This window comes from Stenotrophomonas maltophilia, from assembly GCF_006970445.1.
GTDB lineage: Bacteria > Pseudomonadota > Gammaproteobacteria > Xanthomonadales > Xanthomonadaceae > Stenotrophomonas > Stenotrophomonas maltophilia_AU.
Window position 1 is genome coordinate 2,120,610 of sequence record NZ_CP033877.1, and the last position, 55,562, is coordinate 2,176,171.

57 protein-coding genes (2 of these 57 cut by a window edge) are annotated in these 55,562 nt (G+C 67.2%); 7 read left to right on the forward strand and 50 right to left on the reverse strand.

Annotation, left to right across the window (positions count from 1 at the left end; translation table 11 throughout):
* From EGM71_RS09790 to EGM71_RS09980, 39 genes are all read right to left on the reverse strand, one after another.
* On the reverse strand, positions 1-603 hold the 5' end (the start) of the coding sequence (locus EGM71_RS09790; protein ID WP_188489508.1) for a putative bifunctional diguanylate cyclase/phosphodiesterase. The gene continues 1,533 nt to the left of window position 1, outside the view; only the first 603 of its 2,136 coding nucleotides appear in the window; the start codon lies at positions 601-603; the stop codon falls past the left edge of the window.
* A gap of 168 nt (positions 604-771) precedes the next feature.
* The gene (gene fliR / locus EGM71_RS09795) at positions 772-1,563 is read right to left on the reverse strand and encodes a flagellar biosynthetic protein FliR (protein WP_188489510.1); all 792 of its coding nucleotides are present in this window, start codon (positions 1,561-1,563) and stop codon (positions 772-774) included.
* Between the two features lie 13 nt (positions 1,564-1,576).
* The gene (locus EGM71_RS09800; RefSeq protein ID WP_012510965.1) at positions 1,577-1,846 is read right to left on the reverse strand and encodes a flagellar biosynthetic protein FliQ; all 270 of its coding nucleotides are present in this window, start codon (positions 1,844-1,846) and stop codon (positions 1,577-1,579) included.
* Positions 1,847-1,905: 59 nt separating this feature from the next.
* Positions 1,906-2,685, reverse strand: coding sequence for a flagellar type III secretion system pore protein FliP (fliP, locus tag EGM71_RS09805; protein ID WP_188489512.1), 780 nt, complete (start codon positions 2,683-2,685; stop codon positions 1,906-1,908).
* A 1-nt stretch (position 2,686) separates the two neighbouring features.
* A complete protein-coding gene (gene fliO / locus EGM71_RS09810; RefSeq protein ID WP_014037105.1) occupies positions 2,687-3,106 on the reverse strand; it encodes a flagellar biosynthetic protein FliO in 420 nt (139 codons plus the stop codon).
* Entirely contained in the window at positions 3,103-3,438 is a 336-nt protein-coding gene (gene fliN / locus EGM71_RS09815; RefSeq protein ID WP_005409543.1) for a flagellar motor switch protein FliN, read from the reverse strand. Before fliN ends, fliO begins: the two co-directional genes overlap by 4 nt.
* Positions 3,435-4,439, reverse strand: coding sequence for a flagellar motor switch protein FliM (fliM, locus tag EGM71_RS09820; RefSeq protein ID WP_188489514.1), 1,005 nt, complete (start codon positions 4,437-4,439; stop codon positions 3,435-3,437). The genes fliN and fliM overlap by 4 nt, the downstream gene beginning before the upstream one ends.
* 10 nt (positions 4,440-4,449) lie before the next feature.
* Positions 4,450-4,965, reverse strand: a complete 516-nt coding sequence (locus tag EGM71_RS09825; RefSeq protein WP_005416435.1) for a flagellar basal body-associated FliL family protein — start codon at positions 4,963-4,965, stop codon at positions 4,450-4,452.
* A 137-nt stretch (positions 4,966-5,102) separates the two neighbouring features.
* The gene (locus EGM71_RS09830) at positions 5,103-6,263 is read right to left on the reverse strand and encodes a flagellar hook-length control protein FliK (protein ID WP_188489516.1); all 1,161 of its coding nucleotides are present in this window, start codon (positions 6,261-6,263) and stop codon (positions 5,103-5,105) included.
* Entirely contained in the window at positions 6,263-6,730 is a 468-nt protein-coding gene (gene fliJ, locus EGM71_RS09835; RefSeq protein ID WP_005416437.1) for a flagellar export protein FliJ, read from the reverse strand. The genes EGM71_RS09830 and fliJ overlap by 1 nt, the downstream gene beginning before the upstream one ends.
* Positions 6,731-6,733: 3 nt before the next feature.
* Positions 6,734-8,119 (reverse strand): FliI/YscN family ATPase, encoded by a 1,386-nt coding sequence (locus EGM71_RS09840; RefSeq protein ID WP_188489518.1) that lies wholly within the window; start codon positions 8,117-8,119, stop codon positions 6,734-6,736.
* Complete coding sequence (locus EGM71_RS09845; RefSeq protein ID WP_188489520.1) at positions 8,116-8,757, reverse strand: FliH/SctL family protein; 642 nt, start codon at positions 8,755-8,757, stop codon at positions 8,116-8,118. Before EGM71_RS09845 ends, EGM71_RS09840 begins: the two co-directional genes overlap by 4 nt.
* On the reverse strand, positions 8,754-9,740 hold the full coding sequence (fliG, locus tag EGM71_RS09850; RefSeq protein ID WP_024958226.1) for a flagellar motor switch protein FliG: 987 nt from the start codon (positions 9,738-9,740) through the stop codon (positions 8,754-8,756). The genes EGM71_RS09845 and fliG overlap by 4 nt, the downstream gene beginning before the upstream one ends.
* Positions 9,741-9,747: 7 nt before the next feature.
* Positions 9,748-11,391: a flagellar basal-body MS-ring/collar protein FliF gene (gene fliF / locus EGM71_RS09855; protein ID WP_188489522.1), complete on the reverse strand. Its 1,644-nt coding sequence runs from the start codon at positions 11,389-11,391 to the stop codon at positions 9,748-9,750.
* Positions 11,392-11,404: 13 nt separating this feature from the next.
* Positions 11,405-11,770: a flagellar hook-basal body complex protein FliE gene (gene fliE, locus EGM71_RS09860; protein WP_014037113.1), complete on the reverse strand. Its 366-nt coding sequence runs from the start codon at positions 11,768-11,770 to the stop codon at positions 11,405-11,407.
* A 463-nt stretch (positions 11,771-12,233) separates the two neighbouring features.
* On the reverse strand, positions 12,234-12,650 hold the full coding sequence (locus tag EGM71_RS09865; RefSeq protein ID WP_188489524.1) for a hypothetical protein: 417 nt from the start codon (positions 12,648-12,650) through the stop codon (positions 12,234-12,236).
* Between the two features lie 185 nt (positions 12,651-12,835).
* Positions 12,836-14,338, reverse strand: coding sequence for a sigma-54 dependent transcriptional regulator (locus EGM71_RS09870; RefSeq protein WP_188489526.1), 1,503 nt, complete (start codon positions 14,336-14,338; stop codon positions 12,836-12,838).
* Positions 14,335-14,712: a response regulator gene (locus EGM71_RS09875; RefSeq protein ID WP_010485922.1), complete on the reverse strand. Its 378-nt coding sequence runs from the start codon at positions 14,710-14,712 to the stop codon at positions 14,335-14,337. The genes EGM71_RS09870 and EGM71_RS09875 overlap by 4 nt, the downstream gene beginning before the upstream one ends.
* A 14-nt stretch (positions 14,713-14,726) precedes the next feature.
* On the reverse strand, positions 14,727-16,136 hold the full coding sequence (gene rpoN, locus EGM71_RS09880; protein WP_188489528.1) for an RNA polymerase factor sigma-54: 1,410 nt from the start codon (positions 16,134-16,136) through the stop codon (positions 14,727-14,729).
* Positions 16,137-16,458: 322 nt separating this feature from the next.
* Positions 16,459-17,091, reverse strand: coding sequence for a response regulator (locus EGM71_RS09885; protein WP_005413261.1), 633 nt, complete (start codon positions 17,089-17,091; stop codon positions 16,459-16,461).
* 92 nt (positions 17,092-17,183) lie between these two features.
* Entirely contained in the window at positions 17,184-17,762 is a 579-nt protein-coding gene (locus tag EGM71_RS09890) for a PilZ domain-containing protein (protein WP_188489530.1), read from the reverse strand.
* A complete protein-coding gene (locus tag EGM71_RS09895) occupies positions 17,759-18,052 on the reverse strand; it encodes a hypothetical protein (RefSeq protein ID WP_188489532.1) in 294 nt (97 codons plus the stop codon). Before EGM71_RS09895 ends, EGM71_RS09890 begins: the two co-directional genes overlap by 4 nt.
* Entirely contained in the window at positions 18,049-18,465 is a 417-nt protein-coding gene (gene fliS, locus EGM71_RS09900) for a flagellar export chaperone FliS (protein WP_019336597.1), read from the reverse strand. The genes EGM71_RS09895 and fliS overlap by 4 nt, the downstream gene beginning before the upstream one ends.
* Positions 18,466-18,593: 128 nt before the next feature.
* Positions 18,594-20,012 carry a flagellar filament capping protein FliD gene (gene fliD, locus EGM71_RS09905; protein ID WP_188489534.1) on the reverse strand — a complete coding sequence of 473 codons (1,419 nt, stop codon included), beginning with the start codon at positions 20,010-20,012 and terminating at the stop codon, positions 18,594-18,596.
* A gap of 441 nt (positions 20,013-20,453) precedes the next feature.
* Entirely contained in the window at positions 20,454-21,632 is a 1,179-nt protein-coding gene (locus EGM71_RS09910; RefSeq protein ID WP_049442739.1) for a flagellin, read from the reverse strand.
* An 86-nt stretch (positions 21,633-21,718) separates the two neighbouring features.
* Positions 21,719-22,909, reverse strand: a complete 1,191-nt coding sequence (locus tag EGM71_RS09915; RefSeq protein WP_188489536.1) for a flagellin — start codon at positions 22,907-22,909, stop codon at positions 21,719-21,721.
* A 72-nt stretch (positions 22,910-22,981) separates the two neighbouring features.
* The gene (locus EGM71_RS09920) at positions 22,982-24,202 is read right to left on the reverse strand and encodes a flagellin (protein ID WP_014037121.1); all 1,221 of its coding nucleotides are present in this window, start codon (positions 24,200-24,202) and stop codon (positions 22,982-22,984) included.
* Between the two features lie 423 nt (positions 24,203-24,625).
* Positions 24,626-25,828 (reverse strand): flagellar hook-associated protein FlgL, encoded by a 1,203-nt coding sequence (gene flgL / locus EGM71_RS09925; RefSeq protein ID WP_188489538.1) that lies wholly within the window; start codon positions 25,826-25,828, stop codon positions 24,626-24,628.
* Positions 25,825-27,705: a flagellar hook-associated protein FlgK gene (gene flgK, locus EGM71_RS09930; RefSeq protein WP_188489540.1), complete on the reverse strand. Its 1,881-nt coding sequence runs from the start codon at positions 27,703-27,705 to the stop codon at positions 25,825-25,827. The genes flgL and flgK overlap by 4 nt, the downstream gene beginning before the upstream one ends.
* A gap of 8 nt (positions 27,706-27,713) precedes the next feature.
* The gene (flgJ, locus tag EGM71_RS09935) at positions 27,714-28,913 is read right to left on the reverse strand and encodes a flagellar assembly peptidoglycan hydrolase FlgJ (RefSeq protein WP_188489542.1); all 1,200 of its coding nucleotides are present in this window, start codon (positions 28,911-28,913) and stop codon (positions 27,714-27,716) included.
* A gap of 1 nt (position 28,914) precedes the next feature.
* Entirely contained in the window at positions 28,915-30,057 is a 1,143-nt protein-coding gene (locus EGM71_RS09940) for a flagellar basal body P-ring protein FlgI (protein WP_317608638.1), read from the reverse strand.
* Between the two features lie 2 nt (positions 30,058-30,059).
* Positions 30,060-30,752, reverse strand: coding sequence for a flagellar basal body L-ring protein FlgH (gene flgH, locus EGM71_RS09945; protein WP_014647061.1), 693 nt, complete (start codon positions 30,750-30,752; stop codon positions 30,060-30,062).
* A 22-nt stretch (positions 30,753-30,774) separates the two neighbouring features.
* Entirely contained in the window at positions 30,775-31,560 is a 786-nt protein-coding gene (flgG, locus tag EGM71_RS09950; RefSeq protein ID WP_005409571.1) for a flagellar basal-body rod protein FlgG, read from the reverse strand.
* A gap of 103 nt (positions 31,561-31,663) precedes the next feature.
* Positions 31,664-32,413, reverse strand: coding sequence for a flagellar basal body rod protein FlgF (locus EGM71_RS09955; protein ID WP_188489544.1), 750 nt, complete (start codon positions 32,411-32,413; stop codon positions 31,664-31,666).
* Between the two features lie 32 nt (positions 32,414-32,445).
* Positions 32,446-33,669, reverse strand: a complete 1,224-nt coding sequence (gene flgE, locus EGM71_RS09960) for a flagellar hook protein FlgE (protein WP_188489547.1) — start codon at positions 33,667-33,669, stop codon at positions 32,446-32,448.
* A 32-nt stretch (positions 33,670-33,701) separates the two neighbouring features.
* A complete protein-coding gene (locus EGM71_RS09965; protein WP_188489548.1) occupies positions 33,702-34,385 on the reverse strand; it encodes a flagellar hook capping FlgD N-terminal domain-containing protein in 684 nt (227 codons plus the stop codon).
* 23 nt (positions 34,386-34,408) lie between these two features.
* Positions 34,409-34,816 carry a flagellar basal body rod protein FlgC gene (flgC, locus tag EGM71_RS09970; RefSeq protein ID WP_005416461.1) on the reverse strand — a complete coding sequence of 136 codons (408 nt, stop codon included), beginning with the start codon at positions 34,814-34,816 and terminating at the stop codon, positions 34,409-34,411.
* A gap of 3 nt (positions 34,817-34,819) precedes the next feature.
* On the reverse strand, positions 34,820-35,215 hold the full coding sequence (gene flgB / locus EGM71_RS09975; protein WP_005409576.1) for a flagellar basal body rod protein FlgB: 396 nt from the start codon (positions 35,213-35,215) through the stop codon (positions 34,820-34,822).
* A 137-nt stretch (positions 35,216-35,352) separates the two neighbouring features.
* On the reverse strand, positions 35,353-36,297 hold the full coding sequence (locus EGM71_RS09980) for a chemotaxis protein (RefSeq protein ID WP_188489550.1): 945 nt from the start codon (positions 36,295-36,297) through the stop codon (positions 35,353-35,355).
* Between the two features lie 263 nt (positions 36,298-36,560).
* Between EGM71_RS09980 and flgA the strand changes: the two genes are divergently transcribed.
* The 4 genes from flgA (at position 36,561) to EGM71_RS10000 (ending at position 39,245) form a co-directional block, all read left to right on the forward strand.
* Positions 36,561-37,217, forward strand: a complete 657-nt coding sequence (flgA, locus tag EGM71_RS09985) for a flagellar basal body P-ring formation chaperone FlgA (RefSeq protein ID WP_188489552.1) — start codon at positions 36,561-36,563, stop codon at positions 37,215-37,217.
* A gap of 75 nt (positions 37,218-37,292) precedes the next feature.
* Positions 37,293-37,598: a flagellar biosynthesis anti-sigma factor FlgM gene (gene flgM / locus EGM71_RS09990; protein WP_005409579.1), complete on the forward strand. Its 306-nt coding sequence runs from the start codon at positions 37,293-37,295 to the stop codon at positions 37,596-37,598.
* Complete coding sequence (locus tag EGM71_RS09995; protein WP_014037132.1) at positions 37,595-37,933, forward strand: FlgN family protein; 339 nt, start codon at positions 37,595-37,597, stop codon at positions 37,931-37,933. The genes flgM and EGM71_RS09995 overlap by 4 nt, the downstream gene beginning before the upstream one ends.
* Positions 37,934-38,024: 91 nt before the next feature.
* Complete coding sequence (locus EGM71_RS10000; RefSeq protein ID WP_188489554.1) at positions 38,025-39,245, forward strand: ATP-binding protein; 1,221 nt, start codon at positions 38,025-38,027, stop codon at positions 39,243-39,245.
* A gap of 94 nt (positions 39,246-39,339) precedes the next feature.
* On the opposite strand, the gene EGM71_RS10005 is transcribed toward EGM71_RS10000, so the two are convergent.
* Together EGM71_RS10005 and EGM71_RS10010 are read right to left on the reverse strand one after the other, a co-directional pair.
* Positions 39,340-41,112 (reverse strand): EAL domain-containing protein, encoded by a 1,773-nt coding sequence (locus tag EGM71_RS10005; protein WP_188489556.1) that lies wholly within the window; start codon positions 41,110-41,112, stop codon positions 39,340-39,342.
* A 4-nt stretch (positions 41,113-41,116) separates the two neighbouring features.
* Positions 41,117-43,219: a PAS domain-containing sensor histidine kinase gene (locus tag EGM71_RS10010; RefSeq protein ID WP_188489558.1), complete on the reverse strand. Its 2,103-nt coding sequence runs from the start codon at positions 43,217-43,219 to the stop codon at positions 41,117-41,119.
* A 131-nt stretch (positions 43,220-43,350) separates the two neighbouring features.
* Here EGM71_RS10010 and EGM71_RS10015 point away from each other — a divergent pair, with 131 nt between their 5' ends.
* Positions 43,351-46,110: a bifunctional diguanylate cyclase/phosphodiesterase gene (locus EGM71_RS10015; protein WP_188489560.1), complete on the forward strand. Its 2,760-nt coding sequence runs from the start codon at positions 43,351-43,353 to the stop codon at positions 46,108-46,110.
* A 199-nt stretch (positions 46,111-46,309) separates the two neighbouring features.
* Here EGM71_RS10015 and EGM71_RS10020 read toward each other — a convergent pair whose 3' ends face one another.
* From EGM71_RS10020 to EGM71_RS10055, 8 genes are all read right to left on the reverse strand, one after another.
* Positions 46,310-46,816, reverse strand: coding sequence for a hypothetical protein (locus EGM71_RS10020; RefSeq protein WP_188489562.1), 507 nt, complete (start codon positions 46,814-46,816; stop codon positions 46,310-46,312).
* Positions 46,817-46,953: 137 nt separating this feature from the next.
* Positions 46,954-47,301: a hypothetical protein gene (locus EGM71_RS10025; RefSeq protein WP_188489564.1), complete on the reverse strand. Its 348-nt coding sequence runs from the start codon at positions 47,299-47,301 to the stop codon at positions 46,954-46,956.
* Between the two features lie 97 nt (positions 47,302-47,398).
* Positions 47,399-47,614: a hypothetical protein gene (locus tag EGM71_RS10030; protein WP_188489566.1), complete on the reverse strand. Its 216-nt coding sequence runs from the start codon at positions 47,612-47,614 to the stop codon at positions 47,399-47,401.
* Positions 47,615-47,712: 98 nt separating this feature from the next.
* Positions 47,713-48,903: a methyl-accepting chemotaxis protein gene (locus EGM71_RS10035; RefSeq protein WP_188489567.1), complete on the reverse strand. Its 1,191-nt coding sequence runs from the start codon at positions 48,901-48,903 to the stop codon at positions 47,713-47,715.
* Between the two features lie 163 nt (positions 48,904-49,066).
* Positions 49,067-49,681, reverse strand: a complete 615-nt coding sequence (hflD, locus tag EGM71_RS10040; protein WP_032127363.1) for a high frequency lysogenization protein HflD — start codon at positions 49,679-49,681, stop codon at positions 49,067-49,069.
* A complete protein-coding gene (gene mnmA / locus EGM71_RS10045; RefSeq protein ID WP_188489569.1) occupies positions 49,678-50,820 on the reverse strand; it encodes a tRNA 2-thiouridine(34) synthase MnmA in 1,143 nt (380 codons plus the stop codon). Before mnmA ends, hflD begins: the two co-directional genes overlap by 4 nt.
* The gene (locus EGM71_RS10050; RefSeq protein ID WP_188489571.1) at positions 50,817-51,278 is read right to left on the reverse strand and encodes an NUDIX hydrolase; all 462 of its coding nucleotides are present in this window, start codon (positions 51,276-51,278) and stop codon (positions 50,817-50,819) included. The genes mnmA and EGM71_RS10050 overlap by 4 nt, the downstream gene beginning before the upstream one ends.
* 1 nt (position 51,279) lies before the next feature.
* On the reverse strand, positions 51,280-51,753 hold the full coding sequence (locus EGM71_RS10055) for a hypothetical protein (RefSeq protein WP_188489573.1): 474 nt from the start codon (positions 51,751-51,753) through the stop codon (positions 51,280-51,282).
* Positions 51,754-51,865: 112 nt separating this feature from the next.
* Between EGM71_RS10055 and clpS the strand changes: the two genes are divergently transcribed.
* Positions 51,866-52,192, forward strand: a complete 327-nt coding sequence (clpS, locus tag EGM71_RS10060) for an ATP-dependent Clp protease adapter ClpS (protein WP_005416477.1) — start codon at positions 51,866-51,868, stop codon at positions 52,190-52,192.
* A 137-nt stretch (positions 52,193-52,329) separates the two neighbouring features.
* Here clpS and EGM71_RS10065 read toward each other — a convergent pair whose 3' ends face one another.
* A complete protein-coding gene (locus tag EGM71_RS10065; RefSeq protein WP_188489575.1) occupies positions 52,330-53,142 on the reverse strand; it encodes an APH(6) family putative aminoglycoside O-phosphotransferase in 813 nt (270 codons plus the stop codon).
* A 138-nt stretch (positions 53,143-53,280) separates the two neighbouring features.
* Here EGM71_RS10065 and clpA point away from each other — a divergent pair, with 138 nt between their 5' ends.
* A protein-coding gene (gene clpA, locus EGM71_RS10070) for an ATP-dependent Clp protease ATP-binding subunit ClpA (RefSeq protein WP_101765425.1) crosses the window boundary here: on the forward strand, positions 53,281-55,562 show its 5' portion. Its footprint extends 4 nt past the window's final position; only the first 2,282 of its 2,286 coding nucleotides appear in the window; its start codon is at positions 53,281-53,283; its stop codon lies beyond the right edge, outside the window.

Sequence of the window (55,562 nt, forward strand, 5' to 3'; positions counted from 1 at the left end):
GCCTTCCGGGAAACGCGCGGCGGCCATGCCGGTGTAGTGCATGCCGACGATGGCCAGGCCGAGCAGGCCCGCCGCCGCCAGGCGATCGCCGATGCGGGTGCGCTGGGCACGCAGCCGGAATGCCACGTACAGCGCGGTCCAGGAGGCGGCCACCGCCACCATCAGTGAGAACAGCAGCCAACCCGGGTCATAGTCGATACCCGGCTGCATGCGCATGGCCGCCATGCCGACGTAGTGCATGCCGGCGATGCCGGTGCCCATCAGCAGCGCGCCGCCGGCCAGCCGCGGATGGGGCAGGGTGCGCAGCGAGACCAGCCACAGCGCGAACACCGACGAGGCGATGGCCAGCGCAAGCGAGAGCAGGGTGATCGGAAGGTCGTAGCCCAATGGAATGGGCAGGTCGAAGGCCAGCATGCCGATGAAATGCATCGACCAGATGCCCAGGCCCATGGCGAAGCCGCCCCCAAGGCGCCACCACCAGGCCGCGCCTCTGCCCGGGGCGGTCACCGTGCGCCCGGCCATCGCCAGCGCGGTGTACGAAGCCATCACGGCGACCAGCAGCGAGATCGCCACCAGCCACGGGTTGTACGTGCCTACCAGCATTCGTCAGTCTCCCGGACCTGCCTGTCGACGGAAACCACGGTGGGGCATGCATGAGGCAGGCCGACGCGCAACGGCGCCGGCCAGGTGCGGCGTCCCCCCTGGGCGCCACGCATTCACTCTACCGCGCAGACCGGGGGGGACTTCAAGCGGCAATCCGTGATGATCGGGTCAGTGTGTGACCGCGTCCGCAGCCTGGAAGGCGGCGTCGAACAGGCGCTGTACCGGCGGCCCCATTTCCCCGGCCAGCAGGGCCAGCAGGAACAGGCCCAGCAGCAGCGAGACCGGCAGGCCCAGCTGGATCGGATTCAGCGCAGGGGCTGCACGTGCCAGTACGCCGAAGGCCAGGTTCACCGCCAGCATCGCCACGGTGAGCGGGATGGCCAGCGTCAGTGCGCCGCGCAGTACGGTCAGCAGGAAGGTCGGGGCGATGCTGAAGAAGGCGTGCGGGTCTGGCAGCGGCGCGCCGATCGGCAGTGCGCGGTAGCTGTCCACCAGCAACGAAATCAACGCCAGGTGGCCGTTGGCGGTGAAGAACAGCAGGCCGAACAGCAGGTAGAACCACTGTCCGATCACACCGGAGGTGCCACCGCGCAGCGGATCGCTCATCTGCGCGAAGGCCAGGCCGGTGCCCTGCGCGATCAGTTCGCCGGCCATCGCACCGGCTTCGAACACCAGCCTCAGCATGAAGCCGATGGACACGCCGATGGCCAGTTCGCGGGCGATGGTCAGCACGGTGGCGGCATCGAAGCCGGTCCAGTCCGGTACCGGCGGCAGCAGCGGGGCCAGTGCGATGGCCAGGGTGCCGGCCAGCACCACGCGCACCCGCGAAGGTACCGCACGGGAACCCACCATGGGCATGGCCATGGCCACCGCGCCGATGCGCAGCATGGTCCACAGCACGGTGCCGATCATGCCGAAGGCCTGCAGGCCGTCGGCAGCCATCTGGGTGGCGGCGTCCATCGAAGCGCGCGTCCTAGCCGATCAGGTGCGGAATGCGCTGGAACAGCAGCGTGGTGAATTCAACCAGGTGGCCGATCAGCAGGCTGCCCAGCGCGAACAGCACTGCGGTCAGCGCCGCCGCCTTGGCAACGAAGGCGATGGTCGGTTCATTGAGCTGGGTCGCGGCCTGCACGACACCGACCACCACGCCCACCACCAGCACGGTGAGCAGCAGCGGGCCGGCTACCCACAATACGGTGATCAGGCCGCCACGCAGTTCGGTCAAGGCAAGTTCGGGAGTCATTCGGGTTCCATCTGCTCAAGTAGAGTCGGGCCATGCTCGACTGCGCTTTACGGGGGCTATCAGGCCGGATTGAAGCTGGCCGCCAGCGTGCCGACGGTCAGCACCCAGCCATCGACCAGCACGAACAGCAGGATCTTGAACGGTGCCGACACCAGCATCGGCGACAGCATCATCATGCCCATCGACATCAGCACGCTGGCGACGACCAGGTCGATGATCACGAACGGGATGAAGATCAGGAAGCCGATCTCGAAGGCGGTTTTCAGTTCGCTGGTGACGAACGAAGCGACCAGCACCGGGAACGGGATCGCATCGGGGCTGGCGTAGGTGCCATGCCCGGCGATGCCGGCGAAGGTCATCAGGTCGGTCTCGCGGATCTGCGCCAGCATGAACCCGCGCAGCGGCTGCGTGGTCAGCGTCCAGGCGGTCTGGAAGTCGATGTCGCCGTTGAGGTAGGGCGCCATGCCCGCACTCCACGCCTTGTCCCAGGTCGGCATCATCACCATCGCGGTGAGGAACAGGGCCAGGCCCAGCAGTACCTGGTTGGACGGTGTCTGGCCGGTACCCAATGCCTGGCGCAGCAGGCCCAGCACGATGATGATGCGGGTGAACGAGGTCAGCACCAGCAGCATCGACGGGATCAGGGTGATCGCGGTCATCAGCAGCAGGGTCTGCAGCGGCAGGCTGACCGGCGCCCCCCCGATCTTGCCGACGTTGATGTCCGGCAGCGGGGTGGTTGGCGCGCCGGGCGCGGCGAACGCCAGCGCCGGCAACAGGCACAGGGCAAGCAACAGCAGCCACGGCATCAGGGTGGCAAGACGGGTACGGGTGACACGCATGTCAGGGATCCTTGCGCAGCCGCTGCTGCAGCAGCTGGGCGAAATTCGGCAGGTTCTTGAAGTCCGGCACGCGCACCGGTGCCGGCGGCGGCAGCGGTTCGGGCAGGGTATGCAGGGTGTTGATGCCACCGGCGGTGACGCCCAGCAGCAGTTGCTGGCCGTTGACCTCCACCACCACCACGCGCTCCTTGGCGCCGACGCTGAGGCTGGCCACCAGCTTCATGCCTTCGGCTGGGCGGAAGCCGCTGCCGGGCATGCGCTTGAGCAGCCAGCCCAGGCCGATCACCAGCGCCAGCACCGCCAGCAGCGCCAGCACCGCGCCGAACAGGCTGGGTGCAGCGGCCGCATGCTGGCCGACCTGCGGGCCGATCGGCGCGGCGGTCTTGCCGACCGCCAGCAGGGTGGAGGCCAGCAGGCTCAACGCAGTCTCCGGATCCGCTCGCTCGGGCTGACCACGTCGGTCAGGCGCACGCCGAAGCGGTCATTGATCACCACCACTTCGCCGTGGGCGATCAGGGTGCCATTGACGAACACGTCCAGCGATTCGCCGGCACCGCGCTCCAGTTCCACCACCGAACCCTGGTTGAGCTGCAGCAGGTTGCGGATCGGCAGGCGGGCACGACCGACTTCCAGCGACAGGGTCACCGGCACATCGAGGATCACGTCCAGGTTCAGGTCCGGACCATTCGCCTCATCGGCCTGCAGGCTGCTGAACTGGGCCGGGGTCGGTTCGAGGGCGTCGATATCGTTCATTGCGGGTCTTCCTGGATGACGGGTGCGCGCGGGCGGGAGCCCGGCGGATGGGTAGCGGTGATCTTCACGGCGTTCATGCCGTTGGCGATGCCGAACTCGCCGGTGAACACGGGAATGTTCTCCACGCACAGCGGCACCTGCGGGCTCAGGTCGATCGGCAGGATGTCGCCGACCTTCAGCTGGGTCAGGTCGCGCAGGGTCATGCGCTTGCTGGCCAGCACGCTGGACAGGGTGACTTCGGCGATGTTGAGCTGCTCGCGCAGGGTCTTGCCCCAGCTCTCGTCGCGGTCGTTGCGGTCGCTCTGGATGCCGGCGTCGAGCAGTTCGCGGATCGGCTCCAGCATCGAGTACGGCAGGGTGACGTGGATGTCGCCGCCACCACCGTCGAGCTCGACGTGCAGGCGGCACACCACCACGTACTCGCGCGGCGTCACGATGTTGGCGAAGTGCGGGTTGATCTCCGAGTTGATGTACTCGAAGTCGACGTCCATCACCGGTGCCCACGCTTCGCGCAGGTCGGCGAAGGTCTGCTTCAGCAGCAGGTGGATCACCCGCATTTCGGTGGCAGTGAATTCGCGGCCCTCGATGCGGGTTGGGTAGCGCCCGTCGCCGCCGAAGAAGTTGTCGACGATGGCGAACACCAGGGTCGGCTCGAAGACGATCAGGCCGGTGCCGCGCAGTGGCTTGAAGCGGATCAGGTTCAGGTTGGTCGGCACATACAGCGAGTGCATGTAGTCGTTGAACTTGATCAGTTCGATACCGCGCACCGACAGCTCGGCCGAGCGGCGGATCAGGTTGAACAGGCCGATCCGCCACAGGCGCGCGAAGCGCTCGTGGACCATTTCCAGGGTCGGCATGCGACCACGGATGATGCGGTCCTGGCTGGCGAAGTCGTACGAGCGTGCTTCGCCTGACGGGGGTTCCGCATCGGTCTCGACCGCGCCACTGTCCACGCCGTGGAGCAGGGCATCGATCTCGTCCTGGGACAGCAGATCATTCATCGGTGGGCCCTTACTGGGTCACGAAGCTGGTGAAGAGCAGATCGTCGGCGCCGTTGCTGCCGGTCTCGGCCTTGAGCACCTTCTGCACCTCGGCCAGCGAAGCAGCCTGCAGCTTCTGCTTGCCGGCGACATCGGCGATCTGGTCCGGGCTGACCTGCGAGAACAGCATCAGCAGGCGCGCGCGGATGGCCGGGGCATGGGTCTTGATCGCTTCCAGCGCGGCCGGGTCGCGGGTCATCAGCTGAACCTCCAGCTGCAGGTAGCGCGGGCCGTCGACCGGGCCATTGAGGTTGACCACGAACGCCGGATCCAGCGCGAAGTACTGTGCCGGGGCCGGGGTAGCGCTCTTCTTCGGCGCCTGCGCGGTCTTCTCTTCGTGCTTGGACTGGGTGAAGAACCACACGCCGCCACCGGCGGCAGCGGCGGCCAGTACGGCCACCAGTGCGGTGATCAGGATCGGACTACGCGGCTTGGCGGCCTTGTCCTTCTCGGCGGTCTTCTTGGTTTTGTCAGCGGCTGCGGCCACGGGGTGAAGCTCCTGAGGGTTGCTTCACCGGGATATGCAAGGGGTGTGCCGAAGGCGGGGCAGTGGGGTGCGACGGAATTCCGTCGGGGTGCCACCCACCCCGCTCTGGTGGGTGCCAACCTTGGTTGGCACATCTGTCAGGCGTAGGCGTCCAGCAATCCGCGCTGGCGGATCAACTGTGCGGACGACACGCTGGCGTCGCCCGGCGTCGGTTCTCCGTCGCCGGTCATGCCGCCGCCACCGGGCTGTCCCGACGCATTGCCGTCACCGCCCGGCGCCTGGTGGCCGACATCGGCGTGGGCCAGCTGGAAGCCCTGTTCGCCCAGCAGCTCGCGCAGGCGCGGCAGGCTGCTTTCCAGCGCCTGCCGCACGTCCACGTGCGGGCTGCTGAAGCTGGCATGCACCTTGTCGCCGTTCAACTGCAGTCGCACGTCGACCGGGCCCATGTCGTCCGGGCTCAGGCGGATGTGGGCGTGGCCGATCTTCTGGTCGGCCAGCCAGCCCAGGCGAGCACCGATGGCCTGATCGAAGCCATCGTCACCCAGCACGGGCTTCGGCGTGGGTTCGCCATTGAAGATCGCGTTGCCGGTGGCGAGCGCCGCCTTCAGGTCCTGTACGGCGGCCGCTGCCGGTGCATGCAGCAGTGGTGTACTGGCGCGGTCGCCAAGGGCGGCCACGTCGCTGCCTTCGCCGCGCTCGCTGCGCTTGCCGGGCAGGATCATCTCCGGCAGTGGCAGCGTGGTGGCATCGTCAGCGCTGGCCGACGCCGGTTTGCCGTCGGCCGTCGCTGCGGTGGCCGCTGCCGGGGCGGTTGCAGGCAGTGCCGGGTTCGCGGCGGGGGCAACGGGCAGCGCGCTACCGTCGCTGGCCAACGACGGTGCAGCAGTGGTCGGCAGAGCGGCGGCCGGATCCACGGGCGTCGGCATTGCCAGCACCAGACCGGCCAGGCCGAGCGGTGGCCATGGGGCGTCCTCGGTCGCGGCGGGCTTGTCCTTGTCGGCGCCGGGTCCAGCCGGGGTCACGGCAACAGGCGGTAGCGGAGGCGTTTCAGCGGTTGCCGCTTCGGCGTCCGCGCTGCGTTCGCCCGGTGCGTGGCCATTGCTGTCGGTGGTCGACGGCTGGCTCGGCGTGGCTGGCGTCGGCGTAGTGGCGCTGCCGGCAGGGGCGGGTGCAGAGGGCGCGCCGTCCTGCAGCAGCTGGCTGAAGTCCTTTCCGCCTTCGCTGCGTGAGGCGCGCGCCGCACTGTTGCTGCTGGCGGGCGTGGCCGGGTTGGCGCTGCTGGCGAGCGGGGTGGGCATCACGAGCGGCCTCCCTGCTCGGCGCCGTCCTGGTCTTCGGCCTGCACCAGGCGCGCACGCCGCGCACCAATGTCGTCCATCTCGCGCTGGTCGCGGCGGTCGGTCACCACTTTTTCCTGTGCGCGGTAGCTCGCGGCCAGCTGCTCCAGCACCGCCTTGTCTCGGCTGGCCAGGATCAGGCGGGCGCGCTCGGCCTCTACCTTTTCGCGGTTGCCGTTGACCGTAGCCTGCTGCTGCTCGACCGCACTGTCCAGGCGATCAAGGAAGGCGCGGCGGTTCAGCAGCTGCGCCGGGCTGGTCGCCGCCATCTGGGCGTTGGCGTACTCCTCGGCATAGCGGCGAAGTTCGTCCAGTCGCGATAGATGGGTGTCGAGCACACGCTGGCGTTCGGCCAGGTCGCGGGCGACCGCGTCCTCGTGTTCCTGGGCCCGCTTGAGCAGGGGATCGATGCGCTTGGACTGGTTCATGGCTTAACTCTCTTGTTCCACCAGGCGCTGCAGCGCCGCCTGGCTGTGCGGGAGATCTGCGGCCTTGGCAACGTCCTGGCCGAGGAACTCCATGATTTCCGGCCAGCGTTCCAGGGCTTCGTCGGTGGCCGCATCGTTACCGCGCTGGTAGGCACCGATCGCGATCAGGTCACGGTTGGCCGAGTAGGCCGAGACCAGTCGCTTCAACTTGCGGATGCGCAGGCGCCACGGTTCGTCAGCGATTTCCGTGACCACGCGGCTGACCGACGATTCGACGTCGATGGCCGGGTACAGGCCGCTGTCGGCCACGCGGCGCGAGAGCAGGATGTGGCCATCGAGGATCGCGCGCGCGGCGTCGGCGATCGGATCCTGCGGATCATCGCCTTCGGTCAGTACGGTGTAGAACGCGGTGATCGAGCCACGGCCCTTGGCGCCGTTGCCGGCGCGTTCGACCAGCGCCGGCAGCTTGGCGAACACCGAGGGCGGGTAGCCGCGGGTGGTCGGTGGTTCACCGACCGACAGGCCGATCTCGCGCTGCGCCTGGGCGAAGCGGGTCAGCGAGTCCATCAGCAGCAGCACGTTCAGGCCCTGGTCGCGGAACCATTCGGCAATGGCCGTGGCGCGGTAGGCACCGTGCAGGCGCGCCAGCGGCGGCCGGTCGGCGGGGCTGGCGACCACCACGGCGCGGCGCAGTCCTTCCTCGCCCAGCGTGGTTTCGACGAAATCGCGCACTTCGCGGCCACGTTCACCGATCAGGCCGACCACGATCACGTCGGCGGCGGTGTAGCGGGTCATCATGCCCAGCAGCGTCGACTTGCCGACGCCGGAGCCGGCGAACAGGCCGACGCGCTGGCCGCGACCGATCGGCAGCAGCGCGTTGATCGCGCGCACGCCCACGTCCAGCGGCTGGGTGATCGGTTCTCGCGCCAGCGGATTGATCGACACGCCGGCCATGCCGACGTGGCCTTCGGCGCGGATCGGGCCCTTGCCATCCAGCGGTACGCCATCGCTGTCGATGACGCGGCCGAGCAGGCCTTCGCCCACTTCCACGCCGCCACGTCGTGCCGACGGCACCACCCGGGCATTGGGCAGCAGGCCATGCAGTTCGGCGCTGGGCATCAGGTAGGTGCGTTCGCCGGCGAAGCCGACCACTTCGGCGTCGACCCAGCCACCATCGACCACTTCCACCTTGCAGCTGGCACCCAGCGGTGCCTCGCAGCCGACGGCTTCCAGGGTCAGTCCGACCGCGCGGCGCAGCACGCCCTCGCGGATCAGGCCGCGACCATGCGCGGTATCCACGCGCAGGCCATCCAGGCGCCGGGCCAGGCGCAGGTTGCGGGCCACGGCCCAGTCGGCCGGCGGCGCTGCCGGTTGCGGCTCGGTGCTCATGCGGTGGCTCCGGTCTGGCGGATCACCGCGTCCAGCGCGCCGCGCAGGCGGGCTTCCAGGGTGCCATCGATGCGCACAGCTTCGGCGTGCACGCGCAGATCGCCACGGCTGAGGCTGGTATCGGGCACAAGTCGCTGCGCCGGCGACAGGTTCAACAGCGGGGCGAGGGCGGCGATGTCATCCGGATGCAGCCGCACTTCCACCTCGCGGGTACTGCCGCCGACCGCATCGATCGCTTCGCCGACCAGCTGCGCCAGCAGTGCCGGCTCGGCTTCGTAGGCGCGGCCGACCAGCGCGCCGGCGATGCGCACTGCCAGTTCGCCGAGTGCACCGACCACTTCGTTCTCCAGCCGCACCAGAGGCCGGCTGAAGTTGTCGAGGATGCCTTCGATCTGCGCGGCGAGGCGGCGCACCTCGGCCTGTCCCTGGCCGTAGCCGTCGGCATGGCCCTGGTCGAACCCTTCCTTCTCCGCGCTGTCCTGGATTGCCTGGATTTCCTCCAGGGTCGGCAGCTGCAGCGGCGGCTCCGGTTCGTGCTCCGGGTCCGGCTCGGTCAGTTCGAACACATCCTCCTGCTCCAGCACCGGTTCGGGCTGGGCCAGCAGGTCCGGGGCGAGCCAGCGCACGACATTGCTCACAGCATGGCCTCCGCGCTGCCACCGATGGTGACCGTGCCTTCATCGGCCATGCGCTTGACGATGGCCAGGATCTCGCGCTGCGCGCCTTCAACGTCGGACAGGCGCACCGGTCCGCGGGCCTCCATGTCTTCCAGCAGGATTTCGGCCGCACGCTGCGACATGTTGCGGGTGATCTTGTCGCGCACCTTGATGTCGGCACCGCGCAGGGCCAGGCCCAGACGCTCGCCGCTCACCTCGCGCAGCACCAGCTGCATCTCGCGATCGTCGAGGTCGACCAGGTCGTCGAACACGAACATCAAGTCCTGGATGCGGTTGCTCAACGGCGCATCGATGCGCGCGATCTCGCCCAGGATCGCCTGGTCCTGGCCGCTGTCCATGAAGTTCAGGATATTGGCCGCGCACTGCACGCCGCCGATGTTGGACGACTTCAGGTTCTGGTTGCCGGCGAACTGGCGTTCCATGATCTCGTTGAGTTCATTGAGCGCGTTCGGCGGAATGCCGTCGAGGGTGGCGATACGCAGCAGCACGTCGACGCGGGTACGGTCGGGCAGCAGCTTCAGCGCGTCGGCGGCCTGGTCGGTCTCCAGGTGCGCCATCACGATGGCGATGATCTGCGGGTGCTCGTTGCGCACCAGGTCAGCCACCGCACGCGGGTCCATCCACTTCAGTGCGTCCAGGCCGGTGGTGTTGCGGCCGAGCAGGATGCGGTCGATCAGGTTGCCGGCCTTCTCGCTGCCCAGCGCCTGTACCAGCATGTTGCGGATGTAGTCGTCCGAGCCCACGCCCAGCGAGGTCTTCGAGCCCAGCTCCTGGCCGAACTGGTCCATCACCCGTTCCACCTGCTCGCGGGTGATGTCGGTCATGGTGGCCATGGCGATACCGATCTTCTGCACCTCCTTGGGTTCCATGTGGCGCAGCACTTCGGCCGCGTCCAGTTCACCCAGCGAAAGCAGCAGTACAGCGGCGCGCTGTACGCCAGTCAGTGCTGCCTCAGTCATTGGCCACCCAACCCTTGACCACCTGGGCCACGCGCTTGGAGTCGGTCTTCACGGCTTCACGCGCCATCCGCAGTCGTTCCTCATATGAATCCACCGGCAGGGCCAGTGCATCCGGCCCGCCCAGGCTGGCCCGGTCGGCGCCCAGCGCCGGCAGCGGGGTGCCATCGTCATCGACCAGCTGCACGTCCGCGGTGTGCGGCTCCAGTACCTGCTCGTCGTTCTTCTTCTGGCCGGTGATCGCGCGCAGTGCCGGGCGCAGCACGCCGAACAGCAGCGCCAGCACCACCACCGCGCCGAGCAGCATGCGGCCGGCATCGTGCACCCACGGCAGTTCCCACCAGGCCGGGCCTTCGACCGGCGTGGTGTCACGCACGAACGGGGCATTCATCACCGACACGGTGTCGCCACGCTCGGCATTGAAGCCGACGGCCTGCTTGACCAGCGCCTCGACGCGGGTCAGTTCCGCGGCCGACAGCGGCTGCGGCGCAACCTTGCCGTTGGCACCGGCACGCGGCACGTTGTCCACCAGCACCGCCACCGAGACGCGCTTGATGCGGCCGGCCGGCTGGCGGGTGTGCTGCAGGGTGCGGTCCAGCTCGTAGTTGCGGGTCGCGTTCTTGCTGCTTTCGGTCGGGGTCTGTGCAGTGGCCGGTGCGGCCTGCTGGCCCGGCGGGCTGTTGCTGGTCGCGCCCGGTACGCCCTGCGGGCCCGGAGTGCTGGTGGTGTTCTCGCTCATCTGCTCGCTGCGCAGCTTCTGCGGCTCACCGTTGTAAAGCTCACGGGCTTCCTCGGTCACCGAGAAGTCCATGTCCACGCTCACTTCCGGGTTGACCCGGCCGGGGCCGGTCATCGGCTCCAGCAGCTCGCGGATGCGCTGGTTGAACGAGGTTTCCTGGCGACGCACCTGCTCGAACTGGGCGGCGTTGACCGCAGCCTCGCTGTTCGGGTCGGTGATGCTGAGCATGCGCCCGCTCTGGTCGACCACGGTCACCCGTTCCGGAGCGAGGTCCGGAATGCTGGCCGCGACCATGTGCACGATCGCGTCCACCTGGCTGCGCTCCAGCTGCTGGCCGCCGCGCAGTTCCAGGGTGACCGAGGCGCTGGCCACGTCACGCTGGCGGGTGAACGCGCTGGGCTTGGGAATGGCCAGGTGCACGCGCGAATCGCGCACCGGGCGCAGCGTGTTGATGGTGCGCGACAGCTCGGTTTCCAGCGCATGCTGGTAGCGCGCACTTTCCACGAACTGGCTGACGCCGAAGCCCGGATCGCGCTCCATCAGTTCGAAGCCGAGCTTGCCGCTGTCGGTCAGGCCGGAGCCGGCCAGCTTCAGGCGGGCATCATGCAGGTTCTTTTCCGGCACGGTGATGCCACCGGTGGCCGGATCGAGCGCGAACGGAATCTGCGCAGCGCGCAGCAGGTCGGTTGCTTCAGCGGTCGCCTTCTGGTCCAGGCCGGTGTACAGCGGGACCATGCCCGGCTTCTGCGACCAGAAGAACACGGACAGGCCTGCCGCCACCGCCACCGCGATCATCGCCATCAGGCCCAGCCGACGGGTGATCTGCAGACTTTGCAGGCGGTCGAACCATTGCCCGGCCTTCTCGGCGTTCAGGCTGTCCTTGGAGAGCGTCAGTGCCATGCGTCAACGTTCCTTACAGCGGCATGTTCATCACGTCCTGGTAAGCCTGGACGAGACGGTTGCGGACTTCCACGGTGGCGCGGAAGGCGATCTGGGACTGCTGCGAGGCGACCATCACCTTGGCCAGGTCGGCACTGGGGTCGCCCATTTCGAAGGCCTTGGCGAGGGCGCCGGACTTCTGTTGTGCATCGTTGACGCCGGCAATCGCACCACGCAGGGTTTCGGTGAAGCTGGCCGGCTGCACCTGCGGTGCGTCCAGCACCGTGCCCGGAAGGGCATTGCTGCGCGGCGTTTCGCCCAGCGGGTTGAGCGCCGGCTGTCCCATCTGGGTCTGATAGGAGCGGATCTGCGAAAGGATCGAAGTGACGGAGTGGGACATCTGCAACGGTTCCAGAAACAGGGGATGGGGTTGTCTGCTGGAGCAGGTGCAAGTGCCGTGCCGAAACCGGTTTTCGATTCAGTGAAGTGAGGAGGTTGGGTGTGCGTGCGGGGTTGCACCCCGCTCCCCGCGGTAGTGCCGGCCGCTGGCCGGCAACCTCAGCAGCAACGGCCGAAGCCGAAGCTGAAGCTGAAGCCGAAGCAACGGCAGAAGCTGGCAATCCGTGGGGGGCGGGGTGGGTCCGGTTGCGGGGGACGCCGTAAATCCGTCCATGGAGGCTCGGTCGCGCCATCCATGGCGCTCACGCCCCGCAACCGGACCCACCCCGCCTTCGACAGTTTCCCGCTGCTGTCGGAATGGCCGGAGCTGCTCTCGGTGGGTGTCGACCTTGGTCGACACGCTTTGGTCGGCACGGGCTCCGACCCCGTTGGCGGCGCCATTTATCCGGCGTCGGTTTTCTGGCCTACGGCTGCAGGGTCCAGCGGCCGGAATTCTGGCGCTGGCGCGGTGCGATGGGGCCGTCGTGCTGGGTGTAGATGAAGCGACCCTGGCGGTCGCTCAGGCAGGTCAGCAGCAGGGTGTAGTGGGCGGGGCCGTCCGGGTGGCTTTCGGTCATCTGGATTTCCGCGATATGCGGGGCCAGGCGCTGGTAGCGGTAGCTGCCGCCGATGCGGAGCGCGGTGCCGAGGATATCCAGCACGTACTGGCTGCCGGCGAAGCTGACCTGCACCATGCGCCCGGCGTTGGGGTTGTCGGGTGCGTACAGCGGGTCGCTGAGGTTGGTGAACTGGCGTTGGTCGAGCGTGGCGGGCAGGGCGCAATCAGCGGCAGTGGCCAGGGCCGGGCAGAGCAGGGCGGCGAGCAGGATCAGGCGATGCATGGTGGAGCCTCCTTGGGATGTCCTTGCCATGCTCCGCAGTGCGGCCGTGTTGTCTCTAGGAAAACCTGCAAATGAGGTGGGGTCAGATTCTTTCCGCAGGAAAGGGATCTGCCCCCGGGGCGCCACAAACACGAACGCCTGGGCAAGCCCAGGCGTTCGTGCCCCCTTCATGCTGGTAGCGCGCTTCAGCCGGCCAGTTCGGCCTGCTCGCGTTCGATGCCGTACTTGCGCAGCTTTTCCACCAGGGTGGTGCGGCGCAGGCCAAGCAGCTGGGCGGCGTGGGCGACCACGCCCTGGGTGCGTTCCAGTGCTTCGTTGATCAGGCCCAGTTCGATGTTGGCCATGTGGTTGCGCAGGTCCAGGCCGTCGTCGGGCAGTGCCGCCGGGGCGGCGGCGCGATTGACCGCGATGCCGTGCTCCAGCGCCGGCTGGCCGCCGCTGCCCGGGGTATGGAACGAGAAGCTGCGCAGGTCCAGGCGTTCTTCGCTGGCAACCGGAGCCGCCGGTGCCGGTGCGGGCACGGCCAGCGCGGCATCGCCACGATAGCGGGCCGGCAGGTCCTGCACGCGCACCGAACCACCCGGATGCAGCACCGCCAGGCGCTCGACCAGGTTGGTCAGTTCGCGCACGTTGCCCGGCCACTCGTAGCCAGCCAGGGCCTGCAGGGCTTCCGGGGTGAAGCGCACTTCGCCGCGGCCGGTGCGGGCCAGCTGTGCGGCGATGGTTTCCACCAGCGCCGGCAGGTCTTCGCGACGCTCGCGCAGGGCGGGCACGTCGATCGGGAACACGTTGAGGCGGTAGAACAGGTCCTCGCGGAACTTGCCCTCGGCAATACGGGTTTCCAGGTCGCGATGGGTCGCGGCCACGACGCGGACATTGCAGCGGATGGTCTGGTTGCCGCCGACGCGCTCGAAGCTGCGTTCCTGCAGCACGCGCAGCAGCTTCACCTGCATCGGCAGGCTCATGTCGCCGATTTCGTCGAGCAGCAGGGTGCCGCCCTCGGCCATTTCAAACCGGCCCTTGCGTGCGGTCAGTGCGCCAGTGAAGGCACCCTTCTCGTGGCCGAACAGTTCGCTTTCCAGCAGGTCCGCCGGAATGGCGCCGCAGTTGATCGCCACGAACGGGCCGTCGCGGCGCGGCGAGCGCTGGTGGATGGCGCGCGACACCACTTCCTTGCCGGTACCGGATTCGCCCAGCACGAGTACGGTGGTGTCGAAGGCGGCCACCTGCTCGATCATGGTGCGCAGCTCGGTGACCGCCGGGCCGTTGCCGGTCGGGCCTTGCTCCTGCACGGCGCCGGCCTGGTGCTCGGCATCCAGGCGCTTGAGGCTGGCGCGGCGCAGCAGGGCTTCCATCTGCGCGTGGCGCAGCGGCGTTTCCAGCGGCCAGATGTTGGCTTCGTGCAGCCCGTGCAGCTGGGCAAACGCTGCAGCATCACCATCGGCCAGCAGCACCGGCGGCGGCAGGCTGCTGCCGCCCAGCCAGTGGTACAGCGCGGTGCTGGCAGCGGTGTCGTCCAGGCTGCCGACGATCACTGCCATCCAGTCGTTCTGGCGCTGGCGGCCCAGGTCGAAGTCGGCCGCGTCGGAAACCCAGCGCGGGTTGAAGTCCATGAATTCCAGCAGGGCAACGGTGCGCTCTGCACGCACGGCGTCGTTGTCCAGCACCAGGATGCGCGATTCGCTCACGATCGATCCTCCCTGAGGCCTTCCAGGATCGGCATGACTTCCTGGATGTAGGACAGCTTGCTGACAAAATTGTCGGCGCCGGCGCGCAGCGCGTGTTCGCGGTGCTCGGCGTCGTCGAAGTGGCTGGCGATCACGATGTACGGTGCATCGTCCTGCGACTTGATCAGGCGGGTGGCCTGCAGGCCGCCCATTTCCGGCATGGCCAGGTCCATCAGCACCACCTGCGGGCGCAGCGTTTCCGAGCGCTCGATCGCTTCCAGGCCGTTGCCGGCACTGCCGACGATCTGCAGCCAGTCGATCTTGCGGAAATGGCGCATCGCCGCGTTGATGAAGCCCTCGTGGTCATCGACCAGCAGGACCGTGAGCTTGTTCATGTCCAACATCCTTTTCAGCCCACCCGGGCCAGCTGGGGTTGCCTGGCGCTGAGCCGGCGCCGTTCGCGGGCCGGGGCGATATCCAGTTGTTCTCGGTATTTTGCGACGGTTCGGCGGGCAATGTTCACCCCCTGGCGTGACAGCAGGCCGGCAATGGCCTCATCGGCCAGCGGGCGGCCGGCCGGTTCGGCGTCGATCAGGCGCCGGACCATGGCCTTCACCGCCTGGCCGGAGACGCTGGCGCCTTCCAGGCGCACGGCGAAGAAGTGCTTCAGTTCGAAGGTGCCGCGCGGGGTCTGCAGGAACTTGCCGGTGGTGATGCGCGAGACGGTGGACTCGTGCATGCCGATTTCCTCGGCCACTTCCTTCAGGGTCAGCGGGGCCATGGCCTCTTCGCCACGGACCAGGAAGGCGGCCTGGCGCTCGACGATCACCCGCGCGGTGCGCAGCAGGGTGTCGTAGCGCATCGACAGGCCGCGGCTGAACCAGCGCGCTTCCTGCAGCATTTCGCGCAGTGCCGGGGCGGCGTCGCTGGTCTCGGCCAGGGCCTGTTCGTACTGGCTGTTGATCGACACGCGGCGGCTGGTGGCCGGGTTCAGCGCGACCTTCCACTGCCCATCGGCGTGCCAGGCGACCACGTCCGGAACCACCACGGCATTGCGTTCGGGCAACAGGCTGTCGCCGGGGCGCGGCTGCAGCGAGAGGATCAGGCGCACCGCCTCGCGCACGTCGTCGATCTCGGCGTCGTGCTGGCGGGCGAGGGCGGGGTAGTCGTGTGCGGCCAGCGCGTCGAGCGCGCCATCCAGGATGCGCGCGGCCAGGTGGCGGGCCGGCACCACGCCCTGCAGGCTGCGCAGCTGCGCCTGCAGGCCTTCACGCAGGTCCTGCGCGGCCATGCCGGCGGGTTCGCCGTGCAACAGCTGCTGGCGGATGGATTCCACGCCGTCGGCAGCGATGTCGAACTGGGCGCTGGCCAGCAGGTGCAGCTGGGCCAACGGCGCCTGCAGGTAGCCGGCTTCATCGCAGTGGTCCAGCCAGAACGCGGCCACCGCCAGCTGGCGGTCGTCCATGTCCAGCGACAGGCGCTGCAGCACGCGCAGCTGCGGGTCGGTCGACTCGCCGGCGGCGATGCGCGCCATGCGGTCGTCGTCACCGTCCTGCCAGTTGGCACCGGCCACGTCCCACATCGACGACTCGGGCAGTTCGTCGAAGGCGGCGGTGTCGAGGGTGGTGGCACTCGCTTCGGTGGCATCGGCGGCGGGCGCTTCAGCCTCTTCGATCTCCAGCAGCGGGTTGGAGTCCAGCAGGCGCTGGATTTCCTGCTCCAGGTGCAGGCCATCGAGCTGCAGCAGCCGGATCGACTGCAGCAACTGCGGGGTGAGGTGAAGTTGTTGGCCCAGCTGGGTCGAGAGTGCAGCCTTCATCGTGGTTCCCCGGCACCGCTCCCCGGCGCCTTGTGGAACGCATCTTGCTTTTCATCCGGCGGGGGCGGAATCGGGGGGTTCCTGAGGGGCCTCGTGGTTGTCCTGACAGGATGTAGGGGTTCTCCCTACATTGGCGCGGGATATTGACGAGAGGCGTCGCCAAGTCATTGATTCTTCGCTGCCGATCACGCGGAGCGACGGATCGTCGCGTACGGATTCCTGTCAGGGTCTGTCAGGGCGACGGGAATTCGTCGCCGATGCGGGACGTCGTGGGGTCAGCTCCCGTTCCTGTGGAAAGGGAGCTGACCCCATTCGCAGGCAATCATTCCAGCTCGTGCTGATGACGCGCGGCCAGCAGCAACAGGTCATTGGCGCGCCGGCAGCCCAGCGACTCCATCATGCGTGCGCGGTGGGTCTCAACCGTCTTGACGCTGATGCCGAGATCGGCGGCGATTTCCTTGTTGCTTTCACCCTTGCCGATGCGGCGCAGGATTTCGCGCTGGCGCGGCGACAGCGCAGCGATGCCGGTGGGCTTCTCGCGGCCCAGCATGGGCGCCAGCATCTTGGCCGAGATCTGCGGGCTCAGGAACACCTGGCCGGCGTGCGCGGCGCGCAGCGCCAATTCCAGCTCCTGCGGTGCCGCATCCTTCACCACGAAGCCGACCGCGCCACGGTCAAGCGCATCGCGCACGTGGGCGGCATCGTCGTGCATGGTCATCATCACCACCCGGGTGCCGGGGGCGCGCAGGCGGATGTCGCTGAGCGCTTCCAGGCCGGTGCGGCCCGGCAGCGACAGATCCATCAGCACCACATCCGGTGCGTGCTGCAGGGCCAGCTGCAGGGCCTGCTCGGCGTTGCTGGCCTCGGCGACGAGCTGCACGTCGGCAAACCCCTGCAGCAGCCGCGCCAGGCCGGCGCGGACGAGGGTGTGATCGTCGACGATGAGAACTCGCACAGGCACGCAACAGATCCGTGTAGGGGAGTCCACCTTAACTTAGCTGAACGGGCGCGCCAAGGCTTGCCCGCCAAGCGTGATGGTGGCAGGTTTCAACGTGCGCGGCGCGCCTCGGCCACCTGGCGGCGGTGCAGGCGGAACAAGTGCCGCTCCATCGCCATCTCCAGGCCGTCGCCCAGGCGCTGGAAGCGCAGCCACAGGAAGTGGCCGCCACCGCCGTCAGCCGCCTCGGCGATGACTTCCACCGGCAGGTCGATGTGGTCGGGCAGCCAATCGCTGGGCTGCAGGCGCACCACGCCGGCCTGGCCAGGGCTGGCGCCACTGCGCGGGCCCAGCTGCAGGCGGATGCCGCGGCGCGACCAGCGCACCGGGCGCAGGGTCAGTTCCTGGCCCTGCTGGCGCACCAACCGACCGACCAGCACCATCGCCAGGTCCAGCTTGGCTTCCAGGCGCTGCAGCTGCAGGCTCGCCTCATTGCGTTCGTCGTGCTCGTCAACGCGGCTGTCCTCGACCAGTGCCAGGCTGCGCAGCAGGCCTTCGGCACCGCTGGTGCGTCCGGCCGCGCTGCCCGCCTGGAACTCGGCCGGCAGGGCCAGTTCGCAGCTGAGCGTTTCGTCGAACAGCTCGCTTTCGGCGGGATGGTGCAGCGAGGTGGTCGGCAACTGGGTCATGCCAGTGATTCTGCCTGCAGGTAGGCATGCGCCGCGCGAAGGGAGCGCTGGCCATCGTTGATCTGCGCAGCGACGGCATCGCGGCGCTGGCGCAGCAGGCCCAGCAGGCTCTGCTGGCGTTCGAACAGGGCGCTCAGCGGCTCATGGTCAGCGGCGGTCAGCGGCTGGCTGAGCAGGGCGTGCAGGGCGCTGTCGTGGCCGTCGAGCAGGCTGTCGGCCTGGTCGAGGGCATCGTCGCCCAGCGCCTTCTCGAAGGCGTCCAGCTGCGCGTGCAGTTCGGGCAGGCTCATGGCGCCACCGCAGCCGGGCGGCGCTGTTCGTGCGGGATCGCGTTCCAGGCGCTGTCGATCTCCCCCAGCAGCTGGAGGGATTCATCGAGGGCGGCACGGTCGTTGTGCAGGTTGGCCTCGGTCAGGCGCTGCAGCACGTAGTCGTACAGGGCCGACAGGTTGCCGGCGATCTCGCCGCCGGCCTCATGATCCAGCGAGCCGTTGAGGTGGCCGACGATCGCGCAGACCTCACCGATCGCCTTGCCCTTGCCGGCCTGGTCGCCACGCTCGAGGCTGGCCTGGGCGCGCCGCACGCGCTCCAGCGCGCCGGCCAGCAGCATCGCCACCAGCTTGTGCGGATCGGCGTCGGCAACCGCACTGGTCACACCCACCTGGCGGTACTGCTCGGCATATTGACGGCTGGAACCGTACATTCGTGATTCTCCTTGCGCGGGGTGCCGTCGGGTGATCGTGGGGATCGGTGCCGACGGCGCGGCGTTGATTGCTGTTGCGTCCGTTATCGGTGCGTTGCACGCCAAACTTGAGCGCTTCGCGCAGTGATTCAGCGATTGAGCTGTGCCAGCTGCTGCGACAGCGTGCTGCTGCTCTGCTGCAGCTTGCCCATCAGGCTGTCCAGCGCGATGAACTGCTTCTTGTAGCGCTCTTCCACGCTTTTCATGCGCGTGTCGAGGTCCTTGCGGCGCTTGTCGATGTTGTCCAGCGTGGTGTTCAGGCCCTTGGTGCGGGCGACGAACGCGCCTTCCTTGCCGACCGTGGTGCTGACGTAGCCGTCCACCATCGTGTACAGCCGGCCGGCGCCGCCGGTATCGCCGGTGATCGCCTGGCGGATCTTCTCGGGCTGGGCGGCAAGTGCGGCGGCGAACTTGGTGGTATCCAGCACCAGGGTGCCGTCGGCGTTGGGATAACCGCGGGTCTGCAGCCCCAGCGCCTTGGCGTCCAGCTTGTCGCCTGCCAGGTCCATCAGCACGCCGGACATCGTCGAGCGCAGCTGGGCGATCGCACCGCGCATCTGTGCATCGCCGGTCAGCGCCGAGGCTTCCTTGGTCTTCGCGTCGTACTTGGTTTCAGTATTGATCGCCGCGATGGCCGCGTTGTAGGCGGTCACGAACTCCTGCATTACCTTGGTGGCGGCGGTGGTGTCGGTGCTGATGGTGACGGTACTGGAGCCCGGCACCTTCAGGTTCAGGGTCAGCCCCGGTACCGCATCGGCCACGGTATTGCTGGCGCTCACCACTTCCACGCCGTCGATGGTCAGCAACGCATCCTTGGCCGGGCTGTTTTCCTTCAGGCTGCCGACCAGTGCGCCTAGTTTCGGATCGCTGCCGCCGTATTCCAGCTTGATCGCGCTGGCCGCGCCGGTCTTTTCCTGTGCGATGGACAGGTACTGGTTGTCGCCGGAGCTGATCAGCGTGGCCTGCACGCCTTCCTTGCGGCCGGCGGCGTCAATCTTGTTGCGCACCGTGGTCAGGGTGTCGCCGGCCTCGACCTCGATGTTCATGGTCTTGGCCTTGTCACCCACGCCCACGGTCAGCGTCAAGGTTCCGGCACCGAAGGTGTCGGTCTTGGGTACCGAGGTGTCGGCGATCAGCTTGTGCGCCGACGCAAGGTTCTTCACCTCGATCTTGTGGGTGCCGTTGGAGGCGGCTGCCTTGCTGGTGCCGAGGTCGTACAGCGCCACCGATGCGGTCAGCACGTCGTCGGCATTGTTTGGGCCAGCCTTGCCGGTGGCGGTCACGGTGCGGGTATCGAAGGCGGTGGTGGCCTTCAGTGCGGTCAATGCCGTCTTCAGCTTGTCGAACGCCGAAGTGACGGTGCCAACCGACGACAGCTGCATCTTGGTCTTCGACTGCTGCAGGTTCAGCGCATTGTCGGCGGGCTTGCGGTCAGCTGCGACCAGCTTGTTGACGATGTCCGAGATGTTCAGTCCCGAGCCAATGCCACCGTATCCAAAGTCTGCCACGTCGTTTCTCCTGGTATCCGGGCCTGGCCGTCGTGCGGTGGCCCGTCGTCAACGAAAATAGCGGCCTGCGCCGCTGGGTCTTGAGGACTTCGTTGATGCATGCGCCGTGCCACTCGCCTGGCGCGGGTTCTGGCACGCGGGTTGCAGGAGGGTTGGGGCAGGGTGCGGGTAGGTTCACCGCGGGCTGCCGGGAGTCTGCAAAAAGCCCTCCCCCAATGCAGGGGAGGGATCAGGCTACTGACAATCGGGGGGAGACGAAGCCGCCCGGTACGTACAGTCAAAGGTACAGCGCTGAAAGAGAGGTCCGCAGGAGCGGGCGATGCCAAGCCGGTTCGGGAGTGATCCCGGGCCGGGCATGGCCCGCGCCTTCGTGCATCGTGGCTTCCCGGTTGCCGCTACCGTCGGTTCGATCCGACGGTAGCGGCGCCTTCTTGCCGTGGATCAGCGCAGCAGGCTGAGCACGCCCTGCGGCACCTGGTTGGCCTGGGCCAGCATGGCCGTACCGGCCTGCTGCAGGATCTGGGTGCGGGTCAGCTCTGCGGTTTCCTTGGCGAAGTCGGTGTCCTTGATGCGGCTACGCGAAGCCGACAGGTTTTCCGAGGAGGTCTGCAGGTTGGCCACGACCGAGGTGAAGCGGTTCTGGATCGCACCGAGGTCGGCACGGGTGCTGTTGATTGCACCCAGAGCCTTGTCGACCACTTCCAGGGCCTGCTGGGCGCCGAGCACGGTGCTCACGTCCAGCTTCTGCACGTTGGCCGAGGTATCGGTGCCGGCGGTGTAGGCGCCTGCAGCCGCCGCGGTACCCCAGGTCTTGGCGGTCGCGTCGTAGTCGCTGCGCATCAGGGCGATATCGGCAGTGGCAACGGCCTTGCCTTCCTTCACCGAGCTCAGCTTCAGGGAGCCGTCTGCATTGGCTTCGGCGTAGATGCCTGCCTCGCCGATCTTGGCGTTGATGGCGGTGGCGACGGCCTTGGAGGCATCAGCCGTGGTGGCGCCGGCCTTCACTTCAACCGTGCCGATGTCCACACCCATCACGGTGCCGGAGAAGCGGGCACCGTCGGTGCTGGCGGCCAGGGCAGCGGTCGCACCGGTGGCGAAGGTCGAGGTGCCCAGCGAGCCGGCCTTGGCATCGATGGTCTTGTCGATGGCGATGGCCTGGCCGGCATTGGCGCCCACCTGGAACAGCTGGCTGGAGAAGGTGCCGTCCAGCAGCTTGGTGCCGTTGAAGTCCGACTGCTTGGCAACGCGGTCGATTTCCGAGACCAGCTGGGTCACTTCGGCCTGCAGCGCCTTGCGGTCGCTGGCCGAGTTGGTGGCGTTGGACGCCTGCACCGACAGCTCGCGGACGCGCTGCAGGTTGTTGCCGATTTCGGTCAGCGAACCTTCGGCGACCTGGGCCAGCGAGATGCCGTCGTTGGCATTGCGGATGGCGACGTCGGTACCGCGGATCTGCGTGCCGAAGCGCTCGGAGATCGCCAGGCCGGCGGCGTCGTCCTTGGCGCTGTTGATGCGCGAACCGGAGGACAGGCGCTGGATGGTGGTGGCCAGCGAGCTGCCGCTGGTGCTCAGGTTGCGCTGAGCATTCAGGGACATGGTGTTGGTGTTGATGACTTGTGCCATGGTGCTTTTCCTTTGGCGAAGGTGGAACGTATTTCAGGATCCGGGCGCCGCGTCATGCGGCGCCCGGAGGTCGATCAGCGAGCGGATCAGCGCAGCAGGCTGAGCACGCCCTGCGGCACCTGGTTGGCCTGGGCCAGCATGGCCGTACCGGCCTGCTGCAGGATCTGGGTGCGGGTCAGTTCTGCGGTTTCCTTGGCGAAGTCGGTGTCCTTGATGCGGCTACGCGAAGCCGACAGGTTTTCCGAGGAGGTCTGCAGGTTGGCCACGACCGAGGTGAAGCGGTTCTGGATCGCGCCGAGGTCGGCGCGGGTGCTGTTGATCGCACCCAGGGCCTTGTCGACGATTTCCATTGCCTGCTGGGCGCCCTTCACGGTGCTGACGTCCAGGTTGCTGGCGTACTTCGCAGCCGGGGCCGCAGCAGCGGTGGTGGCGGTGAAGGTCGGCGCGGTGGCGCCGGTCCAGGTGCCCGGGGTGGCAGTGATGGCCTTGAACGAGCCGTCGGCGTTGGTGCTGTCCTTGACCGAGGTCAGGGTCACGCCAGTGGTGCCGTTCACTTCAGCGTAGACGCCGGTCTCGCCGATCTTGGCGTTGATCGCGGTCACCAGCGCTTCACGCGAGGCCTTGCCGGTGGCAGCGGCGTCGGCGCCCTGCTTGACCGAGACATCGGCGATGGCCACGCCGTTGATGGACAGGCCGCTGGTGCTGAAGTCAGCGTTGGTGCCCGGGTCGGCCAGGGCCAGCGCGTTGGTGTCGAACTTGGCGCCGCCCAGGGCATTGGCCTTGGCATCGATGGTCTTGTCGATGGCGATGGCCTGGCCCGCATTGGCACCGACCTGGAACAGCTGGCTGGAGAACGAACCGTCCAGCAGCTTGGTGCCGTTGAAGTCCGACTGCTTGGCAACGCGGTCGATTTCCGAGACCAGCTGGGTCACTTCGGCCTGCAGCGCCTTGCGGTCGCTGGCCGAGTTGGTGGCGTTGGAGGCCTGCACCGACAGCTCGCGGACGCGCTGCAGGTTGTTGCCGATTTCGGTCAGCGAACCTTCGGCGACCTGGGCCAGCGAGATGCCGTCGTTGGCATTGCGGATGGCGACGTCGGTACCGCGGATCTGCGTGCCGAAGCGCTCGGAGATCGCCAGACCGGCGGCGTCGTCCTTGGCGCTGTTGATGCGCGAACCGGAGGACAGGCGCTGGATGGTGGTAGCCAGCGAGCTGCCGCTGGTGCTCAGGTTACGCTGAGCATTCAACGACATCGTATTGGTGTTGATGACTTGTGCCATGAGGAGAGGTCCTTGAGCGGTTGCACGTGAGTTGGGTTAGACGCCCCCGACGTGCCCCGGGGGCGGCTCATGTCAGCGCTGCAACAGGCTGAGCACGTTCTGCGGTACCTGGTTGGCCTGGGCCAGCATGGCCGTACCGGCCTGCTGCAGGATCTGGGTGCGGGTCAGTTCGGCGGTTTCCTTGGCGAAGTCGGTATCGCGGATGCGGCTGCGCGACGCGGACAGGTTCTCCGAGGAGGTCTGCAGGTTGGCCACCACCGAGGTGAAGCGGTTCTGGATCGCGCCGAGGTCGGCGCGGACGCTGTTGACCGATTCCAGAGCCTTGTCGACGATCGACATCGCCTTCTGTGCGCCTTCGGCGGTGGTGACGTTCAGGTCCTTGACGAAGCTGGCTGCTGCACCGGTCAGGGTGCCGCCGTTGGTGCTGGTCTCGGTCAGGCCCAGGCCGGCGATGGTTGCGGCGGTGGCACCGGCCGGCGGGGTCGCCGCGCTGACGCCCAGGGCGAAGGTCTGGCCATCCTTGACCGAAGCCAGGCTGACGACACCGGCATTGACCGAGGCAACCACGCCGGTTTCACCCAGCTTGTTGTTGATCGCCGCAGCGGTGGCCGAGGTGATCGATTCGCCGGCCTTCACGGTGAAGTCGCTGATGGTCACCGTGGTGGCGGTGCCGCCCGGCGGGGTCACCGAGACCTGCAGGCCGGAGTAGGTGGTGTCGGCGGTGGCCTTGTCGGCGGCTGCCAGGCTGGTGCCGGTGTAGCCGTTGGCGAAGGTGGCCGCGCCCAGCGAATCGGCCTTGGCGTTGACCACGCTGTTGATGGCGATGGCCTGGCCGGCGTTGGCGCCGACCTGGAACAGCTGGCTGGTGAAGCTGCCATCGAGCAGCTTGGTGCCGTTGAAGTCGGCCTGCTTGGCGACGCGGTCGATCTCGCTGACCAGCTGGGTCACTTCAGCCTGCAGGGCCTTGCGGTCGCTGGCCGAGTTGGTGGCATTGGAGGCCTGCACACCCAGTTCGCGGATGCGCTGCAGGTTGTTGCCGACTTCATTCAGCGAACCCTCGGCGACCTGGGCCAGCGAGATGCCGTCGTTGGCGTTGCGGATGGCCACGTCCAGACCACGGATCTGGGTGGTGAAGCGCTCGCTGATGGCCAGGCCGGCCGCGTCGTCCTTCGCGCTGTTGATGCGCAGGCCGGACGAGAGGCGCTGGATGGTGGTAGCGAGCGAGCTGCCGCTGGTGCTCAGGTTGCGCTGAGCGTTGAGCGACATCGTATTGGTGTTGATTACCTGTGCCATGGGGTCGTCTCCTCTTATATGGAACCCGTTGGTGAATGAAACGAAGCGCCGCCTGTTTTTTTGTGTGGCTGTGTGCTTCGCTGTTGCCAAATGAATAACGGCGCTTTGTCAACAACCTTTAGCCGTGAATTCCGCTGGAGCCGAAATTCGTTGCCGGAAGCTGTTTTTCCGGGGTTTTCCTCGCCGTTGCCGGGGTGGAAGCGGCCCCGGAAGGGGCGGTCGGGCAGGGCCTGACCAGCGCTGATGAAGGTATCGGCGGGGTGCGGCCGGGCTTGATGGGAAATCACGGAAAATCGGCCGGAGACGGCCAGAGGGCGCTAGCGCCGTGCCATGCACCGCGAGCGCAGCGGCCGGCAGCCGCGCAAACGAAAAAGGCCGCGATGCAGGGCATCGCGGCCTTTCAGGGGTGACGCGGGAGAAGCGTCAGCGGAGCTTGTTGAACAGCGACATCGACTGCATCTGCGAGAAGATCGTCTGCGCCGCCTGCAGCGCGGTGCTCTGCAGCTGGTACTGGCTCAGTGCATCGGCGTAATCGAGGTCACGCATCTGCGACAGCGTGGTCTTCAGGGTCACGCCATTGGCCTCACGCATGTCGGCCGCATTGTCCAGCGCCTTCAACTGTGCACCGCCTGCGGCACGCGAATCGATCATCCGCTCGGAGGCACGCGCCACGTCGCGCAGTGCGCTCTGCAGCTGGTTCTGCTGCGCGGCCATCTGAGCGGTGGTACCGGTGTCGGCACCCAGCGCCGCCACCAGGTTGTCCATGGTAGAGAAGATGTCGCGACTGCTGGCGGCCTGTACGTTGAAGCTGTCACCCGCCGCGGGTGCACCCGCGATGCGCAGGCGGACACGGTTCACTTCCAGATCGTCGCCAGCCTTGTAGGTGCCGGTGCCGGTTACGTTGCCCGCACCATCCACCACCTCGTACTGGGTGCCGGTGGTGAAGCGCACGCTGAAGCCCTGGCCGTTCCAGCTGTCGCTGCCGTCGCGGGTGACATTGGTCAGCACGCCGTTGCCGGTGTTGCCGGCCGCGGCGCTGCCGTCGACGAAGCCATCGCCGGTAGGAATGCGCATGAAGATCTCGCTGCCGGGCAGGGCGTCGCGCACATAGGTATCCGGGCCGACTTCAACCTGGCGCTGGGTCTGGTCGCCGCGGTAGACCACCTTGCCGTTGATCTTGGCAAACGGCGGGTCGCCGTCGTTGGTACCACCGAACACGTAGCGACCGGTGCCATCGTCGGCGTTGGCCAGCGACAGCAGGCCATCACGGATCTGGTTGACTTCGGTGATCAGCGTCTTCTTGTCCGCTGCGCTCAGCGCCGGATTGCTGGCCTGGATGGTCAGATCGTTGACGCGCGCCATCAGGTCGTTGACCTGGGCGAGGGTGTTTTCCTGCACGCCCAGGCGGTTCTGCACATTGCCGGCGTTGAGCTTCATGCGGTCCAGTGCGGCCAGGCTGCGGTCAAGGCCGACCGCAGTACCGGCGGCAACCGGATCGTCCTTGGCGCTGACGATCTTGCTGCCGGTGGCGATCTGCTGCTCCAGGTGGCTGAGCTTGGCCTGCTTGGCCATCATCAGCGACACGGACTGGTTGAACATCATGCTGGTGGAGATACGGCTGCTCATCGGCGGACGGCTCCCAGGATGGTCTGGAACATGCTGTCGGCGGTGGAGATCAGCTGCGAGGCGGCCTGGTAGGCCTGCTGCAGGCGCAGCATGTCGGCGGCTTCCTCGTCCAGGTTGACGCCGGAGACTTCATCGCGGGCTTCCTGCGCCTTGTCATTGATCACCAGCTGCGCGTCGAGCGAGTACTCGGCGGAGCGGGCGGCGGCGCCGACCTGGGTGGTCAGGCCACCCAGCGCACCGTTCAGTGTCACCGTTCCGGCGTTGAACGCCTTCGCGCTCTCCACCTTGGCCAGCTTGGAGGCGTTGCTGTTGTCCGACGAACCGGCCGGGGTCGGGGTGATGTTGAAGGTATCGCCCACCTTCGGCGCACCGTCCAGCACGAAGCTCCAGCCGTTGGCACTGATGGTCTGGCCGGGCGTATAGGTTTGCGGCGGGCCACCGTCGATGGTGTAGGTGGTGGCCGAGGTGAACACGATCGCTGCCGGATTGCGCAGGTTCGCGTTGGTCGAATCGGTGACGGTGACGCCGCTCAGCTTGCCGGTGCCGGTGTTGGCAGTGGCGGCCGCGCCCTTCACCGCAGCAGCGGCGGCGATGCGCGAGGGGTCGGTGATGGCCACTTCCATGCTGCCGGCCACGCCGGCGGTCGGCTGCAGCAGGAAGCGGTCGTTGGCCGCCGGCGTACCGCCCACGACCAGCTTCACACCGTTGATCACCAGCGGATCAGCGGCGGTGCCGGTGCCGGTCAGCGGGATGCTGGCGCCGGTGTCGGCGCGGCTGGCCTTCCAGTTGGTGCCATCGAACTGCAGCACCACGTTCTGCGCATCCAGCTTGCCGAGGTCGCCGTAGGTGGCGCTGAGGCTGGCGGTGCCGGTATTGCTGTTGTTGCCGGTGACGCGTGGGTTGCCGATGTTGAAGTAGTCCCCGCCCATCTGGCCATACATGTCCACGCCCTGGTGGTGGACCTGGTTGAAGCTCTCGGCCAGGCCCACCGCCAGCTTGCCCAGTTCGGCCTGGGCAGGGGTCAGCACGGTGTCGCGGAACTCCAGCAGGCCACCGATCTGGCCGCCGACCGCCTTCGGGTCGAGGCGGATGGTGTTGCCCTGGGTCTCCAGCGCCAACTGCAGGCGCTCAGGCTGGTACGGGTCGGCCACGGTGGTGACCTTGGTCGCCGTGGTGCCCACCACAAGAGCGTTGCCGCCGGCGGTGTAGACATTCATGATGCCGCCGTCCTGGATCACCGCCGTGCCACCGGTGTAGCCGATCAGCTGGGTGATCAGCTGGTCGCGGCGGTCGAGCAGGTCGGGTGCGGCAGAGGCGATGTTGGTGCCGATGGCGCCGTTGATCTGCGCGATTTCCTGCGCAAGGCGGTTGACCTCGGTGGCACCGGCCATCAGGCCGTTGTTGACCTCGCTGTTGAGATTGTTCAGGTGCGTATTGAGCTGAACGAAGCGGTTGGCCAGGGCCTTGCCGCCGTCGAGCATGTTCTGGCGGTCGGCGGTGCCGGCCGCGTTGGACGACAGGCCGCTGACGGAGTCGAAGAACTTCGACCAGACGCCGGCCACATTGGTGGCCGGGTCGGAAACCAGCGCGTTGACGCGGTCGGCCATGCTCGAAAGCTGCTTCAGGCGCGCCAGTTCACCGCTGCTGTCGAGCAGGCGCGAGATCGCCAGCTGGTCGGCCGTGCGGCGGATGTCAGTGATGCGGGTGCCGTTGCCGACGGTGCCATAGCCGTAGTTCTGTGGATCGGCGGTGGCGAAGTTGACCTTCTGCCGGCTGTAGCCGGGCGTATTGAGGTTGGCCACGTTGTGGCTGGTGGTCGCCAACGCACGCTGGAAGGCGAGCAGGGCACCGGTACCGGTGGAAAGTACGCTGGACATGGTGTTCCTCAACGACGAGTGATACCCAGCGCCGCGGTTGCGGTGCTGGCGAAGGTCTGGCCAAGGCGCGAGCCGGCGTCGGCCACGGCGGCCACGGCGCGCTCGATGGTCGGGCCACCGGCGATCGCGGCGATCTTGGCGGCGTAGCGCGGGTCGGTCGCGTAGCCGGCGCGCTGCAGGCCACGAGCGAAGCCCTGCACGTCGGTGCCGGCCTGCAGGGCCTGCTGGTAGCGCGGGCTGGTCTTCAGCAGGCGCACGTAATCGGCGAAGCTCTCGGCCGGCGAACTGTAGGCGCGGAAGCTGGCGGTTTCGTTGCGGCGCACGCCATCCACGTATTCGTGGGTGCCGGCTTCAACGCGCTGGCCGCTCCAGCCGGTGGCCTTGATGCCGAAGAGGTTGTGCGAGGTGCTGCCGTCGGACTGGCGGATGTGGCGCTTGCCCCAACCGGTTTCCAGTGCCGCCTGGGCGACCAGCGCACGTGCATCCACGCCCAGTTCCTTGGCCGCGCTCTGTGCGTGCTGCCAGATGCTGGCGACGAAGCCCTCCGGCGTGTGCGCGCCCAGCTGGGCGACCGCGGTGCGGGTGGCCATCGCATCGGCCGGGCTCATGGCCGTGCCGCGATTGCTGGCCGTCGCCGACCACTGGTCGTTGTTGGCGGACCAGTCCTCGCCCTGCAGGCCGCCGATATACGGATCCTCGGTGCCCAGCGAACGGTGCAGGGTGCTGCTTTCGCGACCGGCGATCAGGTCCAGTGCCTGCTCCATGGGTGCCAGCGCAGCCTGTGCACCTTGCTGTGCACCGGCCGCCATCTGCTGCAGCATGCGCACGGCCTGGCTGCCATCTTCCAACGGCAGCGACGGTGCCGGCTTGTCCGGTGCGTTGAGCTGGTAGGCGCGGCTGGCCTTGGCCGGATCCACGCGGGTATCCAGCGCCGGGCCTTCGGCGGCCTGGCCGGACAGCTGGCGGCTGATCATGCCGGACAGGCCCAGCCCCTTGCCGCGGGTCATCGCCTCGGCGATCTTCTGGTCGTACATGTCGCGGAACATCTTGTTCTCGCCGGGAAACAGCGAGTCGCCGAAGCTGGCATCGCGCATGCTCTTGACCAGCATCTGTGCGAACTGGCCTTCCAGCTGGCGTGCAACCTTGTCGATCTTCGCCGGGTCGTTCTGCTGCGCCGGGTGCAGGTCGAATGCGGGATTGATGCGCATGTCAGATCACCTCGAGCTCGGCACTCAATGCGCCGGCCTGCTTCAGGGCTTCCAGGATCGCGATCAGGTCGCCCGGTGCCGCGCCCACGGCGTTCACCGCGTGCACGATCTCGTCCAGGGTGGTGCCGCCGCTGAACTTGAACATGCGGCTGCCGTCGTTGGTGGCGGTGATGGTCGACTGCGGGCTGGCCACGGTGCGGCCGCCGGACAGGGCATTGGGCTGGCTGACGTTGGTGTTCTCCTGGATCGTCACCGTCAGCGAACCATGCGCGATCGCGGCAGGGCCGACCCGCACCTGCTGGCCAATGACCACGGTGCCGGTGCGGGAGTTGACCACGACCTTCGCGGGGGCGCTGCCCGGGGTCAGCTCCAGGTTCTCGATGCGTGCGAGCAGGCCGATGCGTGCGCCCGGATCGGTCGGAGCGGTCACGGCCACGGTCACGCCATCGACCGCGCGCGCCGAGCCTTCGCCGAAGGCGTTGTTGAGTGCGGCAACCATGCGCGAAACGGTGGTGAAATCGTTGTTGTGCAGGTTCAGGGTGATGTCGCCGCCATTGGCCAGCGGATCGGGCAGGGCGCGTTCAACGGTTGCGCCATTCGGAATGCGGCCGACGCTGGGAACGTTCACCGAGACACGGGAACCATCCTTGCCCTGTGCACCAAAGCCGCCGACGATCAGGTTGCCCTGGGCGATGGCGTAGATCTGGCCATCGGCACCGCGAAGGGGTGCCATCAGCAGTGAACCGCCGCGCAGCGAGACGGCGTTGCCGATCGAGGACACGGTGATGTCGATCGGCTGGCCCGGCTTGGCGAACGGCGGCAGCTCGGCGTGGATCGCCACGGCGGCCACGTTCTTCAGCTGCGGGTTGACGTTCGCCGGCACGTTGACGCCCAGCTCACCCAGCAGGTTCTTCAGGCTCTGCACGGTGAAGGGTGCCTGGCTGGTGCGGTCGCCGCTGCCATCCAGGCCGACCACCAGGCCGTAGCCCACCAGGGCGTTGCCACGCACGCCGCCGACCTGGGCCAGGTCCTTGATGCGCTCGGCACTGGCCGGGGCCACCATCGCGAAGACCATGAACACGCCACAGTAGAGCGACGCCATGCGTCGCTGCCAGGAAGAAGAGGAGAAGAGTTTCATGGCCATACTCAGAACGGCGTCAGGCCGGAGTTGAAGAAGCGGCTCAGCCAGCCCATCGCGTTGGACTGCGCGACCGGGCCGCGGCCGCCGTAGACGATGCGGGCTTCGGCCACGCGGCTGGAAGGAATGGTGTTGTCCTGGCTGATGTCGCCCGGGCGCACGATGCCCTGCACCTGCACCAGTTCATCACCCTGGTTCAGTCGCAGGTTCTTCTGCCCCTGTACCACCAGGTTGCCGTTGGGCAGCCGCTGGATCACCGTGACCGTGACGCTGCCCTGCAGGCGGTTGCTCTGCGCGCTGTTGCCCTTGCCGGTGAAGTCACGCGCACCCTTGGCCGTCGCACTGAGGATGTCCTTGCCGCCCAGGGTGACGGGCGCACCAAGAATGGACGGCGTGCCCAGGCTCAGGTTGGATTCCTTGTTGGTGGCGGTGTTGGCGCTGGTCTGCGCCGTGGTGTTTTCCAGCAGCGTGATCGTCAGCAGGTCGCCGACATCGCGTGCGCGGCGGTCCGAGTACAGCTGCAGGGTCGGGCCGGCGGCGTAGATCGCACCGGCGGTCGGCGCCGCCTGCGGCGGCATGATCGGCTGGATCGGCGCCATCGCCGCGTAGGGGCGCACGTCGCCCGCGATCACGCAGCCACCGAGCAGGGCGACCACGGCGCAGGCGAGGGCAGTGCGGGTGAATCTGGAAATGGGCGACATGGCGGTTTCCCGGTTGGGCCGGTCAGAGCTTGTTGTTGAGATAGCCGAGCATCGAATCGGTGGTGGAAATCGCCTTGGCGTTCATTTCGTAGGCGCGCTGGGTTTCGATCATCGACACCAGCTCTTCGACCACATTGACGTTGCTGCCTTCCAGCGCGCCCTGCACCACGGTGCCGAGGCCGTTGAGCCCGGGATTGCCGTTCTGTGCCGGACCGGAAGCGGTGGTCTCCAGGAACAGGTTCTCACCGCGAGCCTGCAGACCCGCCGGATTGACGAAGTCGGTCAGGGTCAGCGCACCCACTTCCACTGACGCCGCACCGTCGGCCATCTTCACGCTGATGGTGCCGTCGGTTCCGATGGTCACCGACTGCGCGCCCTCGGGAATCTGGATGCCCGGCTGCACCGGGTAGCCGCTGTTGGTGACCAGCTCGCTGTCCTGGTTGATCTTGAACGAGCCATCACGGGTGTAGGCCGAGCTGCCGTCGGGCATCTGCACTTCGAAGAAGCCGCGGCCGTTGACCATCACGTCCAGCGCACGGCCGGTCTGCTGCTGGCCACCCTGCTCGAAATTCTTGGCAGTGGCGACGACGCGCACACCGGTACCCAGCTGCAGGCCGGTCGGCAACTGGGTCTGCGCCGACGAAGAGCCGCCGGGCTGGCGCACCTGCTGGTACAGCAGGTCCTCGAAGCTGGCACGGTCCTGCTTGAAGCCGGTGGTGTTGGTGTTGGCGAGGTTGTTGGAAACCACCGACATGCGCATCTGCTGCGCATCCAGTCCGGTTTTCGCGATCCACAATGCCTGGTTCATCTTCGGAGTCCTGTCTGGGTGAAGCCGGCCGCGCGATGCGGCCCTTGGTAGCGGGTGTGCAAGCGGTGTGCCAGCGCCGCGCTCAGGCGGCGCCGGAAATCCGTCAGCTGCCCAGGCGCAGCAGGCTGTTTGCACTGCGTGCGTTGTCGTCGCCGTGCTTGATCACCTGCACCTGCATTTCGTACTGGCGCTGCAACTGGATCATCTGCACCAGTGCACCGGCGGCATCGACGTTGCTGCCTTCCAGCTGGCCGCTGTGCACGGCGGTGCCCTGCGCCGGGGCGAACGGCTGGCGCGGGTCGGTGTTGCGGAACAGGCCATCCAGGCCACGCTCCAGGCGCTCGTCCGGCGCCTGCACCACCTTGATCCGGCCGATCTGCGCCATCGTCTGCGGGCCTTCGCCCTGCGGGATGATCGAGAGCGTGCCGTCGGCACCGATTTCCATCGCCTGGTAGGGCGGAATGGCGATCGGGTTGTTGTTGTCATCCAGTACCGGGCGGCCGCTGGAGGTCACCAGCTGGCCGTTCGGGGTGACCGACAGTGCCGCGCCGCGCGTGTAAGCCTCGCTGCCGTCGCTGGACTGCACGGCCAGCCAGGTGCCGGTCTGCAGGGACAGATCCAGCGGCTTGCCGGTGATGTGCTGCGAGCCGGGCGTACGGTTGAAGCCGGCGTCGACGTGCAGCGCATCCACCCGCGAGGCAAAGCCCGGGCCCTTGATCGGGAAGGCTTCGGTGTTGGCCAGCGCTTCCTTGAAGCCAGGGGTGTCCGAGTTGGCGAGGTTGTGGCTGAGCGTTCCCTGCGCCTGCAGGGAGGCGCGGGCACCGGTCATCGCCACGTAAAGGGCTTTATCCATGCGGGGAGTTCCGTGACAGGGTCAGCAGCTCATCAACGGATGTTGATGACGGTCTGGGTGATCTGGTCCTGCGTGGTGATCATCTGCGCGTTGGCCTGGAAGTTGCGCTGCGCGGTGATCATGTTGACCAGCTGCTCGGTGAGGTCGACGGTGGATGCTTCCAGCGAGCCGGCCTGGATCTTGCCGAGGTTGGAGGTGTCCGGCATGCCGGTGCGCGGGGTGCCCGAGCTGAAGGTGTCCACCCACAGGTTGTTGCCCTTCGATTCCAGGCCCTGCGGATTGTTGAACGTGGTCAGCGCGACCTGGCCCAGCGGCTTGTCGGCGCCATTGGAATAGCGCGCGTAGACCACGCCGGTTTCCGACACGGTGATCTCGTTGAGCTTGCCGGCGGCATAGCCGTCCTGCTGGGTGTTGCGCAGTGCGAACTTCTCGCCGTACTGGGTCGAGCCGCTCACATCCAGCGTCATGTTCAGCACGCCCGCACCGGTGGTCGGGGTGAAGGTGCCGAGGCTGACCTTGCCGTTGGCCGGCGCGGTGAGCTTGCCGCTGTTGTCGAAGGTGACCGGAGTCGGCGCGCCGGCCGGCTGGCCATCCACGTAGTTGCGGACAGTCCACTCGTTCGGGTTGGCACCCTTCACGAAGTACGAGACCTGGATGTGGCTCACGCCCAGCGAGTCGTACACGGTGATGCCACCGCTGGAGTGGTTGTAGCTGTTCGAATCGGTCGGATCGAAGGTGGTGACGGTCGGCTGCTTGGCGTTGGCCGGCAGGGTGAAGCCGACCTTCACTTCGCTGGTCTGCTTCGGCGCGCTGTCGGTGGTCAGCAGCTGCAGGTCGACCATGCGGCCGGCGTCGAAGTTGGTGCCATCGGCATTCGGTGCGAATACCTGCAGGCGCGCACCCTGCGGGTTGACCACATAGCCGGACGGATCGGTCTGGAAGTTGCCGGCGCGCGAGTACACGCGGGTGCCGTTCATGTTCATGGTGAAGAAGCCTTCACCGGAAATGGCCATGTCCAGGCTGCGGCCGGTCTGTTCGTTGTGGCCCTGCTTGAACTGCTGGGCAACGTTGGAGACACGGACGCCCGAACCCACGGCGTTCTTCGACAGGCCATAGCCGGTGGCCGAGAACAGGTCGGCGAACTCGGCGCGCGATTCCTTGAAGCCGGTGGTGTTGACGTTGGCGACGTTGTTGGCGGTGACGCTCAGGTCGGAATTGGCGGCATTGATGCCGGACAGCGAGACATTGAAGCCCATGGGATGCTCCTGGTAAGTGCGGGGTGTGCGGCTCAGCTGACGCGGAGCACGTAGTCGATCGGGGCCGTGCCCAGGCCCTTGAGGTTCAGGTACAGGCCGTCGGAACCGACGGTCACGCTCTCCACCGGGGCCTGCACGAAGGTGGACAGCTTGGTGCTCTTGCCGGCGGTGTCGACATGGTTGGCGACGATGGAGTATTTGCCCGGCTCCATGCGCTTGCCGTTGGCGTCCTTGCCGTCCCACTTGAAGGCGGTCTCGCCGGCAGCCTTGGCTTCCACGCTCAGTGAAGTGACCTTGGCGCCGGTGGCATCAGTGACGTCCACGGTGATGATGCCGGCCGAGGGCGCGGCCACCGTGCCTTCGACGTCGCCTTCCTTTTCCAGCACCAGCTTCTCCGACGGCACCAGCACCTGGTGGCCGACCAGCGCGGCGCCACGCAGCACCTGATCGCTGGCCATCGATTCCTGGAAACCCTTCACCGTCTTGTTCAGGTCGGTGATGCCCTGCACGGTGGACATCTGCGCCATCTGCGCGACCATCTGCGTGTTGTCCATCGGCTTCAGCGGATCCTGGTGCTGCAGCTGCTCGGTCATCAGGCGCAGGAAATCAGCCTGGTCGAGCGTGTTCTTCTTTTTCGTGGCGGTGCTGTTGGGGGCGTTCAGGCCCAGCGCGGAATAGACGTCCTGGCTGGTCTGGTTGTTGACGGCGGTGGTCATGGCGGTATCCGGTGCTGCGGGCCTCAGCGGCCCATGGTCAGGGTGGCCAGGGCCAGTTCCTTGGCGGTGGTCAACATCTCCACGCCGGCCTGGTAATTGCGCGAGGTCGAGATCAGGTTGACCATCTGCGCCACCGGATCGACGTCGGGCTGGTAGATGTAGCCGTCGGCGTCGGCCAGCGGGTGACCCGGCTCGTAGCGCTTGATCGGCGCGGCCTCGCTCTGGGTGATCTCCTTCACCTTCACCGAGGTGATGTTCGGATCGTTCTTGCTGGTGACAGCCTGGAAGATCGGTTCCAGCGGCTTGTACACGGCGTCGGCGGAACCGGCGACGGTGTCGGCGTTGGAGAGGTTGGAGGCGATGGTGCTCATGCGCACCGACTGCGCCTGCAGCGCGGAACCGGCGATATCGAAGATCGGCAGGTTGCTCATGGCTTATTGCCCCGTGATCGCGGTCAGCATGGAACGCACCTTGCTCTCGACGAAGCTGAGCGAGGCGCGATACTCGAGTGCGGCGCGGCCATAGGCGGCACGCTCGGCATCGGGATCGACGGTGTTGCCGTCCAGGCTGGGCTGCACGCCTTCGCGCGCGATCTGGAACGGGTTCAGGCCACTACTGATTTCGTAGTGCTGCTCATGGGTGGTGGCCATCAGGCCATTGGCATCCTGCCCCTGGGCATGGCGCAGGGCGGCATCGAAGTCCAGGTCCTGGGCCTTGTAGCCGGGAGTGTCGGCATTGCCGAGGTTGCTGGCGATCAGCTTCATCCGCTGTTCGCGCAACGGCATGGCCTGGGCGTGGACGCCCAGGTAGTCGGTAATCAGGTTGCGCACGATGCACTCCCACGGGAACGTTGCCCGGGAAGCTGCAAGGGGTGTGCCAAATTCGGGAGGGTAGTGCCGGCCGCTGGCCGGCTCCCCGATAGATCTGCGGTTGCCGGCCAGCGACCGGCACTACCGGATCAGTGGCCTCAGGCCGCCAGCGCCACCTTGCGCAGGCGGTCCAGCACGAAATCGGCCAGCTCGTGTGGCGAGTACTTGGCGACGAAGGCGTTGGCGCCGACACGCTCGACCATGGCGTTGTTGAAGACGCCCGACAGCGAGGTGTGCAGCAGCACATACAGGCCGGCCAGGCCCGGATGGCGCCGGATTTCCGTCGTCAGCGTGTAGCCGTCCATGGCCGGCATCTCAATGTCCGAGATGACCATGGCATAGCGCTCGGCCGGGTTCTCGCCCGAGGCGTGGACCTGCAGCAGGTGGTCCAGTGCCTGCTTGCCGTCGGAAAGCAGGGTGGCACCCACGCCCAGCTGGTCCAGCACGCTGCGGATCTGCTGGCGGGCCACGCGCGAGTCGTCCACCACCAGTACCTGCAGCTGCGGGCCGTCGGCGGGCATTGCCATCGTTGGGTCGAGTACCGCCTCACCGCGCACCTGGGCGATATCGGCCAGCACGCTTTCAACGTCGATCACCTGGATCAGCTCACCCTGGAAGCGGGTCACCGCGGTCAGGTAGCTCGATTCGGCACCCAGTTCCGGCGGCGGGTGGATGTCTTCCACCGCGATGTTGACGATGCGTTCGACGCCGCTGACCAGGAAGCCCTGGATCGAGCGGTTGAACTCGGTGACGACCAGGTAGCCCGGCGAGGTGTCCGCATCGGGCTCACGCTCGGGGTGACCGATGGCCAGGCCGAGGTCCAGCACCGGCACCGAGCGGCCGCGCACGTCGGCCACGCCGGAGAACTGGCTGGGCAGCCCGGGCACCTGGAACAGTTCCGGGCGCCGCAGGACTTCCTGAACCTTGAAGACATTGACGCCAAAAAGCTGACGTCCGCCGAGACGGAACAGCAGCAGCGCCAGGCGATTGTGGCCGGCCAGTCGGGTCCGCTGGTCGATCCGGTTGAGCAGGTCATGGGACATGGCTGCTGTATCGGCGGGGTGGGCGCCGAACTTGAGGGTGCTCTGCCGCCCGCGCGCTCCACATCGCTTTTGTAGAGCCGACTGTCAGTCGGCTGCTCGTCGATCCGATCGCGGGAAACCCCGCGTTTTGCGCGAAAGTCGACTGGCAGTCGACTCTACCCCTCCGGTCGCCTCCCCATCCCGGACCCGATCAACAGGCCCCGTCGTTCTGGCACACCCCTTGCACGCACCTGGGCCAGGTCCTGCCGAATCAAGGAGGCGCCATGCGCCGGGTCACATCTCTATTCGCCATCGCGCTCGCCGCGGCCGCGCCATGGGCAGCCGCTGCAGAGTGGCAGCCGGTGGCCAGCATCCGCACCGCGGCGCTGTCGACGCTGCCGGCCGGCAGCGAAGGTGAGGCGCAGGTGGCCGATGCGCTACGCCTGCCGAAATGTGGCGGCGCGTTGCAGGTGCAGCCGACCGCCAACACCACGGTGGAGGTCAGCTGTCCCGATGCGGGCGGCTGGCGCCTGTTCGTGCCGGTGAAGGTGCGACGCAACCAGACCGTGCTGGTGCTCAACCGTGGAATCGGCACTGGAGAAACCCTTACCGCCGCCGATATCACGACTGCCCAGCGTGACGCCGCCCGGATTGCCGGTGCGGTGCTGGCCGATCCCAATGCAGCGATCGGCCGCATCGCCCGCCGTCCGTTGCAGGCCGGGGCCCTGCTGTCGAACAACGATCTGGTGGTGCAGCGTCTCATCAAGCGAGGAGACAATGTGGCCCTGGTATCGCGTCGCGGCTCGGTCGAGGTCCGCATTGCCGGTCGTGCGATGGGTGATGCCGGTGAGAACGAACGGGTCTCGGTCGAGAACCTGTCCTCGCGGCGGATCGTGCAGGGCACGGTCGACGCCGCAGGTGACGTAATCGTGGCGCGTTGAATTACCGCAAAATATCCCTAAAGATCACGGCCCTGCGGCCGTTATCCCTTGTGAACGGCAACTCCAGGACACCCCATGAGCCAGAAAATCGACGGCAACCTGCAGGTCCCCCAGGCACTGCGCAGCGTGACGACCCCGGCCAACAAGCCCGGCGTCAGCACCGATGCAGCGGCGCGCCCGGTCGAGGCGGCCGACAGCCTGCGCCTGACCGGCGAGGCCACCAATCTGCAGGCCATCGAGCGTGAGCTGACCACCGCCCCGGCGATCGATGCCCAGCGCGTGGCGGCTGTGCGTGAGTCGCTGCAGAACGGCACCTACAAGATCAATCCGGACGCGATCGCATCGCGCATGCTCGATCTGGACCAGCAGCTGCACGGATGACTGCGGCGATGAGCGAGCCGCTGCAGCGCCTCGCCCAGGCCCTGGACGTTGAACGCCAGGCCCTGGTCGAGCACGACGTGCACGCCTTGATCCGGGCCACCGGCGCCAAGCTGGAAGCGCTGCGGGCGCTGGAAGGCGCGCCGCCGGTGGGCGAGGGCGAACAGCTGCAGGAACTGGCCGAGCGCAACCGCGCCAACGGCGTGCTGCTGTCGCGCCGCCGCCGCGAGGTGAACTGGGCACTGCGCCAGCTCGGCCGCACCGAAGACGCCTCGGCCTACGATGCCAAGGGCCAGTCGCACACGGTCAGCATCGGCCGGCCTCTCGCCGTCGCCTGACGCGACGGCGGTCGCATAACCTCTCCCGGCGGGCTGAAGCCCGCTGCATGACCGCGTATATTGGGCGCCTGTTCGAACGCCCCGAGTCGCCGTGTCCGCTGCCAACGCCCTGGTTACCGCCCCCCTTCCGCCGCAACCGGTGTTGCAGGCCCTGCTTGAGCGCCTGCGCGAAGGTCTGCTGCTGTTCACCGATGACGGGCAGGTGGCCCTGGCCAATCCGGCCGCACAGAACCTGCTGGCCAGTGGCGAGGACGGCGGGCTGCCGCCGCCGCAGCGCCTGCGCGAACTGCTGCCCCCCGATGCGCTGGAACAGGCTCGCCAGCATGGCCACTGGAATGGCAGCCTGCCGCTGGGCGAGGGCGTGGTCATCGCCCACCTGTACCACCACGGTCCGGTCGGCGAAGGGCATTTTTTGGCCCTGTTCCGCCACATCGAAGGGCAGGAAGACTACGAGCGCGAACTGCAGCAGCGCCACGCCGAGCTGCGCCAGGCCTACCTGCGCCTCAATGGCACCCAGGAGAAGCTGCTGCAGTCGGAGAAGATGGCCTCGATCGGCCAGCTGGCTGCGGGCGTCGCGCACGAGATCAACAACCCGATCGGTTACGTGCACTCCAACCTGGGCAGCCTGCAGGAATACCTGCGCAGCCTGTTCACCGTGATCGAAGCCTACGAGCGCGCCTTGCGCGCACCTGACCCGAAGGCGCTGATTCCGGAAATCGATGACATCCGTGACCGCCTGGACATCGATTTCATCAGCCGCGACCTGCCGCAGCTGATGGCGGAATCGCGCGAAGGCATCGAGCGCGTCACCCGCATCGTGCGCGACCTGAAGGACTTCTCGTATTCCGGCCGCGACGAGTCCTGGAAGCTGGTCGACCTGCACGCGGGCCTGGAATCGACCATCAACATCATCTGGAACGAACTCAAGTACAAGGTCACCCTGGTACGCGAGTTCGGCCAGTTGCCGTTGGTGGAGTGCCTGCCGTCGGAGTTGAACCAGGTCTACATGAACCTGCTGCTCAATGCCGGCCATGCCATCGCCGAGCGCGGCACGATCACGGTGCGCACCGGCGTTGACGGCGATCACGTGTGGGTTGAATTCGAAGATACCGGCGGTGGCATCTCGCCGGAACTGCGCCAGCGCATCTTCGATCCGTTCTTCACCACCAAGCCAGTGGGCAGTGGCACCGGCCTGGGCTTGTCGATCTCCTACAGCATCATCAACAAGCACCACGGCCGCATCGACCTGGACAGCACCCCTGGCGTGGGCTCGCGCTTCCGCGTGGTCCTTCCGATCAAGCAGCCGCGCTGACCGCACCTGGTAGTGCCGGCCGCTGGCCGGCAACCTCATCCAGCCAGGCACCCCAGAGCAGCCGGCCAGCGGCCGGCTCTACCGGGCTGCATCGTCACCGCGGCGGGCGGTCCTCGCCACCATCTCCGCTTTCCACCGGCGCCGGTCCGGCATTGCTGCGGCGCTGTTCCTCGTAGGTGCGGAATGCCTGGTGGATGTGCTTGCGCAGCTCGTCGTCGTTCCAAGGCTTGGTCAGGAAGCGATAGATCGCGCCGCGGTTGATCGCATCGGTCACCGTGTTCAGATCGGTGTAGCCCGACAGCACCAGGCGGATCGTATCCGGGTACAGCATCTTCACCCGGCCCAGGAATTCGGTGCCGCTCATGTCGCTCATGCGCTGGTCGGACAGGATTACCTGCACGTCGTTGATCGCAAGCAGATCGAACGCATCACGCACGTTGCCGGCGGCCAGGATGCGGTAGCCGTCGCGGCGGAACAGGCGCACCAGCGAGCGCAGCACGTTTTCCTCGTCGTCCAGCAGCAGCAACGTGCGGTCCGGACGGGTTTCGGCGAAGGCTTCCGGGCGCAGGTAGCGGCGGCGCAGGGTCATGCCGGCGGCATCGGCCGACATCGGCTCGCCGAACAGGTAGCCCTGGAACACATCGCAGTCGTTGCGGCGCAGGAAGCCCAGCTGGGCCTGCGACTCCACGCCGTTGGCGATCACGGTCATGCCCAGCTGGTGGCCCATGGCGATGATCGCGCGGGCGATGGCCGCTTCGCGATTGCCGGCCGGCGCGCTCTTGATGAAGCTGCGGTCGATCTTCAGCTTGTCCACCGGGTAGCGCACCAGCGCGCTGAGGCTGGAGTCGCCGGTGCCGAAGTTGTCCAGGCTCAGGCTGATGCCTTCGTTGCGCAGGTTGGCCAGCGTCTCGTGCACGAAATTGACGTTGTTGGTCAGCGCGCTCTCGTTGATCTCCAGCGTCAGCATCTGCGCCGGTACGCCCGCCGCCTGCAGCAATGACATCACCTCGGCGAAGAAGTTCGGCCGCAGCAGCTGCAGGGTGGACACGTTCACCGCGATGGTGAAGTCATCAAAGCCCTGGTCGCGCCACAGCCGCGCCTGCTTCAACGCGCCTTCCAGCACCCAGGTGCCGATCTGCACGATGATGCCCAGGCGCTCGGCGGTGCGCATGAAGCGCTCCGGCACCAGCATGCCCAGGGTCGGCGACTGCCAGCGCAGCAGCGCTTCCATGCCCACCACGTGGCCGTCGCGGGCGCTCACCAGCGGCTGGTAGCGCAGCTTCAGCTCGCCATTGGGAATGGCATCGACAATCTGGCGCGCGATGATGCTCTCGCTGTGCGCGCTCGGCGGGGTGTCCACCGCATGGATGCGCACGGCATTGCCGCCTTCGCGGGCGGCCTGGTACAGCGCGTCCTCGGCATGGTCGAGCAGGCGTGAGGTGCTGCTGGCATGTTCCGGGCACAGGCTCACGCCCAGCTTGCCGGTCATGAACAGCGTGTACGGCAGCACCGACAGCGGCAGCTCCATCTGCTGGCGGATCTCTTCAGCGAAATCTTCCGGCAGCGGCAGATCGGTGGTGCGGGGCACTGCGATCAGGAATTCGTCGCTGCCATGCCGCCACAGCTTGCCGCGCCCGCGCAGGTAGGACTGCAGGCGTTGCGCCACCAGTACCAGCGCCTGGTCGCCCACTTCGGCACTCATGTTCTCGTTGACCGATGCGAAGTGGTCGATGTCCACGTGCATCAGCATCAGTGAGATGCCGCCGGAGGCCGCCTCGGCAACCATCGCCTGCAGCTCGGGGTTGCCGGCGCCAAGGCGGTCGGGGGCATCATCGATGCTGACCGGGGGCAGGTTGGGATTCCACATAGGCTCAGTATTCCGGTGAATCGACGGCAGCCATGCTGGCCGCCTGGTAGGGGAGGTGGACGTCGATCAGGGTGCCTTCGCCATGCGCGGACTCGATCCGCACGTGACCACCGACGCTCTGTGCGCGCTCGCGCATCACGATCAGGCCGAGGCCGCGCGGACCGTCCGGGTCGAAGCCCTCGCCATCATCGCGGATCTGCAGGTGCAGCCCACGCTGGCCGACATCGCGCAGCTGCAGCAGGACCTGGCTGGCGCGCGCATGGCGCAGCGCGTTGGTCAGGCTTTCCTGGGCGATGCGGAAGCAGGCCTGTTCGATGCTGTTGTCGGGGCGATGTGGCAACGGCTCGATCTCGGCCAGCAGCTCCACCGGCGAGGAGCGGAACAACACTCGTGCCTGCCAGCTCAGCGCCGCCTCCAGGCCCAGTGCATCCAGCTGCGGTGGGCGCAGCAGGGTGGAGATGTCGCGCAGCTTGGCCACGGTGGTGTCGGCCAGGCTGACGATCTGCGCCAGATCCTCGCCACGACGCTTTGGATCGTCCTCATCCTGCGCCGCATGCGCCGACAGCTTGATCGCGGTGATGGCCTGGCCGATGTCATCGTGCAGGTCGCGCGAGATCGCACGACGCTCGTCCTCCTGCAGCGAGAACAGCCGCCCGGCCATCGCCTGCAGTTCGCGGTTGCTGGTTTCCAGCGCGCTGCGGGTGCGCTCGGAATCGCTCAGGTCGCGCACGATCAGCAGCTTGCAGTCGCGGCCGCCGTAGCGCACTTCGCCCACCGCCAGGCCGGCATGGAAGCTGCGGCCGTCGCCACGCTGCATCGCCACCACGCTGCTGTGGCCGGGCCCCAGGTGGGGTTGGCCGGCACGCAGCTGGCTGCGCACCCGCGGCAGGTCGGCGGCAGCGACCAGTGCCGACAAGGGCTCGCCCAGCAGGGTATGGCTGCCGTAGCCGAACAGGCCGGCGGCCCAGGCGTTGGCGTACAGCACATGTTCGTCGGAGAGGATCACCACGCCATCGGGCAGCACCCGCACCAGCTCACGGAACTGCTCCTCGCGCTCGCGCAGCAGGCGCCGCGACTGCTCACGCTCGGTCACGTCCTGCAAAGTGCCCAGCACGCGGTTGCGGCCGGCCTCGTCGATACCACTGGCGGCGCGCAGGTGCACCATCAGCGCACGCCCATCCATCGACAGCAGCGGCAGCAGCACGTCCACCTGTACCGGCTCACCGGAACACAGCTCGGCCAGCAGCTGCTCGGTCTGGTTGGCGGTGGCCGGGTCGGCCGGCACCAGCAGTTCGTCGAAGCGGTGCCAGCGGCGGGCTTCGGGAGGGCGGCGGCCGAGCAGGCGATAGACCTGGTTGGAATAGCGGCCCTGCCCGGTGGACGGGTCCAGCTCCCAGGCGCCGATGCGGGCCAGCTCGTGGGCTTCCTCCACCCGCGCCAGCGCCTGGTCGCGGCGCAGCTGGGCCAGATCCTCGGCAGTGCGATCGATGGCGATCAGCAGGCGGGCGTTGTGGCCGTCGTAACTGATCGCGTTGGAGCGGAGCTCCATCTGCCGCAGCGAGCCATCGCGCAGCTGCAGCTGGGCACGCAGGATGCACAGCTCCTCGGGCGCCTCGCGGATCGCCTCCAGCTTGGTCTGCAGCGCCTGGTCCTGGCCCGGCGGCCACAAGGCATCGATGGTCTGTTCCAGCAGCTCGTCGCGGTCCCAGCCGAACGTGGTGCAGGCGGCAGGGTTGGCATCGAGGATCGCCAACGTGTCCAGGTCATAGACGAGGATCGGGCCGGGGTTGCCCTCGAACATCTGCCGCAGGCGCAGCTCCGAGGCCTGCTGGCGGGCATGGGTATGCAGCACGTGCTCGGCCAGTGGGCGCAGCAGCAGATACAGCAGGCCCGCACTGGCCAGGGCGAAGAACGAACCCTTCAGGCCCTGCCACAGTGCTGCCTGCCGCGGATCGGGCACCAGCGCCTGCACCACGCTGTCGGTGGAGATCATCCAGGCCAGTGCCATCACCAGGTAGCTCAGCACCACCCGGCGCCGGTCACGGCTCAGCGCCTGCGCCATCCGCGGGTCGGGAACTGGGGCGTTGCCGGTCGGATCTGCGGGCATGGACGGGGCGGGTGAAAAGGGGCGCCGGTCATCTTACCCCGCAGCGTGCCGTGACCACTCAATTATCCGCCGCAGGCGCCGTTAACCACTGCGTGCCCCGCTGACGGGCGTGTCATCCGGAGCAAGATCGCGTGGACCAAGGGATCATCGCCAGCCTGCTGCAGCACCCGCTTGCGTCGGCGCTGGTCATCGTCGACCGTACCGGGCGCCCGCTGGCGGCCAATCCGGCTGCGCGCGAGCATGGCCTGCCGGCCACCGTGGCTGCCTATGCGCCGATGCTGGAAGATCTGCGCCTGATGGCTGCCGATGGCGGCATCGTGGCCTGCACGCTGCCGGGCGGCCCGCGGGGTCACTACGACGGTCACCTGCGCGCCGTGCACGATGGTGCCGGCAACCTGTTGGCGTTCACCCTGAGCATTCCCGAGCCGGTGCCGGTCGACGGGGGAGGGCGTTGGGAACTGGCACTGGACAGCGCCGGCCATAGCCTGTGGGACTGGGACATCCCCAGTGACCGGGTGGTGCGCACGCCCGCGCTGGGCGACGAGACCGCCACCGAAATTCTGTCGCGCGTGCACAGCGAGGACATCACCCAGGTGCGCGCCGCGCTCGACGAGCACCTGCGCGGGCGCAGCGAGCAGTACAGCGCACAGTTCCGCTTCCGCCAGGGCGACGGCCAGTGGCGCTGGGTGCTGGATCGCGGCCGCGTGGTCGCGCGCACCGCCGACGGCCAGCCACTGCGCATGGTCGGTACCCATACCGATATCGAGCAGCAGAAGCAGCTCGAATCGCTGCTGCAGGAACAGCAGCTGCACCTGAGCGAGGCCCAGCGCATCGCCAGCATGGGCAGCTGGTCGTTCGATCCCAACAGCGGGCACTTCTGGTGGTCGCCGGAACTGCGCTCACTGCTGGCGCTGGAGCAGGGCGCCGTGCCCGGCCAGCGGCGCTGGCTGAAGCAGCTGCACCCGCGCTCGCGTGGCGTGCTGCGCGCGGCGTGGCGGCGCCTGTGGCGCGATGGCCGTGCCGCCAATCTCGAGCTGGAGCTGACCCGCGGCCATGAACCGTCGCAGCACCTGCGCCTGTGGATGCAACCGTTGCTGGACATGGACGGGCAGCCCAAGCGCCTGCTGGGGCAGGTGCAGAACATCACCGAGCAGCACCAGACCGATGCGTTGATCCGCTGGCGCACTGAACTGCTCAACCGCGTTTCCGCGCTCGGCCGCATCGGCGGCTGCGAGATCGAAGTGCAGACCCGGCACATGCAGTGGACCGAGGAGTGCTATCGCATCCACGGCCTGCGCAAGGAGCCGATCACCCTCGATCAGGCGATGGCGCTGTACACCGAAGACTCACGCGATGCGTTCGAGGCGGCGCTGGTCCGCATCGCCGGCGGCGGCCTGCCCGAGCAGCTTGACCTGTGTTTCTACCGCCAGTCCGGCCTGCGTGTCTGGGTGCAGGTGCTGATCGAGCTGGATCGTCGTGACGGTCTGCCGCCGCGCTTCGTGGTGTTGTTCCGTGACATCACCCGCGAGCGCGAGGCCAACGAGCGCATCGAATTGCTGGCCCACTACGACCTGCTGACCGGCCTGCCCAATCGTGTGCTGCTCGGTGAACAGACCGCCGAAGCCATCGAGGAAGCGCGCGACCGCGGCACCTCGTTGGCGATGCTGTTCATCGACCTGGACGGCTTCAAGACCATCAACGACAGCTTCGGGCATGCCACCGGCGATGCGCTGCTGAAGGCCGCCGCCACCCGCCTGCACCAGAACCTGCGCAACAACGACCTGTTCGGCCGCTTCAGCGGCGACGAGTTCATTGTGGTGCTGCGCGACCTGGCCGAGCCGGAAGATGCGGGACATGTCGCCCGCAAGCTGATTGCCTCCCTGGCCGAGCCGCTGCGCCGTGGCGAGACCACGTTGAAGGTCGGCGCCAGTGTCGGCATCGCGATGCTGGGCGATGCGCAGACCGATTTCGATTCACTGCTGCGCGCCGCCGACGCCGCGATGTACGCAGCCAAGGAAGCAGGGCGCAACACCTACCAGTACTACAGCCAGGACGCACTGGCCCGTATCCAGCGCAAGCTGGAGCTTGAGCACGCGCTGCACGGCGCGATCGAGCGCGAGGAGTTCAGCCTGGCCTACCAGCCGCTGCTGCACGCCCATCACGGCGAGCCGCCTGCGATCGAGGCGCTGCTGCGCTGGCATCGGCCCGGCATCGGCTACTGCAGCCCGGCCGAGTTCATTCCGATTGCCGAAAAGTGCGGCGAAATCGTGCGCATCGGCGACTGGGTACTGAACGAAGCCTGCCGCCAGGCGACCGCCTGGGACCGCGCCGGACTGCATTTCGACCGCATCGCGGTCAATGTATCGGCGGTGCAGCTGCGCGACCGCGGTTTTGCCGAACGTGTGATCGAGATCTGCCATGCCCATGGCTGGCCGCCGCAGCGGCTGGAGCTGGAACTGACCGAGTCGGCGCTGATCCGTGACACCGACATCCTGCGCCACTGCTTCGATGTGCTGGAACGGCACGGCGTGCCGCTGGCGGTGGACGACTTCGGTACCGGCTTCTCCAACCTCAATTACCTCAACCGATTCCCGGTGGGCCGCCTGAAGATCGACCGCAGTTTCGTGCAGGGCATGCTGCATGATTCGGGCACGGCCGAAGTAACCCAGGCCATCGTGCACCTGGGCCACGCCCTGGGCATGAAGGTGGTGGCCGAGGGCGTGGAAACGCACCAGGAAGAAGACATGCTGCGCCGCCAGGGCTGCGACGAGATCCAGGGCTACCTGTATTCGCGCCCGCTCAGCCCGCGCGACCTGGCGCAATGGCTGCGCCAGCAGCGCCCGGCACCGATGCACACCGACGCCAGCGGCGAAGCGGTGCTGGTGCGCTGACAGCCCGACGCTGGTGTAGCCCGGCTCTGGTGGGTGCCGACTCCGGTGGGTGCCGACCGTTGGTCGGCACTGATGCTGGTGCTCGCGATCATCCACGCATGGCGCGGATCTACTTCAGATACAGGCATCTGCTCTGGTAGGTGTCGACCTTGGTCGACACGAATGCCGGTGCTCGCGATCATCCACGCATGGCGTGGATCTACTTCGGAAATTCCGCCTTCAACTGCATGCGCAGCGCCTCGACGATGGCCGCATAGCGCCGCTTCTGGACCAGATAGCTGGCCAGGAACAGCGGCAGCACGAGCAGCATCGGTGCCACCATCGGGCGCATCGCCACCAGTGGCAACAGCAGCAGCGACAGGATGACCACGAACCAGCTGCACAGGCCGATCACCCGCACCTCGAGCCGTCGCGCGTTGAGTACGATACGACCGCGCATCACCGGGAAGTAGCGCAGGCCGAAGCTTGGTGCGAAGCTCTCGCGGAACGCCATGCTGCCATCGGGCAGCGCATGGAAGGTCAGTTGCAGCCATCTGTCCTGAGGCAGCTCACGTTCCAGGCTGCCGAGCGAGAGCCGGGCCTGCATGGCCGGTGATGCCGCGATGCGCTCATTGAACAGGGTGATGCCCCAGCTGAAATAGCTGGCCACCCAAGCCATCAGAAGGATGGTCTCGATCAACAGCACTGCGATCAGGGCGATGGCCATCGGTCTTCCATGAACGGGACCGGGGCATCATGCCACAACGATTTCGCCACCCCGGTAGATCCACGCCATGCGTGGATGTTGCGGCGAGGGCCAGGCGTCACACCGGCGGATGAAAGCCATGCACGCATGGCGTGCATCTACCGGTTCATCAACGCAATGCCTGCAATGGAATAGCTGGCGATCAGCAGCCCGAACACGTACGCCGCCACGATGATCAGCCAATACGTCACCGGTTCGATCTCCCGCCATGCATCAATGGTGCCGGCGCGGTGGTGGCTTAGATGGACATGCCCGGTATTGATCGCACTTGCCGCCATCCAGGCGCATAGAAAGGCCATCAGCATGAAGAGCAGGCTGCCGAACAGGAACGCGACAGGTCGATGCCGGGGCGGCCGCAAGGTGGCGTAGGCGGGACGCCAGGTAAAGGTGACCGCGATGAACACCATCGCAGCAAATCCCAGCCAGGTCATGAACGTGGTGCTCATGCGACGACACTCCGTGTCCAGCCGTAAGGGGCGTGGGCGGATCATGCCATGGGTCTGGACCGGGTGGCAGTGAACGCCATCCACGCATGGCGTGGATCTACTTCAGGGCTTCGCCATCCAGCCCGAGGTCCCACGCCAGTCCCAGCAGCGCCTCGTCCGCCCGCGACGGGCCAGGGCGCGCATCCGCCAACTGCTGCAGCTCGCGGATCTCCTCGCGTGCCACATCCTCCAGCTGCTGCAGCTGCTCACGCACGCTGGCGTTGCGCGGGCGCTCGGTATCGGTGAGGGAGGGCAGGGCGCGGATCAGGGTCATGGTGCGCGTACAGGATGCATCCAACGGCAGGTTACAGGCAAAGGCCCCGGACGAACCGGGGCCTTGCGCGCCGCCGGCGGCGGCAGCGGACATCAGGATCAGAACAGCTCGACCGTGCCAGCGCCCATGCTCTGCTGGGCGACCGGCTTGTGCGGCGGGCGTTCCCATTCGCTGCGCAGTTCGCGCAGGCGGCTGCCGGTGCGCTGCAGGGCGGTGGCGATCTCTTCGTCGAACACGCCGCCATTGCGGTGCAGCAGTTCCTGCAGGGCGACTGCTTCGCGGTTGATCGCGGTCAGGCGGTCCAGGTGAGTGTGCACGCCGCCCAGTGCCTGGGTGGCGATGTCTTCGAACTGCAGGGCGCGCACGGCCTCGGCCACGCTGCCATCGATCGAACGGGCGCACTCTGACACTTCGCGCATGCCGTCGCCCAGCGAAGCGTTGATCTGCGCGACGTTGTCGAGCATCGCCGCCGCTTCCTGGCGGGCTTCGCGGGAGCGGTCCATGTCACGCGAGGCCATGTGCGAGACCGTCTCGCGCACCTTGGCGATGGCGTCCTTGGAGCTGTGCGCCAGCTTGCGGATCTGCTCGTTGAAGGTGGTCGAGCGCTCGGACAGGTTGCGCACTTCGTCGGCAACCACCGCGAAGCCACGACCGGCTTCACCGGCACGCGCGGCTTCAATGGCAGCGTTCAGGGCCAGCAGGTTGGTCTGGTCGGCGATCGACTTGACGTCTTCCAGCAGCGCGAAGATGCCATCCAGGTGCTGCGCCATCTGGTCGATGTGCTGCACGGTGGTGCTGCTCTGGCCGCTGACCTGTTCCAGCGCTTCCACCAGCTGCTCCATGCGATGGCTGGCGTGCTGGGCGAAACGGGCGACGTCGAGGCCGGCATTGCCTTCATCACCGGCACGATCGACGATGCGCGACAGGGCCTGGCTCTGCTGGCGCGACTTGCGGTTCATGGCGTCGAAGCTGCCGCCCAGGCTGGACACCGCCTGGCGGATCAGGTCACGGGCGCGTTCCACTTCGCCACGCGAACCGTCGATCTCGTTGCCGACGAAGTTGCGCAGTTCGGTCAGCAGCTGGTCCTGCTCACGCAGGACACGGGCGTGTTCCGGGGAACGGTGCGCCTGGGCGCGGGTGGTCCACCACGCAAAGCCGAGCCAGCTCAGCGTCATCGTGGTCAGGATCGCCCAACGCAGGGCGACCGGCCATTCGAAACCGATGGCGAAGGGGAGCAGCAGGGTCAGAGCCAGGGGGGCGGCCAGACGGATGAAAATGCGTGAGTACATGGACGTTCTCGGGAGGTGCACGGAGGATGTATCGGCCGTACCCCCTTTCTCTTTAACGTCGATGTGCCTCGAAGTGCATTCTGAATGCGCCGGTTTTCCGGCGCCTTGGCGGCTTGGGGGTCGGATCCCTTTCCCACGGGAAAAGGGCTCTGACCCCATGGCCTCACGCCAGCTGGCGATCCACGGCCTCGATCATCGCCTTGCGGCTGAACAGGAAGTCCCAGTAGCTGCCGCCCAGCTGGCGCCACAACACCGCCGAACGCACCGCGGCCAGCAGCAGGGCGCGGATCTCGGCGACCACGCCGGCCTGGCCCAGGTAATGCGGGTTGCCCTGCACCATCACCCGCGGCTTCAGGTGGCTGATGGTGTCGGCGTACAGGCCGCCCAGGTTGGCCAGCACGTCCGGGTGGCCACTGTCGCCCAGTTCGACGGCCTGGCGCTGGGCACGCTCGATGCCCGAGGCGACCTTGTTCACGGTCGCCCCATCCTGAACGAAGCGGCGCTCCAGCTGCAGGACCGACAGCGCCAGCTTGGGCAGGATCGGATCCTGGCCCTGGCTGCGGAAGTAGTTGTGCAGCAGGCGTAGCCCGGCCTTCAGTGCATGGCGGTCTCCAAACACTTCCTGCGGCGAGGACGCATCGACGCGGAACACGCTGTCCACGGCGGTGCGCACGGCGGCGGCGTCGGAATGGCCGGTATCGGCGATGCGGCGTACCTGCTGCAGGGCCTGGGCAATGCCGGCCAGGGCCAGGACGCGGTCGTCGACAGTGAAACTCATGCAGCGATTACCTCAAAAGGGGAAGGGGTGGTGCGCAGGCGCTGTTCCAGCGGCGCATCGGTGGCGGCGATCACCGCACCACCCAGGCACACATCACCGTCATACAGCACCAGCGATTGACCGGGGGTAACGGCGCGCTGCGGGCGCGCGAAGGTGACCAGCACGCTGCCATCGTCCAGCACGTCGACCGTACACGGCTCATCGGGCTGGCGGTAGCGGGTCTGGGCGGTGCATTCGAAGCGCCGCGCGGGTGGTGAGCCGGCGATCCAGTGCGCGGTTTCCGAGCGCAGGCGATCGGACAGCATCCACTTGCTGTCGCGGTCCTGGTCCACGTACAGCACGTTGCTGGCCACATCCTTGCCGACCACGTACCACGGCGCGGCCGGGCGGCCACGCACGCCGCCGATGTTCAGGCCCTCGCGCTGGCCCAGGGTGAAATAGAACACGCCCGGGTGTTCGGCAATCACGCTGCCGTCGGCCGGGTCGAGGATCTGGCCGGTCCTGGCCGGCAGGTAGCGGCCGAGGAACTCTCGGAAATCCCGCTCGCCGATGAAACAGATGCCGGTGGAATCCTTCTTGGCGTGGGTCGGCAGGCCGACGTCGCGCGCGATCCGGCGCAGGTCGCTCTTTTCCAGGTCGCCGATCGGGAACAGGGTGGCCGCCAGCTGTTCCTGGCCCAGTTGGTGCAGGAAGTAGCTCTGGTCCTTGGATCGATCGGCGCCGCGCAGCAGCAGCCACTGGTGGCCGCGCTGGGTCACCCGTGCATAGTGGCCGGTGGCGATGCGCTCGGCGCCCAGCTCGCGGGCGGCATCCAGGAAATGCTTGAACTTTACTTCGCGGTTGCACAGCACGTCCGGGTTCGGTGTGCGGCCGGCCGCGTACTCGGCCAGGAAGTGCTCGAACACGCCCTGCCAGTACTCGCTGGAGAAGTCCCGGAAGTGGAACGGGATGCCGAGCAGGCCGCAGACGGCGACCGCATCGCGACGGTCATCCTCGGCGCGGCAGTCACCGCTGCCGTCGTCAGCCCAGTTCTGCATGAACAGACCGGCCACGGCCTCGCCCTGCTGTACCAGGCGCCAGGCGGCGACCGAGGAATCGACGCCACCGGAAACGCCCACCATCACGCGCGGAGTGCTCATGCGACCTCCCGGACCAGCGAAAGCGGATGGCGTTGGCCACCCAGGTAATCGGCCACCACCTGCCACACCAGCGGGCTGCGCTGGCGCTCACCGGCGGCCTGCAGCTCGGCCGGAGTCAGCCACAGCGCGCGGTCGATGCCGGTGTCCAGCGGCTGCGCCGGGTCGTGCGAGACCGGTCGCGCCGCGTAGCAGAAGCGCAGGAAGACGGTGCCGTCGCCGGCGGTCCACTGGTAGCAGCCGACGAAGTGGGTCAGTTGCACCGTCCAGCCGGTTTCCTCGCGGGTCTCGCGCAGGGCTGCCTCGGCCAGGCTTTCGCCCGGCTCGAGGTGGCCGGCCGGCTGGTTCAGCACCTGGCGGCCGTCGATGGTTTCTTCAACCAGCAGCACGCGGCCGCCGTCGACCACCACGGTGGCGACGGTGGCGTGCGGTGCCCAGCGCGGGTCCGGCGTGGTGTTCAACTCAGAACTCGTCCTTCTTGGTCAGTTCCAGCTCCATCGCGTCGGCGGTGCGGATGGCCGCATCGATGGCGTCGCTGAGCTGGTCGGCGGTGGCATCGGCGTCGATCTTCACCACGAACATCGCGGTGGTGTCCTGCTTCACCCAGCCGCCCATCTTGGCGTCCTGCGAATCTTCCAGCAGGCGGTTGGCCACGGTCACCGGGAACTGCTTGGTCTTGGCGCTGTAGGCCGGCGACCAGATCTCGCGGATGTTGTGGGTGCCGAAATCTTCCACCGCCGAGCGCACGTAGACCATCTGGGTGCGGTCACCCTCGACGTCGAAGACCATGCGGTAGTCGCCATCCTCGTCGACTTCGTAGGTGTAACCCAGCTTGTCCAGGTGGCGGGCCACGGACTTGTCGGCGCTGGTCGCGGCGGCGGCAGAGCCGGCAGCGGCCAGGGCGATCAGCAGGGCGGGGAGAAGGGTCCTTTTCATGAAGATCCTGTGAAACAGTGTTGAGAGAGGGTGCAATTGTGACGGTGGGCGTGCGTGCCGTCCAATCTGCGGCAGGCCGACGCAGGCTTGCCCGAGCCTCTATAATGGACGGATGCCCCATGAGTCCTCCCCCGATTCCCAGCACGAGCACGGCGTTGCCGTGGAGCCCGCGCGCCCGGAAGTGGCGCCGCCGCCGTTCTACCAGGTGATGCTGCTCAACGACGACTACACCCCGATGGATTTCGTGGTGGATGTGCTGCAGCAGTTCTTCAGCATGGACCTGGACAAGGCCACGCAGGTGATGCTGCACGTCCACACCCGCGGCCGCGGCGTCTGCGGGGTCTTCACCCGCGAAGTGGCCGAGACCAAGGTCGCCCAGGTCAACGAGTACTCGCGCATGAACCAGCACCCGCTGCTGTGCACGATGGAAAAGGCCTGAGCGGCTGTCGATTTTCGTCCGGGCGCATCGTTCCCGGATGGGTGTGCCCACCAAGGTGGGCACCTACCAAGGCATGAGGCCTGTATCGATCCTGGGCGGCCGTGCCCACCAAGGTGGGCATCTACCAGAACGCTGGATCACCCCTCCGCCAACGCCTCCAGCGCCATCCGTGCCACCGCCTCGTCGACGTCGGCGGGGGCGCCATCATCCCTGAACCACACCGCCGACAGCGCCGCGCTGGCTGCGATCCAGCGCAGCAAGCGTGTGCGTTCCAGCCCGGCCAGCGCACTGACCTGTTGCAGCCGTGCGGCAAAGCGCTCGGGCCGCGTAGCAACGTGGATGGCCGGGCCGCAGAGATCCGGGTTGCTGAACATCGTCGTGTAATCGAACGCACGGTCGCCCAGCAGCCGCTTCGGGTCGATCGCCAGCCAGCCGCGCGGGCCGAAATCCAGCACGTTGTCGTGGTGCAGGTCGCCGTGCAGCGGCCGGATCTCCCGTTCTTCCTGCAGTACCCCCTCCGCCAGCGATCTGCACTGTTCCAGCAGTGGTGGCAGCGTGGCCCTTGGCTGCAGCAGGTCGACGAACCATGTACGCAGGCAGACCAGTTCCGCTGGCGGCGCGCTCCGTGGCCGGTGCAGCCGCTGCAGGACCTGGCACAGGATCGTGGTGCAGGCGTCATCGTCGTCCTCGATCGAACGTTGCCGCAGCGAATCGCCGCCGGCACGCTCGATCAGGATCGCCGGCCCCTCGTGGGCCAGCAGGCGGGCAGCGCCATCGCCATCCCACCAGCGCAGCAGGCGATGGCTGTTCTGCTCCTCGGTTTCGCTGCTGACCTTCAGCATCGCCGGTGCGCCGGTGGCGGTCAGTACCGGCCAGAGTCGGGCATGGGGCGTTTCGATGGCCGGGCCATCACGCCGCAATCGCCAGCGGGTCAGGTAGGGTTCGCTCATGCTGGGCGGGCTCTCCTGGAGTGAATGAAGATCAAGCAATTCGCACTGCTAACGCCATCTGAACGCAGCAATCCGCTAGGGTGATGGAAATCGCGTAGTCAGGCCGCATATTGTCCCCATCTGCCGCCGGAGTAATCCATGTTCAGCAAAGACCTCGAACACACCATCGGCCAGTGCTACAAGCGCGCCCGTGAGGCCCGGCATGAATTCATGACGGTCGAACACCTGCTGTTGGCACTGCTCGACAACCCGTCCGCCCAGGCCGTATTGAAGGCCTGTGGCGCCGACGCAGAACGCCTGCGCCAGGAGCTGGAGCAGGCCATCGAGGCCTCCGTGTCCCGCCTGGCCGAAGATGACGGCCGCGATACCCAGCCGACCCTGGGCTTCCAGCGCGTGCTGCAGCGGGCCGTGTACCACGTGCAGTCCTCGGGCAAGAAGGAGGTCACCGGCGCCAACGTGCTGGTGGCCATCTTCGGCGAAAAGGACTCCCATGCCGTCTATTACCTCAACCAGCAGGATGTCACCCGGCTGGATGTGGTCAATTACCTGTCCCACGGCATCGCCAAGCTGGGCGAGGAAGGCGAGCAGCCGTCCTCCTCTTCCGAGGGCGAGAGCCGCATGGAAGGCGGGGAGGGCGAGCCGAAGGGCGATGCCCTGACCGAGTTCGCCAGCAATCTCAACGAACAGGCCCGGGCCGGTCGCATCGACCCGCTGGTCGGCCGTGCCGACGAGATCGAACGCACCATCCAGGTCCTGTGCCGCCGCCGCAAGAACAACCCGCTGTACGTGGGCGAGGCCGGCGTGGGCAAGACCGCGATTGCCGAAGGCCTGGCCCGCCGCATTGTCGAAGGCTCGGTGCCTGAGGTGTTGGCCGACGCGGTGATCTATTCGCTCGACCTGGGCGCGCTGGTGGCCGGCACCAAGTACCGCGGTGACTTCGAGAAGCGCCTGAAGAGCGTGCTGACCGCGCTGAAGAAGGTGCCCAACGCGGTGCTGTTCATCGACGAGATCCACACCATCATCGGTGCCGGTTCGGCGTCGGGCGGCACCATGGATGCCTCCAACCTGATCAAGCCGGCCCTGGCCTCCGGCGAGCTGCGCTGCATCGGTTCGACCACCTTCCAGGAGTACCGCGGCATCTTCGAGAAGGACCGGGCGCTGGCCCGTCGCTTCCAGAAGATCGACATCGTCGAGCCGACCGTTGGCGAGACCTACGAGATCCTGCAGGGCCTGAAGTCCAAATACGAACTGCACCACGGCGTGACCTATTCCGACGAGGCACTGCAGGCTGCGGTGGACCTGTCGGTGAAGCACATCGGCGACCGCCTGCTACCGGACAAGGCCATCGACGTGATCGATGAGGCCGGCGCCCGTCAGCGCCTGCTGCCGGAAGGTCAGCGCAAGGAGCTGATCGACGTCGAGGAAGTGGAGGCGATCGTCGCCAAGATGGCGCGCATCCCGACCAAGCAGGTCAGCGCCACCGACAAGGATGTGCTGCAGCACCTGGAGCGCAACCTGAAGATGGTGATCTTCGGCCAGGATCCGGCCATCGAGACGCTGTCCTCGGCGATCAAGCTGGCCCGTTCGGGCCTGGGCAATCCGGAAAAGCCGATCGGCAACTTCCTGTTCGCCGGTCCGACCGGTGTCGGCAAGACCGAGGTGACCAAGCAGCTGGCGCTGCAGCTGGGCATCGAGCTGGTCCGCTTCGACATGTCCGAGTACATGGAGCCGCATTCGATCAGCCGCCTGATCGGTGCCCCTCCGGGCTACGTCGGCTTCGACCAGGGCGGCCTGCTGACCGAGAAGATCGTCAAGACACCGCACTGCGTGCTGTTGCTGGACGAGATCGAGAAGGCGCACCCGGACATCTTCAACATCCTGTTGCAGGTGATGGACCGCGGCGTGCTGACCGATACCAACGGTCGTGAAGCCAACTTCAAGAACGTGGTGCTGGTGATGACCACCAATGCCGGCGCGGCGCAGGCCTCGCGGCGCTCGATCGGCTTCACCAAGCAGGACCATGCCACCGACGCGATGGAGACCATCCGTCGTAGCTTCACCCCGGAATTCCGCAACCGCCTCGACGCGGTGGTGCAGTTCCAGGCGCTGGGCTTCGAGCACATCCTGCGCGTGGTCGACAAGTTCCTGATCGAGCTGGAAATGCTGCTGCAGGACAAGCACGTCAGCCTGTCGGCCACGCCGACCGCGCGCGACTGGCTGGCCCACCACGGCTTCGACCCGCTGATGGGTGCGCGCCCGATGGCCCGCGTGATCCAGGACAAGATCAAGCGTCCGCTGGCCGACGAGCTGCTGTTCGGCAAGCTGGTCAACGGCGGCAAGGTGAACATCGATGTCCGCGACGACGAGCTGGTGGTCGAGACCCAGGCCGAGCCGGAGCGCCTGCTGCCGGCGACTGTGGA

Bases quoted from the DNA above. Each gene is read 5' to 3' on its own strand.
- clpS (WP_005416477.1), top strand. From the start codon at position 51,866: ATGCCCCATGAGTCCTCCCCCGATTCCCAGCACGAGCACGGCGTTGCC.
- flgM (WP_005409579.1), top strand. From the start codon at position 37,293: ATGAGCCAGAAAATCGACGGCAACCTGCAGGTCCCCCAGGCACTGCGC.
- EGM71_RS09800 (WP_012510965.1), bottom strand. From the start codon at position 1,846: ATGACTCCCGAACTTGCCTTGACCGAACTGCGTGGCGGCCTGATCACC.
- EGM71_RS09980 (WP_188489550.1), bottom strand. From the start codon at position 36,297: ATGTCCCATGACCTGCTCAACCGGATCGACCAGCGGACCCGACTGGCC.
- fliS (WP_019336597.1), bottom strand. From the start codon at position 18,465: ATGTACGGTTCCAGCCGTCAATATGCCGAGCAGTACCGCCAGGTGGGT.
- fliR (WP_188489510.1), bottom strand. From the start codon at position 1,563: ATGGACGCCGCCACCCAGATGGCTGCCGACGGCCTGCAGGCCTTCGGC.
- fliN (WP_005409543.1), bottom strand. From the start codon at position 3,438: ATGAACGATATCGACGCCCTCGAACCGACCCCGGCCCAGTTCAGCAGC.
- EGM71_RS10025 (WP_188489564.1), bottom strand. From the start codon at position 47,301: ATGAGCACCACGTTCATGACCTGGCTGGGATTTGCTGCGATGGTGTTC.
- fliF (WP_188489522.1), bottom strand. From the start codon at position 11,391: ATGGCACTGACGCTCTCCAAGGACAGCCTGAACGCCGAGAAGGCCGGG.
- EGM71_RS09875 (WP_010485922.1), bottom strand. From the start codon at position 14,712: ATGAACAAGCTCACGGTCCTGCTGGTCGATGACCACGAGGGCTTCATC.
- EGM71_RS10055 (WP_188489573.1), bottom strand. From the start codon at position 51,753: ATGAAAAGGACCCTTCTCCCCGCCCTGCTGATCGCCCTGGCCGCTGCC.
- EGM71_RS10065 (WP_188489575.1), bottom strand. From the start codon at position 53,142: ATGAGCGAACCCTACCTGACCCGCTGGCGATTGCGGCGTGATGGCCCG.
- EGM71_RS10005 (WP_188489556.1), bottom strand. From the start codon at position 41,112: ATGTGGAATCCCAACCTGCCCCCGGTCAGCATCGATGATGCCCCCGAC.
- fliP (WP_188489512.1), bottom strand. From the start codon at position 2,685: ATGCGTGTCACCCGTACCCGTCTTGCCACCCTGATGCCGTGGCTGCTG.
- EGM71_RS09840 (WP_188489518.1), bottom strand. From the start codon at position 8,119: ATGAGCACCGAGCCGCAACCGGCAGCGCCGCCGGCCGACTGGGCCGTG.
- flgJ (WP_188489542.1), bottom strand. From the start codon at position 28,913: ATGCGCATCAATCCCGCATTCGACCTGCACCCGGCGCAGCAGAACGAC.
- EGM71_RS10035 (WP_188489567.1), bottom strand. From the start codon at position 48,903: ATGTACTCACGCATTTTCATCCGTCTGGCCGCCCCCCTGGCTCTGACC.
- EGM71_RS10030 (WP_188489566.1), bottom strand. From the start codon at position 47,614: ATGACCCTGATCCGCGCCCTGCCCTCCCTCACCGATACCGAGCGCCCG.
- EGM71_RS09915 (WP_188489536.1), bottom strand. From the start codon at position 22,909: ATGGCACAAGTCATCAACACCAATACGATGTCGTTGAATGCTCAGCGT.
- flgH (WP_014647061.1), bottom strand. From the start codon at position 30,752: ATGTCGCCCATTTCCAGATTCACCCGCACTGCCCTCGCCTGCGCCGTG.
- EGM71_RS09895 (WP_188489532.1), bottom strand. From the start codon at position 18,052: ATGAGCCTGCCCGAACTGCACGCGCAGCTGGACGCCTTCGAGAAGGCG.
- EGM71_RS10020 (WP_188489562.1), bottom strand. From the start codon at position 46,816: ATGGCCATCGCCCTGATCGCAGTGCTGTTGATCGAGACCATCCTTCTG.
- hflD (WP_032127363.1), bottom strand. From the start codon at position 49,681: ATGAGTTTCACTGTCGACGACCGCGTCCTGGCCCTGGCCGGCATTGCC.
- flgK (WP_188489540.1), bottom strand. From the start codon at position 27,705: ATGTCCAGCGTACTTTCCACCGGTACCGGTGCCCTGCTCGCCTTCCAG.
- EGM71_RS09920 (WP_014037121.1), bottom strand. From the start codon at position 24,202: ATGGCACAGGTAATCAACACCAATACGATGTCGCTCAACGCTCAGCGC.
- flgE (WP_188489547.1), bottom strand. From the start codon at position 33,669: ATGGGCTTCAATGTCTCGCTGTCCGGCATCAATGCCGCCAATTCCGAC.
- EGM71_RS09995 (WP_014037132.1), top strand. From the start codon at position 37,595: ATGACTGCGGCGATGAGCGAGCCGCTGCAGCGCCTCGCCCAGGCCCTG.
- flgC (WP_005416461.1), bottom strand. From the start codon at position 34,816: ATGAGCAACCTGCCGATCTTCGATATCGCCGGTTCCGCGCTGCAGGCG.
- EGM71_RS09940 (WP_317608638.1), bottom strand. From the start codon at position 30,057: ATGGCCATGAAACTCTTCTCCTCTTCTTCCTGGCAGCGACGCATGGCG.
- EGM71_RS09830 (WP_188489516.1), bottom strand. From the start codon at position 6,263: ATGCCCACCCCGCTCGCCAGCAGCGCCAACCCGGCCACGCCCGCCAGC.
- flgL (WP_188489538.1), bottom strand. From the start codon at position 25,828: ATGAGCAGCCGTATCTCCACCAGCATGATGTTCAACCAGTCCGTGTCG.
- flgG (WP_005409571.1), bottom strand. From the start codon at position 31,560: ATGAACCAGGCATTGTGGATCGCGAAAACCGGACTGGATGCGCAGCAG.
- fliJ (WP_005416437.1), bottom strand. From the start codon at position 6,730: ATGAACCAGTCCAAGCGCATCGATCCCCTGCTCAAGCGGGCCCAGGAA.
- fliM (WP_188489514.1), bottom strand. From the start codon at position 4,439: ATGAATGATCTGCTGTCCCAGGACGAGATCGATGCCCTGCTCCACGGC.
- EGM71_RS09890 (WP_188489530.1), bottom strand. From the start codon at position 17,762: ATGACCCAGTTGCCGACCACCTCGCTGCACCATCCCGCCGAAAGCGAG.
- mnmA (WP_188489569.1), bottom strand. From the start codon at position 50,820: ATGAGCACTCCGCGCGTGATGGTGGGCGTTTCCGGTGGCGTCGATTCC.
- EGM71_RS10010 (WP_188489558.1), bottom strand. From the start codon at position 43,219: ATGCCCGCAGATCCGACCGGCAACGCCCCAGTTCCCGACCCGCGGATG.
- EGM71_RS09865 (WP_188489524.1), bottom strand. From the start codon at position 12,650: ATGCATCGCCTGATCCTGCTCGCCGCCCTGCTCTGCCCGGCCCTGGCC.
- EGM71_RS09965 (WP_188489548.1), bottom strand. From the start codon at position 34,385: ATGACCACCGCCGTCAACAACCAGACCAGCCAGGACGTCTATTCCGCG.
- rpoN (WP_188489528.1), bottom strand. From the start codon at position 16,136: ATGAAGGCTGCACTCTCGACCCAGCTGGGCCAACAACTTCACCTCACC.
- flgA (WP_188489552.1), top strand. From the start codon at position 36,561: ATGCGCCGGGTCACATCTCTATTCGCCATCGCGCTCGCCGCGGCCGCG.
- EGM71_RS09955 (WP_188489544.1), bottom strand. From the start codon at position 32,413: ATGGATAAAGCCCTTTACGTGGCGATGACCGGTGCCCGCGCCTCCCTG.
- fliE (WP_014037113.1), bottom strand. From the start codon at position 11,770: ATGTCCCACTCCGTCACTTCGATCCTTTCGCAGATCCGCTCCTATCAG.
- EGM71_RS09910 (WP_049442739.1), bottom strand. From the start codon at position 21,632: ATGGCACAAGTCATCAACACCAACACCATGTCCCTGAATGCTCAGCGC.